Genomic DNA, 55,783 nt, shown 5'->3' on the forward strand with positions numbered 1-55,783 from the left:
TTTCAAGTGTTTGTTTTTGTTGTTTTTCTGGACGCTCACCCCTCATTGGGGAATGGTTTAGGGGCGGTATTCGGTCAAAAAAACCCCGCCGAAGCGGGGCAAGTCGTGACAACGGATCGCACAGGAGGAACCCCCGTGCTTTCCTACCGCTTTAACGAAAGAGCGATCGACCAGGTTCCGTACGGTGTTGGACCGACGGTATCGCTAATCGCACCAGTCATTGCGCTGCTTCGAGCTCCAGCTGCGAGGCAAGGCGTTAGGCTTCGGCCAACTCTTCTTGGCCGCGCGAAAAATCAGCCTCGGCTTCGACCTTCTTCTTTGATTCTGTCGGGCCTTGCCAGCGATATGGGTCAGGAACCGGCAGGCACTCCTAGGAAAATGGGATCCATGATAGAGGTGGGCAGACGTTCGTTGCAAATCAAACGGCTGACCGATTCAAGAAACTTTTTGGTGTGAATTGATGCAAATTGCCTGGCGGCATTGCCGCTTGCGGACCAGCGGAAAAGCGATCTGGCGGAGCCGCAAAGCCAACCGACCGGTCACGGGTCTCCATCATCTCGCTGACCAGTGGGCTTCGTACCGCTCTCAAGTTCATCGGAAGATCAGCAGCTTGCACACGGCCAACTGCTTCTGGAAACGGAGGATACGCGGCTGGATCGGAATTATTGTTCGAACTCATCTCGCAACACCACGAGGTGCTACTTTGAGCAACAGCAATCTTTCGTTCGACGAATGTACGGAGATCTTGGATCCGAGCGCCCGACCGCATAACCCACCACATCAACATCGTCGAGACGAATGGCAACAGCTCGCGCAAAGCCGCGCTCGGAAGGCCGGCTGACGCTGTCGAAAAATCGCAGCGCGTGGATGGGCCCCATCCACGCGCCGAAGTAGCCTGACTTTTGCGCGCCGCGTGGCGGATTTTGCTCCGCCGTTGGCACCATTGCTGCGGCGATCGGACGACCGCCGCAACGAGTATGATTACAGGAGAAAATCGCCTGCTCCCAGCTGCACGTGGCCCTGCAGCTGAATCTCGAAATCATGAACGCCGTCGCCGTTCAAATCGGCCTGGATAACGGTATGGTCGTCCTCGTAGTGCCACGCGAGCGCGCCAGCCTTCTTGTCGAACAAGGCATTCTCCTGCGCCTGGAAATGGAAGGCTGCATCGCCCTGCGCAGAGCCATTCGCATCTATCGCCGAGACGTCGATCTTATCCACGCCGTGCTGGAAGTCGCTGATGATGTCGCGGTTCCAGCCGGACCCGGTTTCCGTCGCAGTCTTGAAGGCAAAGGTATCCGAGCTGGTGCCACCGGTCATGATGTCCTTTCCGGCACCGCCAATGATGACGTCCGCGCCGGCGCCGCCGTCAAGCTTGTCCGCGCCGGCCCCGCCATTGAGAACGTTGCCGCCGTTATTGCCGCCGGCCAGCACGTCGTCGTAGCTGGAGCCGGTCACGTTTTCGATGCTGACGAGCTTGTCACCGGTGGCGTGCCCGCCCGATGCGGTCCAAGTCGCCAAGCTGACATGGACCCCCGCGTCGGAACCCGCATAGCTGGCCGTGTCGTTGCCATTACCGCCATCGAGCACGTCCGCGCCGGCACCGCCCTTCAACACGTCATTGCCGGCGAGACCCTTGAAGGTTTCGTTGCCGCCGTTGGACTGACCGGTGTGCGGCATGATGTCGTTGCCATTGGTGCCGGTATATTCCTTCGTGGTGGTCGGCGAAGTCGGTTGCGTCGGCGAAGTCGGTGAGGTTGGCGACGTCGGCGCGGTCGGCGCGGTCGGCGCGGTCGGCGTGGTCGGCGCTGTCGGCGAAGTTGGCGCTGTTGGCGAAGTCGGCGTGGTTGGCGTTCCCGATGTGGGGCTGGAGCCGGATTCGTAGGCACCCATATCGACAGTACCAACAACGCGATGGTCGCCGTCCAGATCGACGGAGCTGACGCCGTACTTGCTGGTTCCGTGGTCGATCGCCGTCGAGCCGGAGCTGAGGTGGAAGTTGTCGCTCGATGCCCCTGCGAATTTGGGGTCAACGCCGAGCTGATTGCCATTCGCCGTGCTCGGCATCGCGTTGCCGCCATCGGTTTTGACCGAGGCCTGGCCGGCTGTGCCGTTGTAGGTGATGTTGTTGGCCCAGACGACGTTCTTGTTGGTGTAGGCGTCGGTAGACGTATTATCGATCGCGGTGTTGTTCTTGTTCAGCGATGGATCCGCTACGGCGATGTTGTTGACCCAGGTGTTGTTGCTCGATGCCGAGTTGCTGAGCTCGCCACGCCAGGTGCCGCTGTTCTGCGGGTCCTGATTGTTGTGGTATGCGGTGTTGTTCGACACAGTGACGGAATCGCTCCAGGTAACCTGAATGCCTTTGCCGCCGTTCCCGTAGACGAGGTTGTTGTCGACCAGGGTCTTGAACGTGTAGTTCGGGTTACCGCTCGCCTGCGTGCTCTGGAAATCGTCGATGATGATGCCGTTGCCGTCGGTGTGCTCACCAGACTTTGTGACGTTGTCGTGCGAGATGTTATTGCGCACGATGTTCCGGTATCCGTCCGTCGAGGTATCACCGGTGATGTTCCGGTTCTGGTAGATGGAGATGCCCGAGAACCAGCCTGTCGAAGCGTTATTGTAAGTCTCGTTGCCTTCGACGTGGATGAAGTCCGACTGGTTAAACTGGATGCCCGACTCCCCGCTGCCGTGGACCTTGTTGTTGAGGATCTGGACGTGGTGGACATTGTTCGCTTCGATGCCGTCGCCTTTGGCGCCGCCGATGTCAAAGCCGTCGATTACCACGTGGTTGGCGTTGACACTGATCGCGTTCCACGAGCCCGCGGGCGGCCGGATCAGCGCCCCGCCGGGCACTTCCGAGCGGAGCGTGATGTCGCCTGCCGCCGAGCCGTCCTTATCGATGTTGATGCTCTCGTTGTATGTCCCCGGTTTCACCACGACCTCGTCGCCAGGCTTAAGGTCCGAAGCCATCGCCTCACTGATCGTGCGAAAAGGGGAGGTGGCACTGCCGTTACCGCCGCTGCTGCTCGAAGCTACGTAGTATGTTGTCATGGTTTTGTTCCTCAACTTCAGCGTTGTCTAATATTTTGTGGTTAATCATCTGTTGCGGCGGGGGTTATAGGACGACGTTTTGAAGGGCGCAACAGCTTAGAAACAGTAAGTACTTGAGAAACATAGCCATATTGCTGCCACAATATCCAGATCACTCCTAAGTTACATTTTGAAATATTTGCGGAAATCCGATTCGCCCAATTTGGGACAAACTATATATCTCGCAGACCGCGAATTATTCTTTATACAACCATTGCGACACCCACCCATTGAAAAGATTAGGAAAACCTGATGGACGTGACGGGAATCCTGCCGCCAAGGCGGGATCAACATTTTTTGTGAATTTTTCAATTTTTGGCAGCTTCGCCTTCACGATTGGGGCTAATTGAGATTGGCCGTGGCAAGGCCAACACCCTCTCCGGGGTGCTCGATTCGATCATGAGTCGCTTTCAAGACTGATTAGAGAATGGGCACACCGCTCCTCCGCCGACACATGCTGGCAGGTGAAATTCGCCTTCGAAGCGCAGGCTGTGGCGGAAGCCTATAACTCAGCGCCACGGCATCGAATGCGTATGATCGCGCCGAAAGACACTCCTCAGCTGGTGGCATATCCTGAACAATCCTGAACTCGAACCCCGCCGATTTAGAGAGCGGAGGCAGGGCGATTCATCCATAGTTCGGGGTCCAATCGCCAGATTATAAGGGAAATTTGTTCGGACTCCTCATCTGGCTTGGAGGCGGCTGGTCCCATTTGGGCGCGGGTCCTTCGGCGGCACATCGAGCGTCATGGCGAATGTTCAGACGCTCTCGGCCTCGCAGTTGTTCTATAGGGAGAGAAATATTGCTCTTCTTCGTGGCTGGTCTTTCCGATACCGGAGCCATGACGGTTTCGGTTGGCTGACATGTCGTCACGAAGGCGGCAAGCAGTTCTATGGAGATCATCTTTGATACATCGCGGACGCGAATAATATTATCCAAGACTGTCCAGTAATCGTCGCCACAGGTCTATTTCATGTTGTGTGACGCAGCCAAGACAAAGACAGAAATTCTGCGGATGTCGCCGAAAAGTTGAAATGTCGCAGAATTATATTGTTTCAACCTGCGCCAAGCTCTTCCTAGCCACAATAGGTGGGATGCTGCCGCCGAAAACCGCGTGTACCCTTCCTGTCAATTCTTGGGGAGCGAGAATGGGAACGATTTGTTTGAGCATCGGCGCCGCTGCATTTCTATATGCAATGAATGCCTACGCCGTTGATCTTCCTGCGGGGGCCAAAAAGGCTACAATGGACGAGTTCAAAGCTTTTGCAGACGGCAAGCCTGTGAAAGTAGAAATTCTCGATCTGGAAAAGCCTGTGTCCGCCGAACTCGTTTGGAGTTGGAAGAAGGGCACCATTACCGGTAAAGCCGATGTCGGCGGCAAAACGATCGACGTGAAAACGAAACTCACATTCAAGGGCGATAAGGCCTGTTCTGCCGGCAAAGGCGAAAAGCCAAGCTGCCACGTTATCTATATCGACGGCGACAAATTCTACGAAGTTCGAGATGACATGAAGGTGCACGCAGTTTCGACGGTCGATTGAGGTTCGCAGTCCATCCCGCAGCTCCCGACCTCCGCACTTATGGAGCTCGATGCGATCCCGCTGCTCCCGTTGCCCTGAAAGCCGCGCTGCAGCTTCCATCATCCCTGTGGTAATTGCCGGACGGCAAGGGCCGGCCATCCGACAGCGGCCAAAGCCGATATGCGGTCTCCGTCGACAAGCCACGCCGATACAGCCGGGCCTGTGTTCCTGACTTTTGAAGTCCTATGGGAGACTAGAACCGTTCGGCTCTTCTCAGCGATCCAGGAAATGATCGAAGTAAATCTTGGGGATGGGGTAAGCGTAGACGCCTCGATCGACAAAGCCGCGCCTGTAGAGGCAATTTCTGAGCGCCGCGTTATAGTGCAGGCTCTGCGGATCCGGCGACCCGCGTCGCCACGAGCCTGCCTCCGGTACGCACCACTGAAGAGCCTTGTCGTATCGAGAGAGGAGGACAGGGTCTGTGTCGACCTGTACGCCGCTGTAGGATTGATAGTTAGAAGGAGATTCTGCGGCTGATATACAGCCGAAGCTAAGCACAAGACCAACAACTGCCATCAATCGCATTGGATTAAGCGCTCCCCAGATCGATTTTCGAAGTCATCTGCCGGAACGTTATTGATTCCAGCGCCTGTGGGCAAGGGGTTGGAAGGTGCCGGGATGGCTGCCGCCGCAGAATGGCGGCAGCTTTTGTCAGCAACCGAGATTAATCGAGGAGATCGGCCGGCACCTTGCCGCCATTTTCTGAAAGCCGCTTCATCAGCGCCTTGTGCAGCCACATGTTCATTTTCGCGGAATCGTTGGTATCGCCGGTATAACCGAGTTCGGCGGCGAGTTCCTTGCGCTCAGTCAAACTGGCATCCATCCCGACTGCCTTCATCAGGTCGACGATCGAATGGCGCCAATCGAGTTTCTGGCCGCTCTTCTTCACAGCCGCGTCGAGGATCGGAACAATATCGACTGTCGCTGTCGCCGGGGCCGGGGCCGGCTTAGTTTGCGCAGGAGAGGATGCAGGCGTCGGACTGGGGGCTGACGGGTGTGAGACGGGAGCCTGGGCTGGCGCTGTCTTTGCTGCGCCGTTGGCGACAGGTTCGGCTGCTTTTGCTTCTCCAAAGATTGCATGTTTGATCTTGTCGAAAATGCCCATTCTTGAACCTCCGGCTTCGTAAAATAGGAACATGCTGAACATGGAGGCCGGGCCGGGCATATCCAGACGAACGAAGATCTTTTTTGCTCCTGCACTAGAGCAGCGAGAAACCGGAGCAGGCGCTGCGAGGGCGATCGAGTTGGCCGGCCGCCGTGTCGACAGCTGCAACTAAGCAGCCACTTATGATTACTGCGTACTCCTTTGGAATTTAGATACAGCGGCTAAATTGGGGGGAAATTCTCGCTCACGCCTGTTTTTGGCACAGTAGCTTTCGTAACGCTTACTCAGTGATAACTACGCGCCGTCATTCTCGGCCGCCGCGCAGGTTCATGACGGGCTGGAATGAAACCTTGGCAAGTCATTCACGTTGGTTGGCATGGATGTCCGGGGTACTCGGCGTCCAATCGATCGAAGGCACGCGCGTTCCTCGATTTTCGCAGGTCGGACGAACCGTCCGGCATATGAAAACGGAGGAAGATGATGACTCAAATGCACAGTAGACTGCCAATTGCCCTGTTCGCATCCGCCTGCGCCGTTCTTGCCATGCCGGCAGACCATGCACACGCGACTGACATTGGCGTGTCGGTAAATGCAGGCAATGCCACCAGCGCCGATGCCGGAGCTTCGCTTGGCCGCGGAAACGGGGTTGATGCGACGGCCGACGCATCCATAGGCGGCTCGAACGGCGTTGACGCAAATGCGTCCGCCAGTGCTCAAGGCCGCGGCGGTATCGATGCCAATGTCAATGCCATTGTCGGGAGCAGTGATGGTCTCGCGACTGGCGCTAATGCCAGGCTCGGCGGCGATAGCGGCGTCAATGCCGATATCAACGCCCGGACTGCCGGCTCCCGGGACGTCGATGACAAGGCCACGGCTTCCATTGGCGGTAGTAGCGGAGCAGGCACCAAGCTTGCCATTGGCGACGCGAACGACAGGGGCGGGACGGCAGCTGCTCGTAGCGGCACCCTCAGTGCATCGCAGGTTCGCACGATTGCGGCGTTTCGAGAGAGACCCGTGGACGAGCAACACAAGATGCTTGTCCGTTGCGCCGATATCTCCGCCGCCGGCAGCGGCGATGCCGGTCTTGCCGGTCTCTGCAGTCTGTTGCAGGCATCAGTCTCCCACTGAACGTGAAAGACCCGCCGGTGCGGAAGGCACGGCGGGTCTTTTCGCGAACTAGGCTTCTCGGACTTAGTGCAGGATCTGGCTGAGGAACAGTTTGGTGCGCTCGTGTTGCGGGTTGTCGAAGAACTCGGCCGGTGAGTTCTGCTCGACGATCTGGCCCTGATCCATGAAGATGACGCGGTTGGCGACCTGGCGGGCAAAGCCCATTTCGTGGGTGACGCAGAGCATGGTCATGCCTTCCTCGGCGAGACCCACCATCGTGTCGAGCACTTCCTTGATCATTTCGGGATCGAGTGCCGAAGTCGGCTCGTCGAACAGCATGATCTTCGGGTTCATGCAGAGCGACCGGGCGATCGCCACGCGCTGCTGCTGGCCGCCGGAAAGCTGACCCGGATATTTGTTGGCCTGTTCCGGGATCTTGACCCGCTTCAGGAAATGCATGGCGATTTCTTCAGCTTGCTTCTTCGGCATCTTGCGCACCCAGATCGGCGCCAGCGTGCAGTTTTCGAGGATCGTCAGGTGCGGGAAGAGGTTGAAGTGCTGGAATACCATGCCCACCTCGCGGCGCACCTCGTCGATCTTCTTCAGATCGTTGGTGAGCTCGGTGCCGTCGACGATGATCTGGCCCTTCTGGTGCTCTTCAAGACGGTTGATGCAGCGGATCATCGTCGATTTGCCCGAGCCGGAGGGGCCGGCGATGACGATGCGTTCGCCGCGCATGACCTTCAGATTGATGTCGCGCAGCACGTGGAAATCGCCGTACCACTTGTTCATGTTGACGATTTCGATCGCCACTTCCGTTGCGGAAACGGTGAGCTTCTTAGCTGGAGCTTCAGCCATATTGTTTTTCCCTCATTTCTTATCGTTTGTGGCCGGTGTCGAGGTGACGTTCGATGAATGCTGAATAGCGCGACATGCCGAAGCAGAAAAGCCAAAAGGCGAAGCCGGCGAATATCAACCCCGTTAGTGGCGTTACTGCGGTCGCCCAGTTCGGATCGACGAAGTTGAGGCGAACGATGCCGAGCAGGTCGAACATGCTGATGATCGACACCAGCGAGGTGTCCTTGAACATGCCGATGAAGGTGTTGACGATGCCAGGGATCACCAGCTTGATTGCCTGCGGCATGATGACCAATCGCATCTTCTGCCAGTAGCCCAACCCTAGAGAATCCGCCCCCTCGAACTGGCCTTTGGGAATAGCCTGAAGGCCGCCACGAATGACTTCCGCCATATAGGCGGAAGCGAAGATCGATACGCCGATGATCGCGCGCAAGAGCTTGTCCACCGTCCAGCCGGCCGGCAGGAAAAGCGGCAGCATGACGCTCGCCATGAACAGGACCGTAATCAGCGGCACGCCGCGGACCACTTCGATGAAAACGACGCTGAACGTGCGGATGACCGGCATCCGCGAGCGCCTTCCGAGCGCCAGGATGATGCCGAGCGGGAAGGAGACCGCGATGCCGACAAAAGAGAGCACCAGCGTCACCAGCAGCCCGCCCCAGAGTGGCGTCTCGACGATTTCCAGGCCAAATCCGCCGTAAAGCAGAAAGAAGGAAATGATCGGCAGCACGCCGAACAGCAGCAGGGCGTTGACCCCCTTGCGCGGTGCCGAAGGAATGAGCATCGGCACCAACAGGAGTACGAAAAGAATGCCGACCAGGGTCGGGCGCCAGCGCTCGTCGAGCGGATAACGCCCAAAGATGAATTGGTCGAATTTGGCGTTGACGAAGGCCCAGCATGCACCGCTCCAGCCATCCGGCTGAATGCCGCCCTGTACGGCAGTGGCGCAGAAGGTGCGGTCAGGGCCGCTCCAAACCGCCTGCACGAAGAGCCAGTCGAGCGCGTGCAGGAGGGCCCAAACGACAAAGACCAGCGCTAGGATGGTAAGGACGATGTCCTTCGGCGTCGCAAGGAGGTTGCGGCGAATCCAAGCGAGAGGGCCCTTCTCTGCTGAGGGCGGCGGCTCCGGCGCCAGTATGGCGGTTCTGACGAAAGCGTTGCTCATCTTACCTCTCCACCAGCGCCATTTTGGCATTGAACCAGTTCATCAACAGCGAGGTCACGACACTGAGGCTGAGGTAAATGACCATCCAGATGAGGATCACCTCGACAGCCTGACCGGTCTGGTTCAGCGTTGTGCTGCCGACGGCGACGAGATCGGCAAAACCGATGGCGATCGCCAGCGATGAGTTCTTGGTGAGATTGAGGTACTGACTGCTCAGCGGCGGAATGATGATGCGGAAGGCCTGCGGAATGACGACCAGCCGGGTGATCGACGAGGGGTGAAGCCCGAGTGCGCCTGCAGCTTCCGTCTGTCCCTTCGGCACGCCGCGAATGCCTGCGCGCACGATCTCGGCTATGAAGGCAGCGGTGTAGAAGGAAAGTGCCAGGAAGAGCGACATGAACTCCGGCCCGACAACGGAACCCCCGGTGAGGTTGAACTTGCCTGCGATCGGATAGTCGAAGGAAAGTGGCGCGCCTGCGACTAGGAAGGCGATAAGCGGCAGGCCGATCAGCAGGCCGATCGAAGCCCAGATCGTATGGAACTGCTGACCCGTCGCGGCCTGCCGGCGATGCGCCCATCGGACCGTGGCGACGACCGCGATAATCGCGACGACGAAGGCGACGCCGACGAGCCAGAAAGTCTCTCCGAAAATCGGCTTGGGAAAGGAAAGGCCACGGTTGTTCAGATAGGCCCCGAGCGGCAGATGCAGTGACTCGCGTGCATTCGGCAGAACCGCCAGAACGCCCGAATACCAGAAAAAGATGACAAGCAGCGGCGGAATATTGCGGAAGACTTCGACATAAACTGTGCACAGCTTGGCAATCAGCCAGTTCCTCGACAGGCGGCCGATGCCAATGATGAAGCCGATGATGGTGGCGGTGATGATGCCGGTAACGGCGATCAGGATCGTATTCAGAAGGCCGACAACCAGCGCACGGCCGTAGGTCGAATCGCTCGAATAGGCGATCAGCGACTGACCGACCTCGAAGCCGGCACGGCCGTTCAGAAAGCCGAAGCCCGACGCGATGTTGGCGCGCGCCAGATTGACGGCAGTGTTGTGCGCAACCCACCAGACGAAGACGACCAGCAGGACGATGGTGAGAACCTGGAAGAAAATGCCCCGAATTGTCGGGTCGTAGAGCGCGGACTGAAAGCTCCAGCCGCCTCTGGATAAACGTGTTGAATCCAAAGCCTGGTGCGTCATGCTTGGCCAATTCCCCATTGCGCTCCTTTTCGGAGCTTTTTTATTGGAGGAGGAAAGGCGGTCGCCCGCCTTTCCGTCTTCATGCTGATGCCGCTCAGCGAACCGGCGGAGCGTACTGAATGCCGCCCTTGTTCCACAGGGCGTTGAGGCCGCGCGCGATCTTGAGCGGGCTGCCCTGGCCGATATTGCGCTCGAAGACTTCGCCGTAATTGCCGACGTTCTTGACGATGTTGTAAGCCCAGTCGTTGGTCAGGCCGAGATCGGTGCCGATCTTGGTATCCGCCTCGACGCCGAGGAAGCGCTTGATGTCAGGATTCGGCGAGTTCTTCATCTCGTCGACATTGGCCTGGGTGATGCCGAATTCTTCAGCATTGATCATGGCATAGCCGACCCAGCTGACGATATCGAACCACTGGTCGTCACCCTGACGAACAGCTGGGGCGAGCGGTTCCTTGGAGATGATTTCCGGCAGGATCGCGTGTTCGTCCGGGTTCTTCAGCGTCAGGCGCAGCGAATAGAGACCGGACTGGTCGGTGGTGTAGACGTCACAACGGCCGGCATCATAGGCGGCATTGACCTCGTCCAGCTTCTCAAAGACGACCGGATTGTACTGGAGATTGTTCGCCTTGAAATAGTCGGCCAGATTGAGTTCGGTGGTCGTGCCCGACTGAACGCACACGGACGCGCCGGAGAGTTCGAGCGCCGACTTCACGTTGAGGCTCTTGCGCACCATGAAGCCTTGGCCGTCATAATAATTGACGAAACGGAAGTTCAGGCCGAGTGCCGTATCGCGGTTGATCGACCAGGTCGTATTGCGGGCGAGCACGTCGATTTCGCCGGACTGAAGCGCAGGGAAGCGATTGGCGGCGCTGAGCGGGGTGAACTTCACCTTGGTGGGGTCGCCGAACACGGCCGAAGCGACGGCCTTGCAGAAATCGACGTCGAAGCCCGCCCAATTGCCGGAAGCGTCAGGCGCGGCAAAGCCAGCGAGCCCGGTGTTGACGCCGCACTGAATGAAACCCTTTGCCTTTACGTCACCGAGAGTCGTGGCCGAAGCAGCCGAAGCGCCAAGAGCGAAAACTGCTGCGCCAATCGCGGCGGACAGAAGCTTGTTCTTCATTTTTTTCCCAACCTTTTCCGTTGTATTATCTTTTCTTGTGGGGCGTTCCGGCGGAAAACTCTGCCACCCCCATCGTCTCGACACCCTCCCGGCGCGAGTACCCTATCACAGTCGCAAATGTCACTATGGTCAAGTGTCGCCATGCATAATTGCGGCAAAATTCGGAATTTTGCCGCATTGCGCCGCATTCGAAGGCGGTTGGCTAGGAAATGAGCGCCCGCTTGCGGAAAAATAACGCTAATTTGAAAAACCGAGGCGACAGTTGTCCCCCTGGTCAAGGGGTTGACCGGATCGGGCGAGGCGTCCAAAAGTCTGGCTTTGCGCCCCTCGCCAAAGGCTATTTCCGACATGAAAGACAAAGACAGCTTGCTGCAGACCGCCGGCATCAATACCCGCCTGACCCATATCGGCAACGACCCCTTCGATTATCACGGCTTCGTCAATCCGCCGGTCGTGCATGCCTCGACGGTCCTGTTTCCGAACGCGGCGACCATGGACACGCGCTCGCAGAAATATACCTATGGAACCCGCGGCACACCGACGACGGATGCGCTCTGCGAGGCGATCGATGCGCTCGAAGGTTCGGCCGGCACGATCCTCGTCCCCTCGGGGCTGGCAGCCGTCACCATTCCGTTCCTCGGGTTTGTCGCCGCCGGCGATCACGCACTTATCGTCGACTCGGTTTATGGCCCGACGCGCTATTTCTGCGATACGATGCTGAAGCGCCTCGGCGTCGAGGTGGAATATTACGATCCGGCGATCGGCGCCGGCATCGAGACGCTGTTCCGGCCGAACACCAGGCTCGTCCATACCGAGGCTCCCGGTTCCAATACCTTCGAAATGCAAGATATTCCGGCGATCGCGGCGGTCGCCCATCGCCGTGGCGCCGTCGTCATGATGGACAACACCTGGGCGACGCCCCTCTATTTCCGGCCGCTCGATCACGGCGTCGATATCTCCATCCATGCGGCGACAAAATATCCTTCCGGCCATTCCGATATCCTGCTCGGTACGGTATCGGCCAATGCGGAGCACTGGGAGCGGCTGAAGGAGGCGAACGGCGCCCTTGGCATCTGTGGCGCACCCGACGATGCCTATCAGATCCTGCGCGGATTGCGCAGCATGGGCCTGCGCCTCGAGCGCCATTATGAAAGCGCACTCGATATCGCGGAATGGCTGGAGGGGAGGGAGGATGTCGCCCGCGTGCTGCATCCGGCTTTGCCGAGTTTCCCCTCCCACAATATCTGGAAGCGCGATTTTACGGGCGCCAGCGGCATCTTTTCCTTCGTGCTTGCCGCGGGGAGCCCCGAGAAATTCAAGGCGAAGGCCCACGCCTTCCTCGACGCGCTGAGGATTTTCGGTCTCGGCTATTCCTGGGGCGGCTTTGAAAGCCTCGCGCTGCACGCCAATCTGAACGACCGCAAGGTCGCCAAGGCGCCGAAGGAGGGTCCGGTTATCCGCCTGCAGATCGGCCTTGAAGACGTGGCCGACCTCAAGACCGATATTGAACGGGGTTTTGCGGCGGCAAGCGCCGTCTGAGCCGTTGCGGCTAACGCATGCCGCGCAAAAGGATGCAGCGGTTTTGCGGCAACGACATGCGTAAAGCAAACACCTAAAGCGCAAGGAGCGAATCTGAAAGATCGTGACGCGCTTTAGGTGCTGCGGCCGCTTGCCGAGCCTAACAGCGTGCCCTCAGCCCGGTAGCCGTAGATCCAGTCGAGATCGGCCGCCAGGCTTTGCGGCGGCTTCAGGCCGAGCACCAGATCGCGGCCTACCCGGATCGGGCCCTTCGCATGATAGGCAAATTTGTTGAAGGCGCCGCGCTGGCGAAGCTTTGCAATGCGCGGCGCGCGATGCCTTTCAAAGAGCGTCAGCGCTTCCGCCACGGGACGATTGGCGAGAAACGCGGCAAGTTCGTAGGCGTCTTCGACCGCCATGGCCGCTCCCTGGGCGGCAAAGGGCATCATCGCATGCGCGGCGTCGCCGATCAGAACCGTCCTGCGGCCGTCCTGCCACGCGCCCGGGGTGGTTTCGAAGAGCGGCCAGAACGTCAGCTTCGGCTGTTTTTCCAGCAGCGACGTAATCGCGCTGTTCCAGCCGGAAAGCTGCGCCCGGAGCCGAGCGCGCTGCTCTGCGGTCGGCTCGTTTCGCCAGGCCTGCAGCGAGACATTGCCGGCGGTGATCGCCACCATGTTGATGCTGCCGATCTCTTTCAGCGGATAGCAGACAAGATGGGCCGATCCGCCGAGGAAAGCCGAAACGCTTGTCCGGTCGAGAAAACCTGGCGCCTGGTCTTCGGGAATGGTGAAGCGGTAGGCGATATTGCCGGAAAAACGCGGCGAGCGGCTGACGGGAACGGATTGCCGGAGCTTCGACCAAACGCCGTCCGCCCCGATGACGACATCGGCAGCGCGCTCGACAGGCGGCGAATTCGATTCCACTCGCACACCAAGATGAAGCCGGCAGAGCGGATCAGCTTCGACCGCCGTCAGAAGCGCATTCTGCAATGTGGCGCGGTGCAGGACCCCGTAGGGTGCGCCCCAGCGCTGGCGCGCGAATTTGCCGGCCGGCACGGCCGCGAGCTGGCGCAGCGAACCGCCTGACATCAGCCGGATCGCTTCCGGTTCGAGCCAGACTTTTGAAAGTCCCTCGACGACGCTGAGTTCTGCCAGGATGCGGGAGGCGTTCGGCGAAACCTGCAAGCCGGCGCCAACTGCGACGAGTTCATCCGCCTGCTCGAAAATCTCCGAGCTGATGCCCCGCCGCGAAAGCGCAAGCGCAGCTGTCAGCCCGGCAATGCCGGCGCCGATGATGGCGGCATGTTCGACCGGCATTGTCAGTCCGATCCGGATTCTGGACGGTTTACGCCGCCTTCACGTGGAAAACGCAGCCGGCCGGATTGGTCTGGCTCGGCTTGAGAGACGCATTATAACGGTAAAGCGTCGAGCAATAGGAGCAGACCTTCTCGTTGTCGTCGCCCATGTCGATGAAGATATGCGGATGGTCGAAAGGAACCGAAGCGCCGGTGCACATGAATTCCTTGACGCCGACTTCGATGACGCGATGACCGCCGTCGTTCTGGAAGTGGGGAATGTTGTGGCCGGCCATGTCGCTCTCCGAATGCTTTGAAAGTGCGCGAACCTTATAAGCCTTCGTGTCAAATGTGTAGAGCCAAAGCGCCGCGCCGGGCACAGTTTTTACCCACAATTTTGGCTTCCCGCCGAGAGGCGGCTCGACTATGGTCGCGCCAAAAGGAAGGCCCGATGAACCTGAATACACCCGCATTTTCAAGCTTCACTCATGATGGATTGAAGATCGTCTTTTTCGACGAGGGCGACCCCTCCGGCGTGCCTGTCCTGTTGATCCATGGCTTTGCTTCGACGGCAAGCGTCAACTGGGTGCATCCGGGCTGGCTGAAGACGCTGGGCGTTGCGGGCTACCGGGTGATCGCCATCGACAATCGCGGCCATGGCGCAAGCGACAAGCCGCACGATGCCGAAGCCTATCGCCCCTGGGTCATGGCCGGCGATGCGATCGCCTTGCTCGATCATCTCGGCATCCCTGAGGCGAATCTCATGGGCTATTCGATGGGGGCGCGCATTTCTGTATTTGCAGCACTTGCCAATCCGCATCGCGTCCGCTCGCTGGTGCTCGGCGGCCTCGGCATCGGCATGACCGATGGGGTCGGCGACTGGGATCCGATCGCCGATGCGCTGCTGGCTCCGTCGCTGGAGGTCGTGACGCATGACCGCGGCCGCATGTTCCGCGCCTTCGCCGAACAGACGAAAAGCGACCGCACTGCGCTAGCCGCCTGCATCCGCGGCTCGCGCGACCTTGTCGCTCGCTCCGATATGGGCAAGCTCGACATGCCGACCCTGATCGGCGTCGGCACCAAGGACGATATCGCCGGCTCGCCGCAGGAGTTGGCTGCCCTGATGCCCGAGGCCGAAGCGCTCGATATTCCCGGCCGCGATCACATGCTCGCCGTCGGCGATAAGGTTTTCAAGCAGGCGGTGCTGGCCTTCTACGCAAGGGTTGCCGAGGGGTGACATCATCGTGATGCCGAAAAACCATGCTAAAAAACCATGGTGACGGCACCCATTTATGTTATTGGCGTTTTCCACTATATATGGGCATTCCGAAACGGCATTCCGGCTGGCAACGAGGAGAGCGGCGATGGTCGCCAAGACAGATATCCGTGCTTTTGAGACTGGCCATCCGCTGAAGGTGATGGATCCCATCTGGGACAGCCTGCGCGAGGAAGCACGGATCGCGGCCGAAAAGGATCCGGTTCTCGCGGCCTTCCTCTATTCGACGGTGATCAATTATCATTCGCTTGAGGAATGCGTCATCCACCGCATCTGCGAACGTCTCGACCATCCGGATATGCAGGCGAACCTGCTGCGTCAGACCTTCGAGGAAATGCTGCTCGACTGGCCGGAGTGGAGCTCCATTCTTCGCGTCGACATCCAGGCCATCTACGACCGCGATCCCGCCTGCCTGCGCTTCATGGAGGCGGTGCTTTATTTCAAAGGTTTCCATGCGCTGCAGACGCATCGTCTCGCCCATTGGCTGTTGAATCGTGGCCGGCGTGATTTCGCGCTCTATCTGCAGAGCCGATCCTCCAGCGTCTTCCAGACCGACATCAATCCGGCTGCGCGTATTGGCAAGGGCATCTTCCTCGATCACGCCACCGGCCTCGTCGTCGGCGAGACGGCCGCCATCGGCGACAATGTCTCGATCCTGCACGGCGTGACGCTCGGCGGCACCGGCAAGGAGGGCGCCGATCGCCACCCGAAGATCGGCAGCGGCGTCATGATCGGCGCCGGTGCGAAGATCCTCGGCAATATCGAGATCGGCTATTGCTCGCGCGTCGCCGCCGGCTCTGTGGTCCTGAAGGCGGTGCCCCCCAAGAAGACGGTCGCAGGCGTGCCGGCCAAGGTTGTGGGCGAGGCCGGTTGTTCAGAGCCGTCGCGCAATATGGATCAGGTAATCGGCGCCGATATCTGAGTGTCGGCGCTGGAGAGACAGAATAAGCGACGGAACCTGAGCGGGGACAGTCATCGCCAAGCGGCGACACCGCCTTTACACCGCTGCTTTTCCTGTGCAAGAAGCGGCCAATCAAGGCCGCTTACGGAGATGACAGAGTGAAGCCAGAAGAAATCAAGAAGCTCGACGCCTACTTCAAACGTACGCTCAACCCGCAGATCGTCGTCAAGGCGCGTCCGCGCAAGAATGATTCTGCGGAAGTCTATCTCGGCGAAGAATTTCTGGGCGTGGTCTATGTCGATGACGAGGACGGCGACCGCTCCTACAACTTTTCGATGGCGATCCTCGACGTCGATCTTTGATCGCGCATGAGAGCTTGAAGTGGACCGGGCGGCGACATCCGCCCGGTCTTTTTTCTTTTTTCTCCTGACGACTCGAATTTTTTTTAAAACGTCTGGTTGTGGCGATGTGACATATATTAGCAAAAACCGTTAAAGAGGTACGTTCACCGGCGCGCTCGCTTTGTCTTATTGCTGTAACGCAACCTTGAGATGTTTTGCGTCGCACAAGACTACTTGACTATTTGTGCGTTGCGGCTACCCTGCCGCCATCCAACAGCCCAACGGAGGACGGCCATGTTCAACTTTGACGAAGCCAACAAAAAGAGCAAGGAAGCCGTCGACACGGCGCTGAGAACCTATTCCGAGACGACCAGGGGCTTTCAGGCGATCGCCGCGGAAGCCGCTGAATATTCGAAAAAGTCCTTTCAGGATGCCGTAACGCATTTTGAAACCTTGGCAGGCGTCAGGAGCTTCGAGGCCGCTTTCGAACTGCAGACCAGCTACGTCAAGTCGGCCTATGAGAGCTTCGTCTCCGAAACGACCAAGCTCGGCGAAATGTATGCCGATCTCGCCAAATCCGCCTACAAGCCCTATGAGGCGCCGATCGCTGCTGCTGCCGCTGGCGTAGTCAAGTCGCCGAAATCGCCGCAGCCGGCGACCCCCGCTGCCGCCTGAAGCAACGTCAAAAGCGCAACCTGCGCTACATATTGAAAAATAAAGACTGGCTACGCACCTGTAGCCGGTCTTTTTTGTTTCCACTTTCATTGCTGCGTCCGCATGCGGACCGTCCGGGGACTTTTTGGGTCTTTCCCGTGCATGCCGGCATTTCTTGATTGCAGTGTCTGACAGGGGGCTTAAAATCGGCCCATTATGAACTAAGTTAGTGTTTCAGATATTCGGCGGGAAAAGCACCCTCCCATGCTCCGCCGGATTGATCGAGGAATGAATGACAATGATCGCAAAGCCGATCCGGATGCAGAACGACAGCGAAAGGAACGGGGACAACGGAAATCGCGGAACCTCGGTCATCACGCGCACCAAGCCGAAGACCAAGAAGCCCAACCTCTATCGCGTGCTGCTTTTGAATGACGATTATACGCCCATGGAATTCGTCATTCATATTCTGGAGCGTTTTTTTCAGAAGGACCGTGAAAGTGCCACCCGCATCATGCTCCATGTCCACAATCACGGCGTCGGCGAGTGCGGAATATTCACATACGAGGTAGCGGAAACGAAGGTCAGCCAGGTGATGGACTTCGCCCGGCAGCACCAGCATCCGCTGCAATGCGTCATGGAAAAGAAGTGAGGATCTGAACGTGCCAACATTTTCGCCTAGTTTAGAGAAGGCGCTCCATCAGGCACTGACCTTTGCCAACGAGCGGCATCATGAATATGCGACGCTCGAGCATCTGCTGCTCGCCCTGATCGACGATGCCGATGCGGCCGCGGTTATGGGCGCCTGCAATGTCGATCTCGACGCGCTGCGCAAGACGCTCGTCGAATATGTCGATAACGAACTTTCCAATCTGATCACCGGTTACGACGAGGATTCCAAGCCGACCTCCGGCTTCCAGCGCGTCATCCAGCGTGCCGTCATCCACGTGCAGTCATCCGGCCGCGAAGAAGTGACCGGCGCAAACGTGCTCGTCGCGATCTTCGCCGAGCGTGAAAGCCATGCCGCCTATTTCCTGCAGGAGCAGGAGATGACCCGCTACGATGCCGTCAACTACATCTCCCACGGCATCGGCAAGCGGCCGGGCGCGTCGGAGACCCGTACTCCGCGCGGCGCCGAAGAGGAGGCCGAGAGCAAGCCGACGGCACGCGGCGGCGAGGAAGAGGGCGGCCCCAAGAAGCAGCAGGATGCGCTCAAAGCCTATTGTGTCAATCTCAACGAGAAGGCCAAGGGCGGTAAGATCGACCCGCTGATCGGCCGTCATGCCGAGGTCAGCCGCACCATCCAGATCCTGTGCCGCCGTTCGAAGAATAATCCGCTCTATGTCGGTGATCCCGGCGTCGGCAAGACGGCGATCGCCGAAGGTCTGGCCAAGCGCATCGTCGAAGGCAAGGTGCCCGAGGCGCTCGCCGATGCGACGATCTTCTCGCTCGACATGGGCACGCTGCTTGCCGGCACGCGCTACCGCGGCGACTTCGAGGAACGGCTGAAGCAGGTCGTCAAGGAGCTGGAAGAATATCCGGGCGCCGTCCTCTTCATCGACGAAATCCATACGGTGATCGGTGCCGGCGCCACCTCGGGCGGGGCGATGGATGCATCGAACCTGCTGAAGCCGGCCCTGTCATCGGGCGCGATCCGCTGCATCGGTTCGACCACATATAAGGAATACCGCCAGTTCTTCGAGAAGGACCGGGCTCTGGTCCGTCGTTTCCAGAAGATCGACGTCAGCGAACCGTCGATCAATGATGCGATCGAGATCATGAAGGGGCTGAAGCCCTATTTCGAAGAATATCATCATCTGCGTTATTCGAACGACGCCATCAAGTCGGCCGTCGAGCTTTCGGCCCGCTACATCTCCGACCGCAAGCTGCCGGACAAGGCGATCGACGTGATCGACGAAACGGGTGCGGCCCAGATGCTGCTGCCGCCGTCGAAGCGCCGCAAGCTGATCACCGAGAAGGAGATCGAGGCGACGATCGCCACGATGGCCCGCATTCCGCCGAAGACCGTCTCCAAGGACGACGAGGCCGTGCTTGCCAATCTCGAGCAGGAACTGCGTTCGGTGGTCTACGGACAGGACATCGCGATCGAAGCGCTTTCGACATCGATCAAGCTGGCGCGTGCCGGTCTTCGCGAGCCGAACAAGCCGATCGGCGCCTATGTCTTCTCCGGTCCGACCGGCGTCGGCAAGACCGAGGTGGCAAAGCAACTGGCAGCGTCGCTCGGCGTCGAACTCCTGCGCTTCGACATGTCGGAATATATGGAGCGGCATACGGTCTCGCGTCTGCTCGGCGCACCTCCCGGCTATGTCGGCTTCGACCAGGGTGGCCTTTTGACCGATGGCGTCGACCAGCATCCGCATTGCGTGGTCCTGCTCGATGAAATCGAGAAGGCGCATCCGGATATCTACAATATCCTGCTGCAGGTCATGGACCACGGCACGCTGACCGACCACAACGGCAAGAAGATCGACTTCCGCAACGTCATCCTGATCATGACGACCAATGCGGGCGCCTCCGAAATGGCCAAGGCGGCGATTGGCTTCGGCTCGTCAAAGCGCACCGGCGAAGACGAGGAGGCGCTGACCCGTCTCTTCACGCCGGAATTCCGCAATCGTCTCGACGCGATCATTCCCTTCGCGGCGCTGCCGACGGCTGTCATCCACAAGGTCGTGCAGAAGTTCATCATGCAGCTGGAGGCCCAGCTTTCCGAAAGGAACGTCACCTTCGACCTGCACGAGGACGCGATCGCCTGGCTGGCCGAAAAGGGCTACGACGAGAAGATGGGTGCGCGCCCGCTTGCCCGTGTGATCCAGGACACGATCAAGAAGCCGCTCGCCAACGAAATCCTCTTCGGCAAGCTGAAGAAGGGCGGCGTCGTCAACGTCACCGTCGGCCCGAAGGAAGACGGCAAGCCCGGCATCCTGCTCGAGGCCATTCCGGATACAGCGCCGATCAAGCCGAAGCCGGAAGCCGAGGTCGCCCACCCCGAAGCCGACGAAGACGGAGATGGCGAGCTGAAGACCAAGGCAGCGCCCAAGACCCGCGCCAAGACCGTGCCGCAGGCCGAGCCAGAGGTTCGCGACGCTCCGAAGAAGGGAAGCACGGTTCCGAAGGTTCCGCGTAAGAAGTGAGCTTTCGTAACAGAATGGAAAAGGCCGCGTCACCGCGGCCTTTTTGCTTCGCGTCCTTGTTAAGACGGTGATCGCGCTTAAGCCAAAGCCGCCCTGATCTTTTCGGCATTGGCGGCAAGCACGGCGCCGTCCTCCATCTTGCCGGAATGCGGCTTGAGCGCCACGCCCTCATGGCGGGGAATGACGTGGAAATGCAGATGGAACACTGTTTGTCCGGCGGCCGGTTCGTTGAACTGGGCGATGAAGATGCCGTCCGCATCGAAGACGTCTTCGAGTGCCTTGGCGACCTTCTGAACGACGGTGATGGCGTGGGTGAGGGTGGCCGGATCGGCATCGAGGATATTGCGGGAAGCCGCTTTCGGAATGACGAGCACATGGCCCGGCGCCTGCGGCATCACATCCATGATTGCGACCGTGTGCTGGTCCTCGTAGATACGATGCGAGGGAATTTCGCCGCGCAGGATCTTGGCGAAGATGTTGTTGTCATCATAGGCGCTGGTCATCGCAAACTCTCCTCACTTTCTTTTTGATCGGGGTAGCGCGCGGGGCGGGGCGGCGTCAATCCTCCTGCTGGCGCTCGCCCTTGCGGAAGGGGCTGTGCTCGGCCAACAGCTCGCTCATCTGTTCGACATCAGCCCGCTCGCGGGCGAGATAGTCGCCGATCGCCCGGCGAAGCCCGGCATGGGCGACATAATGGGCGGAATGCGTCGTCACCGGCAGGTAGCCGCGGGCAAGCTTGTGTTCCCCCTGCGCGCCGGCTTCGACGCGATTCAGCCCTTTCGCCAGGGCGAAGTCGATGGCTTGGTGATAGCAGACCTCGAAATGCAGGAAGGGGTGATCCTCGATGCAGCCCCAATGACGGCCGTAGAGCGTATCGCCGCCGATGAAATTGATCGCGCCGGCAATATAACGTCCCTCGCGTTTGGCCATGACGAGAAGGATGTCGTCGGCCATGCGCTCGCCGATCAGCGAATAGAATGTGCGCGTGAGGTAGGGCCGGCCCCATTTGCGGCCGCCGGTATCCATGTAGAACTTGAAGAACTGGTCCCAGATGCGCTCCGTCAGGTCGCGGCCGGTCAGCCAGTCGATGCTGATGCCGTTTTCGAGCGCGGCGCGGCGCTCCCTGCGCAACGCCTTGCGTTTGCGCGAGGCCAGTGTTTCGAGAAACGCTTCGTGATCGGCATAGCCTTCATTGATGAAGTGGAACTGCTGGTCGGTGCGGTGCAGATAGCCGTCCATTTCGAAGACGCCGATTTCGTCATCTGGCACGAAGGTGACATGGGCCGACGAGATGCCGAGCCGGCGCACGACTTCTTTCAGGCTTTCGGCGATCGCGCTCTGGATCGGCAGCCGCTGCAATCCCTCTGCGACGAGAAGACGCGGACCGGTTGCCGGCGTGAAAGGGATCGTGCATTGAAGTTTGGGATAATAGCGCCCCCCGGCCCGCTCGAAGGCGTCGGCCCAGCCGTGATCGAACACATATTCGCCCTGGCTGTGGCTCTTGAGATAACCGGGCAGGGCGCCGATCAGTTCGCCGCGATCGGTTTCAAGCAGCAGATGATGGCCGAGCCAGCCAGTTTCGGCAGTGGCCGAGCCGGATTCCTCCAGCGAGGACAAAAAAGCGTGCGAGACGAAGGGATTGTAGGCGAGCGTGCTGCAGGCTTTCGACGCCCCGGAAAGTCTGGACCAGCTCTCCGGGGAAATCGCGGTGAAGGAGCGCTCGACGCGAATGGATAGGTCGTCAGTCATGGGGCAAGGCGAAGCCTGTGGGAGGATGGTCTCGGCTCGGCATCAGTCTGAGCATGATCTTGGCCAAAAAGCGAGCGTCAAACCGCCACACGCGGATCGAAACCCTCGAAGGTCATCTGGTCGGCGTTTTCGAAGGTGCGCCGGCGCGCCTCTTCGTCACGCACCGTCCAGGTGATCACAGGGATGCTCTTCTCGCGTTCGCCTGTGATGAAGGCGTTCGGCAGGTCTCCATAGTAAAAGGAGATGAAATCGAGACCGATCGCCATTGCCTCCGCATGTGTTGCGAGCTCCTCGGGCGTATTGCCGTTGGCGGTCAGCCCCACCGGGTACGGCGAGCCGAGCGCTTTCAGATCGCGCAGCAGCCAATGGTCGAAGCTCATCAGCGCGACCTTGCCCTGATAACCTTCCAGCACTTCGAGCACGGATTCGGCAAAACCTTCGTCATCTGCTTCGCGGCCCTTCAGCTCCAGCACCAGCGGCACCTTGCCCTGGACGAGATCGAGGAGCTGGCTGAGCGTCGGAATCTTGTCGCCCGTGCCGCCGACGGCGATCAGCCCGAGTTCCCGGGAGGTGCGCTCGCGGATGTCGCCCGTGAGGTTGCACAGGCGCTGCAATTCCTCGTCGTGAAAGATGATCGGCACGCCGTCGGAGGCGTAATGCAGGTCGCATTCGATCGCAAAGCCCGCGTCGACGGCGCGCGAAAAGGCCGTAAGCGTGTTTTCCCAGACATGCTTGTTGAGGTCGTGATAGCCGCGATGGGCGACCGGCACGTCCTTGATCCAGTCTGCATTGGTCATTCCGCGATTTCCATGACAGCGTCGATCTCGACGGCGGCGTTCAGCGGCAGGGCGGCCATGCCGACGGCCGCGCGGGCATGTTTGCCAGCTTCGCCGAGTACGCCGGCAATCAGGTTTGAAGCGCCGTTGATGACGAGATGCTGCTCGATGAAGTCGGGCGCCGAGGCGACGAAGCCGTTCAGCTTGATGACGCGACGGATGCGGCCGAGATCGCCGCCAAGCGCCGCCTTTGCCTGGGCGAGGATGTTGATGGCGCAGAGTTCGGCGCCGCGCTGGCCGCTCGCAACATCGACAGTTTTGCCGAGATGACCCGATATGGCGATCTTGCCGCCTTCGAGCGGCAGCTGACCGGAGATGTAGAGAAGATTGCCGCTGATGACATAGGGAACGTAATTTGCGGCAGGGGCCGCGGCATCCGGCAGGGTTATCCCCATCTCAGTCAGGCGCGCTGCAATTTCATCGGACATTTTGATCTCCGCTTTTGTTGTCAATGTTTCAAAAATTATGCATCAAGACTAGAATCTTTAATATGACAGCTTCGAGCCTCGATTTGGCCGAAAGCGTTCTTATAACATCGCGGCCGAGTCCAACAGGAGTGAATGAATGTTCCGATCGAGTCTAGCCGCTCTGCTTCTCGCCGGCCTGTCTGCCAATGCATGGGCGGGCGCGCCTGCGGCAGGCGCGGCGATCGCCACCGGCCTCGTCGCACATCGTGCGGTCTACGATCTGGAATTGAAGGACGCGTCGGACCGCTCCGGCATCGCCGCCATGTATGGTCGCATGGTCTATGAGTTCGACGGCAGCTATTGCCGGGGCTTCACCACCAATTTCCGCTTCGTCACCCAGATCGAGACCGGCGACAGCGTGCGCGTCAGCGACCAGCAGACGAAGACCTTCGAGAACCTCAAGGACCGCAAGTTCACTTTCGACACCAAATCCTTCACCGACGACCAGCTCGACAAGGAGGTCAACGGTGCGGCGCAAAATCAGCCTGACGGCGTCAAGGTCGATCTCAAGCAGCCGGCGAGCCGCGAGTTGCAGCTGGCCGAAAGCCGTTTTCCTACAGAACACATGCTCGACGTCATCCAGAACGCCAAGGATGGAAAGCGCTTCTTCGAGGCCCGTGTCTTCGACGGCTCCGACGACGGCGACAAGGCGTTGGTGACGACGACGATCGTCGGCAAGCAGGAGACGCCCGTCGCCGAGGAGGCCGATGCAGTCAATGCCGGCGCCTTTTCCAAGACGGCATTCTGGCCGGTGACGATCGCCTATTTCAACGAGAATACGAAATCGGACGCCGTGCCGGTCTACCGCATGTCCTTCAAGCTCTATGAGAACGGCATCACCCGCGACCTGACGATGGACTACGGCGATTTCGTCCTGACCGGAAAGCTTGCCAAGCTGGAGCTGCTCGATCGTAAGGCCGAGGTTTGCCAGTAGGCGCGGGCTTCGGTTTTCGCGTTCAGGAGGAGGGACGCCGGAAGCGGGCGCTCGCCGAGCAGCAGATGGAGCTGATGACCGTCGAGCTCAAGAAGGCGATGATCAAAGCGTGATCGGCAGGATGACGATGCAAGCGCTGCTTTCAGGTCTGGCACTTCTTGCCGCTCTGGTCCTTGCCGGCTGCAATCCCTTCGGCCAAGGGGCTGGCTGTCGCTGCTGCCGACATTGGCAAGCTGAGCGGTATCGGCAATCGGCGGACAACTGCGAGCTCAGATAAATGAGGCCGATTTTTCGGCATGAGCCTTGCTTTTGCATCAAATCGAATGTATGGGCACCGGCATTCCACACGTAAGGCATGGGATCGTCCGGGAGAAATCCGGGCTGTTCCGCCGGTGGCATCCTCGAAGAGGGTGCTGTTCGCCTTGCGGAGGTTCAACCGGAAAAGGAGTAACAAGGCATGGCATTGCCTGATTTTTCTATGCGTCAGCTTCTTGAGGCCGGCGTTCACTTCGGCCACCAGACCCATCGCTGGAACCCGAAGATGAAGCCGTATATCTTCGGCGACCGCAACAACATCCACATCATCGACCTGGCCCAGACCGTTCCGATGCTGTCGCGCGCCCTTCAGGTCGTCAGCGACACCGTTGCACGCGGCGGCCGCGTTCTCTTCGTCGGCACCAAGCGCCAGGCCTCCGAGATCATCGCCGACAGCGCCAAGCGTTCGGCCCAGTACTACGTCAACTCGCGCTGGCTCGGCGGCATGATGACGAACTGGAAGACGATTTCCAACTCGATCCAGCGCCTGCGCAAGCTCGACGAAATCCTCGGCGGCGAAGCCCAGGGCTTCACCAAGAAGGAACGTCTGAACCTCGAGCGCGAGCGTGAAAAGCTCGACAAGGCTCTCGGCGGTATCCGCGATATGGGCGGCACCCCCGACCTGATGTTCATCATCGACACCAACAAGGAAAAGATCGCGATCGACGAAGCCAAGCGCCTCGGCATCCCGGTCGTTGCCATCATCGACTCGAACTGCGATCCTGACCTGATCGACTACCCGATCCCGGGCAACGACGACGCATCGCGTGCGATTGCTCTTTACTGCGAGCTGATCTCCCGCGCCGCCATCGATGGCATCGCGCGTCAGCAGAGCTCTTCCGGCCGCGATCTCGGCGCATCCTCCGAAGTTCCGGTCGAGCCGGCTCTCGAGGAAGCAGCCGAAGGCTGATGAAAGCGGGCGGAGCGAAATCTCCGCCAAAGCTTGCAGAGACTGGGAAAGGCCGCTCGCGACTCATCGAAGTTCGGCGGCCTTGCCTGTTTCAGGGCAGGGGCGTCAGGCTCTTTGCCAGATAAGTTTCGATATGACGCGTCTTCATCACGCTGTCATAGATACAGGTACATTTCGTGCGTCAATCCGGTGCCGCGCCGCGCTTTGCGGCCCACCGTGTGAACCGATAAGAGGAAGATAATGAGCGAGATTACGGCTGCAATGGTGAAGGAACTGCGCGAAAAGACCGGCGCAGGCATGATGGACTGCAAGAAGGCTCTTGCTGAAACCAATGGCGACATGGAAGCCGCGATCGATTGGCTGCGCGCCAAGGGCATCGCCAAGGCCGATAAGAAGTCCGGCCGCACCGCCGCCGAAGGCCTCGTCGGCGTTTCGAGCGAAGGCACCAAGGCCGTCGTCGTCGAAGTTAATTCCGAAACCGACTTCGTCGCTCGTAACGATGCCTTCCAGGATCTCGTCCGCGGTATTGCCAAGGTCGCTGTTTCGACCAACGGCACGGTTGACGCGGTTGCGGCTGCGACCTACCCGGCATCCGGCAAGTCTGTTTCCGACACGATCAAGGATGCGATCGCAACGATCGGCGAGAACATGAACCTGCGCCGCTCGGTCGCTCTCTCCGTCGAGGACGGCGTCGTCGCCACCTATATCCACAACGCCGTTTCCGACGGCCTTGGCAAGCTCGGCGTTCTCGTGGCGCTGAAGTCGACCGGCGACAAGGAAGCCTTGAACGCAATCGGCCGCCAGGTCGCCATGCACATTGCTGCGACCGCGCCGCTGGCGATCCGCCCGGAAGAGGTCGATGCCGCCGTCGCCGAGCGCGAGCGCAATGTCTTCATCGAGCAGTCCCGCGCTTCGGGCAAGCCCGACAACATCATCGAGAAGATGGTTGAAGGCCGCATGCGCAAGTTCTTCGAGGAAGTCGCTCTTCTCTCGCAGGCTTTCGTCATCAATCCCGACCTGACCGTTGCAGCCGCCCTCAAGGAAGCTGAAAAGGCCGTCGGCGCGCCGATCGAAGTTGCCGGCATGGCCCGTCTTCTGCTCGGCGAAGGCGTCGAGAAGGAAGAAACCGATTTCGCGGCCGAAGTTGCGGCTGCCGTCAAGGGTTGATCTTCCAGCCATAATTGGGAAAACAAGAAGGGCATCGCGTGACAACGCGGTGCCCTTCGTGTATCGGGCACTCACGGCAATTTACGAGGAGCCAAGATGTCTTTAGAGCCTGTCTATAAACGCGTTCTACTCAAGGCTTCCGGCGAAGCGCTCATGGGTGGCCAGGGTTTCGGGATCGATGTCGCGGTGGCGGACCGCATTGCATCCGATATCGCCGAGGCAAGGCATATGGGCGTGGAAGTCGGCGTCGTCGTCGGTGGCGGCAATATCTTCCGCGGTGTCGCGGTGGCGTCTAAGGGCGGCGACCGGGTCACCGGCGACCATATGGGCATGCTCGGCACGATCATCAATGCTTTGGCGCTGGCAACCTCGCTGCGCAAGCTGAACATCGACACCGTCGTGCTGTCGGCCATATCCATGCCGGAGATCTGCGAAAGCTTCTCGCAACGCGCGACGCTCTATCACCTGTCGATGGGACGCGTGGTGATCTTCGCCGGCGGCACCGGCAACCCCTTCTTCACCACCGATTCTGCGGCCGCACTCCGCGCCGCCGAAATGGGCGCGGAAGCGATCTTCAAGGGCACGCAGGTTGACGGAATTTACACCGCCGATCCGAAGAAATATCCCGATGCGACCCGTTTTGACCGTCTGACCCATCAGGAAGTTCTGGACAGGGGGCTTGCGGTGATGGACGTTGCCGCTGTGGCCCTCGCCAGGGAAAACTCCATTCCGATTATCGTCTTCTCGATCCACGAGAAGGGCGGTTTTGCTGAAATCTTGACGGGCGGTGGCCTCAAGACCATCGTCTCCGACAACTGATATAAGCTGCGCAGCGTTTTAGGGCGCAGCCCTCGCTAGAACTTGATTCAGACATTAGCGCCGGTTGGCCTGAAATCTGAATCATGTTCTACACTGAGTAATGAGAGCATGATGATGTCCGAAAACCGCTGACTTTTCGGCATTCTGCTCTGAACGGGAGCATCGACATGAGTGAAGGTATCGACATCAAGGAACTGAAGCGCCGCATGGACGGCGCGGTTTCCGCATTCAAGAGCGACATCGCATCGTTGCGCACCGGCCGCGCTTCGGCCAACATCCTCGATCCCGTGACGATCGAGGCCTATGGTTCGCGCGTGCCGCTGAACCAGGTCGCAAACATCACCGTGCCCGAGCCGCGCATGCTGACGGTTTCCGTCTGGGACAAGTCGATGGTCAGCGCCGTCGAGCGTGGCATCCGTGAATCCAATCTCGGTCTCAACCCGATCGTCGATGGCCAGAGCCTGCGCATCCCGCTGCCGGAGCTGAACGAGGAGCGCCGCAAGTCGCTCGTCAAGGTGGCGCACGACTATGCCGAAAAGAGCAAGGTCGCGATTCGCCATGTCCGCCGTGACGGCATGGACGGCCTCAAGAAAGCCGAAAAGGACGGTGTAATCGGCCAGGACGAGAGCCGTGCGCAATCCGAACGCGTACAGAAGATGACGGACGAGACGATTTCCGAAATCGACCGCTTGCTTGGCGAGAAGGAAAAGGAAATCATGCAGGTCTAGTGGACCTGTGCCTTTGCCTGGAAAGACCGGACGGGAAATGTCGGAATCTGTATTTGTGACTGTGCCAGAGCATGTTGCCATCATCATGGACGGCAATGGCCGTTGGGCCAAGCAGCGCGGCTTGCCGCGCACGATGGGCCATCGCAAGGGCGTAGAGGCGGTACGCGAGACAGTCCGCGCCGCCGGCGCGGCCGGCATAAAATATCTCACCCTCTTCGCCTTCTCCTCGGAGAACTGGCGCCGGCCCGAGGCCGAGGTTTCCGATCTGCTCGGTCTGCTCAAGGCTTTCATTCGTCGCGACCTGGCCGAGCTTCATCGCCAGAATGTGCGCATCAAGGTTATCGGCGACCGCCACAGCCTGCGCAGCGACATTCTCAGCCTGCTGCTTGAGGCGGAGGAGACCACCAGGGACAACACGGCGCTGACGCTGGTCATCGCCTTCAATTACGGCTCGCGCGATGAAATTTCTCGCGCCGTCGTGAGTCTGGCGAGGGACGTCGAGTCCGGCCACCTGCGGGCACAGGACATCACTCCCGCACTGATCAACGGACGCCTCGACACGGCCGGCATCCCGGATCCGGATCTCATCATCCGCACCAGCGGCGAGGAACGGCTTTCCAACTTTCTGCTTTGGCAGGCCGCCTATTCCGAATTCATCTTCGTCCCGGAATATTGGCCCGATTTCAGCCCGGAGATTTTCCGCTCGGCGCTGGAAAAATTCGCCTCCCGTGACCGGCGCTTCGGCGGCCTGTCATCGCAGGCAGCCGCGGTCGGCACCTGATGCAGAGGGAATTGAAGCTCCGCATCGTTTCAGGAGTGATTCTCGCGGTCAGCGTTCTTGTCGCCACCTGGTATGGCGGCGCTGCCTTTCGCACCCTGGCTGTGGTGATCGGCCTGCTGATCTACTATGAATGGTCTAAGATAACCGGCATTGCGCGTGATTGGGTCGCCAATGTGGTCGGCTGGATCGGCGAAGCGGCGGTCGCCTTCCTCGTGCTTGTCGGAAATTTCGAATTCGCCGCCGGCATGCTGGCCGGCGTCACGGCCGTCGGCATCGCCCTGATCATCCTGCACGGCACGAGCCGGTGGCTCCCGGTCGGCCTCTTCTATGCCGGCGCCACCGGCCTGGCGCTCGCCGCAATCAGAAGCAACGACCAGCCCGGTCTTTACGCCATGCTTTTCGTCTTTGCCGTCGTCTGGGCGACCGATATCCTCGCCTATTTCGTCGGCAGGGCGCTCCGCGGACCGAAGCTTGCCCCGTCGATCTCGCCGGGAAAGACATGGTCTGGTGCAATTGGCGGCGCCGTTTCTGCGGTCGCAGCCGGCGTTCTTCTCTCCCATTTCCTCGTTCCGGGCGCCGAAGTCGCCGCCGCCGGCGTGGCGCTCGTCCTGTCGATTTGCAGCCAGTCGGGCGATCTTTTCGAATCCTTCATTAAGCGCAAATTCGGCGTCAAGGATTCGAGCCATCTCATCCCGGGCCATGGCGGCGTCATGGACCGCGTCGACGGACTGATTTTCGCCTGTTTTGCGGCGTTCTTGCTTGCTGTATCATTTTCACAGATAAAGGGAGCTGGCATGGCGTCGCTCGGAGCGGCATTGTTCGGCCTCTGATGACGCGGCAGCCCGACGGAAGGAACCATGGACGTGATGACCGGCATATACGCATTTGTGATGGGGAACATCGTCACCTTCATCCTGGTGCTCTCGCTGCTCGTCTTCGTGCATGAGATGGGCCATTACCTTGTCGGGCGCTGGAGCGGCATTCGTATTCTTGCCTTTTCGGTCGGCTTTGGTCCCGAACTATTCGGCTTCACCGACCGCCATGGAACCCGCTGGAAGATCTCCGTAATCCCGCTTGGCGGTTACGTCCGCTTCTTCGGCGACGAGGATGCGTCGAGCAAACCGGACAGCGACAAGCTTGCCGCCATGTCCGAAGAGGAGAGGGCGCGCTCCTTCGCCGGAGCCAAGCTGTGGAAACGTGCCGCGACCGTCGCAGCCGGTCCGATCGCCAATTTTCTGCTGGCGATCGCCATCTTTGCTGTTCTCTTCACCGTCTATGGCCGGATGATCGCCGACCCGGTCGTTGCCGAGGTCAAGCCGGAGAGCTCGGCGGCCGCCGCCGGTATCCTTCCCGGCGACCTCCTGGTTGCCATCGATGGCGGCAAGGTCGAGACGTTTGAAGATGTGCGCCGCTATGTCGGCATGCGCCCCGGCCAAAGGATTGTCATCACAGTCGAGCGCGGCGGCCAGAAGCTCGATGTGCCGATGGTGCCGCAGCGCGTCGAACAGACCGATCAGTTCGGCAACAAGATGGAAGTCGGTCAGATCGGCATCGCCACCGACAAGAGCTCCGGCAATTTCCGGCTGCAGACCTACACGCCGCTCCAGGCGCTGCGTGAGGGCGTAATCGCCAGCGGGCAAATTGTCACGGACACCTTCAAATATATCGGCAACATCTTCAGCGGATCGATGCGGGCCGATCAGCTGGGCGGGCCGATCCGTCTGGCGCAGGCTACCGGCCAGATGGCGAAGCTTGGCGTAGGGGCAGTGTTGCAGCTTGCTGCGGTGCTGTCGGTTTCGATAGGATTGCTTAACCTGATGCCGGTTCCGGTACTTGATGGGGGCCACCTGATGTTCTATGCGGTGGAGGCGGTCAGAGGAAAACCGCTGGGTGCCAAGGCCCAGGAAATTGCATTTCGTATAGGCCTGGCAATGATATTGACATTGATGGTTTTCACGACCTGGAACGACATCACCCTGAGCTGAGGGTAAACGCGTAAGGCAAGGGAATTACTATTTATTTACGATGTTTCAAGGCTGTAGTGGCGAATGGGTCACGCTTGGAAATGAAGTAAACAGAAATTAACGCCCTCCCTTGCTTGTATGTCAAAAGCGGGTAAAACGACACACGTGACCGGAATCGGGTTCTCCCGGGGACGGGGACGAGGGAAAAAAGGTAATAGGTGAAATGAAGGCTGGTTCAAAGTTTTTGAACGCAGTATCGGCGGTTGCGCTGTCTGCTAGTGTTGTTGCTTCGGGCGCAGGTGCTTTGACGTTCGTTTCCGCTACGGCCGCCGAGGCCGCGGTCATCCAGCGCATCGATGTGCGTGGCGCAAGCCGCGTCGGCGCGGAAGCCGTCAGGTCGAACCTCACCATCACGCCCGGCAAGAGTTTCTCGAACACTGATATCGATAACTCAGTCAAACAGCTTTACGGTACGGGCTACTTCTCCGATGTGAAGATTTCGGTTTCCGGCAGCACGCTCGTCGTCAATGTCCAGGAAGCTCAGCTCGTCAATCAGGTCGTCTTCAACGGCAACCGCAAGATCAAGGACGACAAGCTCGCGACGATCGTCCAGACGCATGCTGCCGGTCCTTACAGCGACACGCAGATACAGTCCGACATCCAGGCGATCAAGGATGCCTATGCCGCCACCGGCCGCAGCGAAGTCGAGGTGACGACGCAGGTGGTGCCGCTGGGCGAAGGCCGCGTCAACCTTGCTTTCGTCATCAACGAAGGTGACCGCACCAAGATCGATGCGATCAATTTCGTCGGCAACAACGCCTATAGCGCCGGCCGCCTTGCTGCCGTCATCCAGACCAAGCGTTCGAACTTCCTTTCGTTCCTGACCCGCAAGGACGTCTATAACGAAGACAAGCTCCACGCCGACGAAGAAGCGCTGCGCCAGTTCTATTACAATCGCGGCTATGCCGACATGCGCATCGTCTCTTCCGATGCCAGCTTTGACGAGGCAACCAACAAATACACGCTCACCTTCAACATCGAAGAAGGCCAGCGCTACAATTTTGGTCCGGTGACCGTGCAGTCGACCGTTGAAGGCGTCGGCTCGGATCAGCTGCTGCCGTTGGTGCGCACGAAAGAAGGCCACCTCTACAGCGCCAAGGAAGTTCAGAAGTCGATCGAAGCGATTTCCGATCAGGTGGCCTCCGCCGGTTATCCCTTTGCGCGCGTCACGCCGCGCGGTAACCGCGACCTCAACAACAATACGATCGGCGTCGAGTACCTCGTCGACCAGGGCGAGCGCGCCTATGTCGAGCGCATCGAGATCCGCGGCAACAGCCGTACGCGCGACTATGTCATCCGCCGCGAATTCGACATGAGCGAAGGCGACGCCTTCAATCAGCAGATGATCACCAAGGCCAAGCGTCGTCTGGAGGCGCTCGGTTACTTCTCTTCCGTCAATATCTCCACGCAGCCGGGCAGCTCCCCGGACCGTGTCGTGGTGGTGGTCGACGTGCAGGATCAGTCGACCGGTTCGTTCGGTGTCGGCGCGGGTTATGCCGCCGGCGGTGACGGTCTGCTGCTCGAAGCATCGATCGAAGAAAAGAACTTCCTTGGTCGCGGTCAGTACATCCGCATCTCGGCCGGTGGTGGTCAGGAAGGCTCGCGCGCCTACGGCGTCAGCTTCACCGAACCCTATTTCCTCGGCTACCGCCTGGCGGCGGGCTTCGACGTCAACCACAGCGAAACGTCGAGCAACGACAATTACGACTACGAGGAAACCAGCGTCGTTCTGCGCGTCACGGCGCCGATCACCGAAGATCTGGCGACCACCTTCCGCTATAACTACAAGCAGATGAAGTACGACGCTGACAACAGCGATCTTTCCGATCTGTCCGCTCCGTATCAGCACCTGGTTGAGGACAGCCCGTGGACACGTTCTTCCGTCTCGCAGACGCTGACCTACAACACGCTCGATGACACGGTGCTGCCGCGCGAAGGCATCTACGCTACGGCGACGCAGGAAATTGCCGGCCTCGGGGGCGACTCGCAGTTCTACAAGATCTACGGCAAGGCCCGTTACTACCACCTGCTCGCCGACGATGCCGATATCATCGGTTCGGTTTCGGCTTCGGCGGGTTATGTCGTCGGCTTCGGTGAGCACCTGAACGTCTTCGACCAGTTCACGCTGACAAATGGCGACATTCGCGGTTTCGAGAACAAGGGTATCGGCCCCCGCGTTGCCGGCAACAACGACGATCCGCTGGGCGGTACAACATACTTCACCGCATCGGCCGAAGCGACTTTCCCGATGCCGGGCTTCCCGCGCGACTTCAACCTGCGCGGCGCAGTTTTCGCCGACGCCGGAACCTTGTTCGGCAACGACGTCGACCTGAGGGGCGACGGCATTGAGGGCGAAGACGCCTCGCTGCGCGCTTCCGTCGGTGTCGGTGTCGTTTGGCAGTCTCCTTTCGGTTCGTTGCGTCTGGATTACGCAATCCCGGTTCTCAAGGAAGACTTCGACAAGACGCAAAACTTCAAGTTTGGCATTAACAACCAATTCTGATATCGGCAGTCCGGAACTGTAACACTCAATTCCGTTCTGGAGCATTGCCGATGGAGCAAAACGTTTTTTTTCTGCCCCATGAAGGTCTGAGGCTCGCTGAGCTGGCAGAGTTTCTTGGGGCGGAACTTGCCAATTCCGATCATGCCGATGTCATCGTCAAGTCCGTCGCCCCCATCAGCCGGGCGCGGGCGGGCGATGTCTGCTATATCCTGTCGCGCCGCAACCGCGAGGAGTTTGCAACATGCGAGGCCTCGGCGGTAATCTGCGATAAGGCGCTTGCCGATCTCGTTCCTCCGCATCTCCCAGTTATCTTCTCGTCCAATCCGCATGCTGCCTTCGCAATGGCGGGAGGCTTGTTCTATCCCGCAGCATTGCGTCCTGTCGCTCTTTCGGGTGAAAGCGAGATTGCGCCGAGCGCGGTGATCGATCCGAGCGCCAAACTTGAAAAGGGCGTGATCGTCGAACCGCTGGCCGTTATCGGTGCGCATGCCGAGATCGGGGCGGGAACGCGCATCGGCGCGAACAGCGTCATCGGTCCGAATGTCAAGATCGGGCGGGATTGTTCGATTGCGGCTGGAGCGAGCATTCTCTGTGCGCTGATCGGCAATGGCGTCATCATCCACAACGGTGTTCGAATCGGCCAGGACGGTTTTGGTTATGCACCGGGTCCGCGCGGCATGATCAAGATCGTTCAGATCGGCCGGGTGATCATCCAGGACAATGTCGAGATTGGCGCCAACACCACCATCGACCGCGGCGCCATGGACGACACGGTGATCGGCGAGGGAACCAAGATCGACAATCAGGTCCAGATCGGCCACAACGTCCAGATCGGCCGCCATTGCGCCATCGTTTCGCAGGTCGGCATCGCCGGCAGCACGAAAATCGGCAATGGCGTGCAGATCGGCGGCCAAGCGGGAATCAAAGGACATGTGACGATCGGCGATGGCGTGCAGATCGCTGCCAAAAGCGGTATCATGACCGACCTTGCCGCGGGCGGACAATATGGCGGTGTACCTGCACGTCCGCTAAAAGACTATCTGAGAGAGGCAGCGCAACAGGTATCGAAATCCAAGTTGCGCGGGAGGAACCCTGGAGGCAAGCAAAATGACTGAGGAAGCCACGACGACGCTTTCTTCGGCTGATATTACCGAGATCATGAAGCTGCTGCCGCATCGCTATCCCTTTCTCATGGTCGACAAGATCATCGAGATCGACGGCGACAACACGGCGATCGGCATTAAGAACGTCACGGTGAACGAACCACATTTCACCGGCCATTTTCCGGAAGCGCCGATTATGCCCGGGGTTTTGCTGATCGAGGGCATGGCGCAGACGGCGGGTGCCATCTGCGCCAAGAAAGAAGGTCAGACCGGCAACCTCGTCTACTTCATGACCATCGAGAATGCGCGCTTCCGCAAGCCGGTCGTGCCCGGCGACCGCGTCGAATTCCATGTCAAGAAGAACAAGCAACGCGGCAATATCTGGAAATTCCATTGCGACGCCAAGGTTGACGGCGCACTTGTCGCCGAAGCTGACATCGGCGCGATGATCGTTCGTAAGGATCAGGCATGAGCAATATCGCCGAAAGCGCCCGTATTCATCCGATGGCTGTCGTCGAAGACGGGGCTACGATCGGTGAGGGCGTCAAAATCGGTCCTTTCTGCCATGTCGGACCGCATGTCGTCCTGCATGCGAATGTCGAGCTCTTGGCGCATGCGATCGTCACCGGCCGCACCGTTATCGGCAAGGGCACACGCATCTTCCCAATGGCCGTCGTCGGCGGTGATCCGCAGAGCGTGCACCACGGCGGCGAGGAAACGACGCTGACGGTCGGTGCAAATTGCACAATCCGCGAAGGTGTCACGATGAACACCGGCACGGCCGATTTCGGCGGTGAGACGATCGTTGGTGACAACAACCTTTTCCTTGCCAACTCCCACGTCGCGCATGACTGCCGGGTCGGCAACCATGTGATCATGTCGAACAACGTCATGCTCGCCGGCCATGTGGTTATCGAGGATCGCGTTATCCTGGGCGGCGGCTCGGCGGTTCACCAGTTCACCCGCGTGGGCCGCCACGCCTTCGTCGGCGGCCTGTCGGCGGTGAGTTACGATGTCATTCCCTATGGCATGCTGAACGGTAATCCCGGTCTGCTGGGCGGCCTGAACGTCGTCGGCATGACGCGGGCCGGCATCGACCGCGCCGTCATCCACCGGGTGCGCCGGGCCTACAAGGCGATTTTCGAAGGAACGGGCTCCGTGCGCGAAAACGCCGCCGCGATCCGCGCGGAATATGCCGATTGCGAGCAGGTGGTGCAGATCCTCGACTTCATTGCAGCCGAGAGCGACCGTGCCCTGTCCTCCCCGACGCGGGGGCAGAAGGGCTAGTCCGTGGCTTTAACAGGCGACACCGCTGCGGGCCGGCTGGCGATCATTGCCGGCGGTGGCCTCCTGCCTTCCTATGTCGCCGAGGCCGCGCGCGCGGCAGGCGAAGATCCCGTAATCATCGCGCTGAAGGACGAGAGTGATCCACGCTGGGAAGGCTATGATCACGCCGTTGTCGGCATTGGCGATTTCGCCGCCCTTGAGGGTCTCTTCATCCGCTATGGCATCGGACGTGTTGTGATGTCGGGGAGCGTGCGCCGCCGGCCGGAATGGCGCGAGGTCCGTCCGACGTTGCGCATTCTGATGAAGGTCCCGGCTGCCATTCGCACACTGCTCTCCGGCGGCGACGATACGGTTCTGCAGATGGTGATCCGGTTGATCGAGGGGAACGGCCGGCGCGTCGTCGGCGCCCACGAGATCGCCCCCGACCTGCTCGTTTCCGTTGGCCCGCTTGGCGCCGCCGCACCCGGCAAGGAAGACCGGCACGATATCAGCCAGGCCGCTGATGCCGCCGAGACGCTTGGCCGGCTGGATGTCGGGCAGGGTGCAGTCAGCATCGGCGGGCGCGTCGTCGCGCTGGAAGGACTTGAGGGCACAGATGAGATGCTGGACCGTGTCGCCGGCCTCAGGGCCGCCGGACGGATCTCGCCGCGCCGCCGCGGCGTGCTCGTCAAGCTCTGCAAGCCGCAACAGGATATTCGCGCCGACCTGCCGGCGATCGGCGTTGCGACAATCCTGAACGCTGCGAAAGCCGGTCTTGCCGGCATCGCAATCGAAGCCGGTCGCTCACTGGTGCTTGATCGGGCCGCGGTCATCAGCGCCGCCGACGAGGCTGGGTTGTTCGTCTGCGGCATCGATCGCGGTCTGCCGTCATGGGGAGTCGAATGAACTGGGCGCCGCTGAAGATCGCCGTCATTGCCGGTGAAGTGTCGGGCGATCTGCTCGGGGCCGATCTCATCGCGGCGCTCAAGCGGATTCACAGCGGACCGGTGGAGCTTGTCGGCGTTGGCGGCGAGGGGCTGCAGGCGGAAGGTTTGAAATCCCTGTTCGATTTTTCCGAGCTGTCGATCATGGGCATCACCCAGGTGCTGAGCCGGCTGCCTAGGCTGTTTGGCCTGATCCGTCGCACCACGGCTGAGATCGTCGCTGCAAAGCCGGATATCCTTCTCATTATCGACAGTCCCGATTTCACCCATCGCGTCGCCAAGCGCGTGCGCACCGCGTTACCCGATCTGCCTGTTGTCAATTATGTCTGTCCGAGCGTCTGGGCCTGGAAGGAATATCGCGCCACGCGCATGCTCGGCTATGTCGATCACGTGCTTGCCGTCCTGCCCTTTGAACCGGCAGCCATGCAGCGCCTCAATGGGCCGGCGACGACATATGTCGGGCATCGTCTAGTCGCCGACCCAGCGCTGCTGGAGACACGTCGCCTGCGCGTGGGAAGGCAGCCAGGCAACGGCCCGATCCTGCTCCTTCCCGGCTCGCGCTCCTCCGAGATCCAGAAGCTTCTGCCTTATTTCGAGGTCGCCACGAATGAAATCGTCGCCCGTAATGGGCCGACACGCTTCATTCTGCCGACCATAATGCACAGGCAAGCGCTCGTCCGCGAAATGACGGCGGGCTGGGCGGTAAAGCCGGAGATCGTCGTCGGCGCGCAAGCAAAGTGGAAAGCCTTTGCCGAGGCCGATGCAGCCATGGCGGCGTCTGGAACCGTTATTCTCGAACTCGCACTTGCCGACGTTCCCGTCGTCTCCGCCTATAAGGTCGACTGGATCATGCGCATGCTGACATCGGGCATCAAGACCTGGACCGGCGCGCTGCCGAATCTGATCGCCGATTACCCGGTCGTGCCGGAATATCTGAACGATGTCGTCCGCGGCGCAAGCCTTGCACGCTGGATGGAAAGGCTGTCGGCCGATACCTATCAGCTGAAGGCCATGAAGGAAGGCTACGAGCTCATCTGGCAGCGCATGCAGACGGAAAAGCCGCCCGGCGAACAGGCCGCCGAAATCCTTCTCGACGTTTTGGAAAAGAAAAAACCCGGCCATTCCTGACCGGGTTTCTTTTTGAGCTCTGAAGCGATCAGCGCTTCGAAACCGGGATGTAGTCGCGCTTGGGTTCGCCGACATAGAGCTGGCGCGGACGGCCGATGCGCTGTTCTGGATCCTCGATCATCTCGTTCCACTGCGCGATCCAGCCGACGGTGCGGGCAAGGGCGAAGAGCACTGTGAACATGGTGGTGGGGAAGCCCAGCGCCTTCAGCGTGATGCCGGAGTAGAAGTCGATGTTTGGATAGAGCTTCTTCTCGATGAAATATTCGTCGGTGAGCGCGATGCGCTCCAGCTCCATCGCCACTTCCAGCAACGGATCGTCCTTGATACCGAGTTCGCCGAGCACTTCATGCGTCGTCTTCTGCATGATCTTGGCACGCGGATCGTAGTTCTTGTAGACGCGGTGACCGAAGCCCATCAGGCGGAACGGATCGTTTTTGTCCTTGGCGCGGGCGATATATTCCGGAATGTGGTCGACCGTGCCGATTTCCGTCAGCATGTTGAGCGCTGCTTCGTTGGCGCCGCCGTGCGCGGGGCCCCATAGGCAGGCGATGCCGGCGGCGATGCAGGCGAACGGGTTGGCGCCCGATGAACCGGCGAGACGGACGGTCGAGGTCGAGGCGTTCTGTTCGTGATCGGCATGCAGGATGAAGATGCGGTCCATCGCGCGGGCAAGCACCGGATTGACCACATATTCCTCGCAGGGGACGGCAAAGCACATGCGCAGGAAGTTCGACGCATAGTCGAGGTCGTTCTTCGGGTAAACGAAGGGCTGACCGATATGGTATTTATATGCCATGGCGGCAAGCGTCGGCATCTTGGCGATCATGCGCAGGCTGGCGACCATGCGCTGGTGCGGATCGGTGATGTCTGTGGAGTCGTGATAGAAGGCCGACAGTGCGCCGACGCAGCCGCACATGACGGCCATCGGATGTGCATCGCGGCGGAAGCCGGTGAAGAAGCGGCTCATCTGCTCATGCACCATCGTGTGGTGCGTGACGCGATAGTCGAAGTCCTTCTTCTGCGCGGCCGTCGGCAGTTCGCCGTAGAGCAGGAGGTAGCAGACCTCGAGGAAGTCGCCGTGCTCGGCCAGCTGCTCGATCGGATAGCCGCGGTGCAGCAGCACACCTTCGTCACCGTCGATATAGGTGATTTTCGATTCACAGGATGCGGTCGAGGTGAAGCCCGGATCGTAAGTGAAGGAAGCGGTGTTCTTGTAGAGGGCACCGATGTCGATGACGCTCGGGCCGATCGTGCCGCTTTTAACGGCGAGGTCAACCGATTTGTCACCGATTTTTATTGTAGCGCTTTGATCCGTCATGCTGTCCTCCGAAATGTCGGTGGCGCCACAAAAGCGCCATAGGGGTTAAGCGTCCTTTCCGATAGCTATATGATCGTGACGCTAATGCCAAGTTACCGTGACGGCATTTTGTGCATTGCGGCATCACCTTTTAGGCACTGCAGCGATGAGCCGCACGCATAGCGGAAGCCGATGATTCGACTGGCCTTTTGCCGCTTACGATTTTCCCTCGTATTTCAATCGATTATCCTTGCCGGATTTGCTTGAAGGTTGCATTCTTAGGGCCTGGCGGGGTGATCTTGGGCGGGGCATGCAGGAAACGACGACAGCCGAATTGCGGCCGCAAGCGGGCATCGGTCTTGCCGATCCGCCAGATTTTCCTGCGCCTGCGGTGGTGACTCAATCGGTAAGGACGCAGTCGCAGACCCCATTGCATCGTCGGCTGCTGGCCACCGCCGGGCAATCGCTCCGTGCCGGGGCCTGCATGCTGGGCGAAGAGGCCGATCATGGCCGCCTGCTGCTGTTCTCGCCGGTCTTCCTCGGAGCCGGCTCGGCCTTCTGGTTTCTTGCGGCATCGGATTTTCCCCTCATTGCATCGCTGCTCTGCCTGCTGGTGTCGGCGGCCGCGGTTTTCCTCACCGATCCCAGCCGACCGGCCTTGCGCGCAAGTTTCATGGCGCTGGCACTTTTCGCCGGCGGCATGCTCTCAGCTCAGTTCGAGAGCTGGCGGGCTTCGACGGTGATCCTCGATTCATCCGTGACGACGACGGTGACTGGCCGCGTCGAACGGCGGGAAGGCGACGGGCGCGGGCGCTGGCGCTACATTCTTGCCGTCGCCGGCACCGAGGCGCCGGAGCTGAAACGGCCGCCGAGACGCATCACCGCGATCGTCCGGGGCGCCGATGCGCCTTTCGAGATCGGCGACATCATCACCGGAAAGGCACGTCTGACGCCGCCGGCGGGGCCCGCACTTCCCGCGCTCAACGACTTCTCCTTCGGTGCCTATTTCGACGGCATCGGCGCCAACGGTTTCTTCTATGGTGCGCCGGAGAAACTCGACTTGGAGGCAGGCCCGCAGGCGGCCAGGTCGACGGCGGACGCCCTGCTCGAATGGCTCTACCAGCTGCGCAGCAGCATCGGCGACCGCATAAGATCGATCCTGCCCGACGACACCGGCGCCTTTGCCGCTGCGCTGGTGACGGACGAACGGCGCGCCATATCGCACGCGACGACGGAGGCGCTGCGCCAGTCCGGCCTTGCCCATATCGTCGCGATCTCGGGCCTCAACATGGCGCTGTCGGCTGGCATCTTCTTCGTCGGCTTTCGGATGCTGCTCAGCCTCTTTCCCGGCGTCGCCCAAGCCTATCCGACAAAGAAAATCGCCGCTGCCGGCGCGCTCATCGCCGTCACCGCCTATTACCTGATCTCCGGTTTCGGGGTTTCGGCCGAGCGCGCCTTTATCATGATGGCCATCATGCTGATTGCCGTCTTCTTCGACCGGCCGTCGATCAGCCTGCGCAATGTCGTTCTCTCCGCGCTCATCATCATCGCCATTTCACCTTCGGAAGTATTGGGACCGAGCTTTCAGATGTCCTTTGCCGCCACATTGGCCTTGGTATCGGGCTATCAGTTGTGGAAGGACAGGCGTGTCCGCGAAAACGCTTTTCTGAAACTGCCGATCATCAGGCCGGTGGTTGCCGTCGCCGGTTTCTTCGGCGGCGTCTTCCTGACCTCGCTGATCGGCGGCTTTTCCACCGCATTGTTTTCGATCGAGCATTTTCATCGCCTGACGGCTTACGGCCTGCCGGCAAACCTTGCGACGATGCCGATTATCTCCTTCATCGTCATGCCGGCCGGATTGTTGGCGATGTTGCTCATGCCTTTCGGTCTGGACGCTCCGCTCTGGAAGGTCGTCGGATTCGGCCTCGATCTGGTGATTGCGGTTGCCAAGACAGTGTCCGGCTGGGGCGGTGATATCGGCATCGGCCGCTTGCCCGGCTGGTATTTCGCAGTGGCGGTGGCAGGCTTTCTGCTGCTGACGCTGCTGCGCACTCGGCTGCGCCATGTCGGCACATCGATCATCGCCATCTCCACGCTCATCGTGCTGCTTCTGCCGGTTCCCCGGCCGCCGGATCTGGTGATTTCGGAGGATGGCAGTCTGGTTGCGGTCGTCGCGGCTGAGGCAATAGCTTCCAACCGTGAAAACCCGCCGGATTTCATATTCGACCAGTGGCAGAGAGCGCTGGTGCTGCCGACACATGATCCGCCGAAGATGCTGGATGGTCCGGCCATTCCGCCGGAAGGAGAAGACCGCCGTGTCAGGCTTTCCCGCGATCAGCAGAACGAAGCGAGTGCAGCGATGCGGGCAGCCGCCGCAGGCGGTGAAGCAAACCGTTTTTCCTGCGTCAAGAAGGCTTGGTGCACATCAAGACTTGGCAATGGCAATATCGTCACCGTCATCGACAATGCCGCCTATCTCGGCCCGGCCTGCGATACGGCCGATATCGTCGTGACCTCGGTCCGTCTGCGTTTCAATAGCTGCCGTTCAGGCGGCACGCTTTTCACCGGCGAGACGCTGCGCAGGACCGGTTCGCTTGAATTGCGCTTCGCCGATGCCGGCCTGGAGGTCACCACCGCCTTCGATGCTTTGTCGCGACCATGGATGCGCCATCGCGCCTATGATTGGCGCAATGATCGTTTTACCGATTCCAGCCCATCCGGCGTCAGTGATAGCGACGGATGAGGCCGACGAGCTTGCCCTGCACCTTGACGCGGTCGGGCCCGAAGATGCGGGTCTCATAAGCCGGGTTGGCGGCCTCGAGCGCGATCGAGGCACCCTTGCGGCGAAAACGCTTCAGCGTTGCTTCCTCGTCATCGACGAGGGCAACGACGATATCGCCGGGACTGGCGGTACTGCCGTTGCGAATGATCACGGTGTCGCCGTCGAAGATGCCGGCGTCGATCATCGAATCGCCTTTGACCTCCAGCGCATAGTGCTCACCGGAGCCGAGCATATCTGCGGGAACGACGATATCGTGGGTGTTGTTCTGGATCGCCGAGATCGGAACGCCGGCGGCGATACGTCCCATGACCGGCACGGAGACGGAGTTGCCATTGTCGGCGACCGGCTTTGGCGCAGCGGGGGCGGCGACCGGCTGGGGCTTGCCGAGGCTGCCCTCGATGACGCTCGGCGAAAAACCGCGACGCTGAAGACTGGGGTTATAGGCCTCCGGAAGCTTGATCACCTCGAGTGCCCGGGCGCGGTTCGGTAGGCGGCGAATGAAGCCGCGTTCCTCAAGCGCCGTGATCAGGCGGTGAATGCCGGATTTCGAGGCGAGGTCCAGGGCATCCTTCATTTCGTCGAAAGAGGGAGGAACGCCGGATTCCTTCATGCGCTCATGGATGAAAAGGAGAAGCTCCTGTTGTTTGCGCGTGAGCATCGACGTCAGACCCCGTGATTGAAACAAATCCAGAACGGACACTATATGTTCCATATGTGTTCCGCAAGTAGCTAAATTTCCGTAAAAGTTCACGTCAACTCGCGGAGATTTTTATTTTCATTTGCCGGATTGGCGCACATGTCTTGCATTGAGGGAGGTGCTGTCGCACATCTCTTGTCTCTTGCCGGTTTCAGGAGGGATATTCATGAACGCGCATTCCGCCAGGTCGCACCCGCTGGATCATGTCGTGCTGCCCGTGGTCAATATCGATCTGGCGCGTGAGAGGCTCGGCAAGCTCGGTTTCACCGTCGCCGCCGATGCGCGCCATCCCTTCGGAACGGAGAATGCCTGCGTCTTTTTCGCCGACAAGACCTATCTGGAGCCGCTTGGCGTGGCGAGTGTCGACGAGAGCGAAGCAGCGGCCCGCCAGGGCAACGTCTTCATCGCCCGCAATCGCGCCTTCCGTTTCCGCTGCGGCGAGGAGGGACTTTCTGCGCTGGCCTTCCTCAGCGAGGATGCCGACCTCGATCATAAGCGCTTCGTCAGCAACGGCGCGAGCGCCGGTGAGATGTTGCAGTTCAGCCGGCCGATGCGGATGCCGGACGGTTCGGAGAGCGTCGGCAGCTTTAAGCTGGCCTTTGCAGCTGATTTGCGCGCCCCCGATTTCTTTCTCTTTACTTGCCAGCGCATCAATTCGTTCCCTACAGATCGCGCCGCGCTGGAGACGCACGCCAATGGCGTGATCGGCATTGCCGAGATCGCACTTTGTGCACCGGACCCGGCGGCATTCGCCGCCTTCGTCGGGCTCGCGATTGGGCAGGCGGCGGTGGAGAAAACCGGTTTCGGCATGAATATCGCGGCATCGAATGCAAAGATCAGCTTGATGACGCCGGAAGGGCTGGAGGCCTATTTCGAAACCACTGTCTCATCAGCCGATCGCGGCCTGCGGGGGCGGGCAATCCTCTTCACCGTCATCGATCTTGCCGTGACAGAAGCGCATTTGGGTGCTAACGGGATCACATTCACACGCAAGAACAATCGCATTCTGGTGAAGCCCACGCCCGGGCAGGGTGCGCTCTTCGCCTTCGAGGAAACACGATGAGCACCGACACGAATTCCGAAGTCAGGATCGGCGAAGGCGGAGGCCAGGTCACTTTTTCCAATACTGGCCGCTTGTCGCTGATCGCCGGTCCATGCCAGATGGAGAGCCGGGATCACGCCTTCATGGTCGCCGGCACGCTGAAGGAGCTTTGCGGCAAGCTCGGCATTGGCCTCGTCTACAAGAGCTCCTTCGACAAGGCGAACCGTACCTCGCTCTCGGCTGAACGCGGCATCGGCCTGGAAAAGGGCATGGAGGTCTTTGCCGACCTCAAGAAGGAATTCGGCTTTCCCGTCATAACCGACGTCCATACGGCCGAGCAATGCGCCGAGGTGGCCAAGGTGGTCGATGTTCTGCAGATCCCGGCCTTCCTCTGCCGTCAGACCGACCTTCTGATCGCCGCCGCCAAGACCGGCCGCGCCGTCAATGTCAAGAAGGGCCAGTTCCTCGCCCCTTGGGATATGAAGAACGTTCTGAAGAAGCTCAACGCCAGCGGCAATTCGAATGTGCTCTTGTGCGAGCGCGGTGCCTCCTTCGGCTACAATACGCTGGTTTCCGACATGCGTTCGCTGCCGATCATGGCGGCGATGGGAGCTCCCGTCATTTTTGACGCCACCCATTCCGTGGCGCAGCCGGGCGGGCAGGGCGATTCCTCCGGCGGCCAGCGCGAGTTCGTGGAAACGCTGGCGCGCGCGGCAGTGGCGACGGGAATTGCCGGCGTCTTCGTCGAAACCCATCAGGATCCCGACAACGCACCGTCCGACGGGCCGAACATGGTCTATCTCAAGGACATGCCGCGACTGCTTGAGAAGCTGCTGGCCTTCGATGCGATCGCCAAGGCCTAACGTTCAACAGCCTGACATGATCGTGGTTTAGGCCACGATACGATACCCGTTCGAAGGCGGGAAATTGCGCCATTGTAATTTGCACGCCTTCGATTATGACAGGCGTCGAACGACTTATCACCCACCGAGCAGGAAGAACCCATGACTGCAATCACCGATATCATCGCCCGCGAGATCCTCGATAGCCGTGGCAATCCCACCGTCGAAGTCGACGTCTATCTCGAAGACGGCAGCATGGGCCGCGCGGCCGTTCCCTCGGGCGCCTCGACGGGCGCACATGAGGCGGTCGAGCTGCGCGACGGCGGCAAGCGCTATCTCGGCAAGGGCGTCGAAAAGGCGGTCGAGGCCGCCAACACCGAGATCTTCGACGCGATCGGCGGCATCGATGCCGAAAATCAGATCCAGATCGACAACATCATGATCGAGCTCGATGGCACGCCGAACAAGTCGCGCCTCGGCGCCAACGCCATCCTCGGCGTCTCGCTCGCCGTCGCCAAGGCTGCGGCCCAGGCATCCGGCCTGCCGCTTTACCGTTACGTCGGCGGCGCTTCCGCCAGCCTCCTGCCGGTGCCGATGATGAACATCATCAACGGCGGCGCTCATGCCGACAACCCGATCGACTTCCAGGAATTCATGATCCTGCCGGTCGGCGCCGATTCGATCGCCGACGCCGTGCGCATGGGTTCGGAAGTCTTCCATACGCTCCGCAAGGAGCTTGCCGCGCAGGGCCACAACACCAATGTCGGCGACGAAGGCGGCTTCGCTCCCGGCCTGAAGAGTGCGCCCGAAGCCCTGGACTTCATCATGAAGTCGATCGAGAAAGCCGGCTACAAGCCGGGCGACGACATGTGCCTCGGCCTCGACTGCGCCTCGACGGAATTCTTCAAGGACGGCAAGTATGTTCTGGAGGGCGAAGGCCGCACGCTCGAGTCGGGCGCCATGGCCGAATATCTGGCCGAGCTCGCCGGCAAATACCCGATCATCTCGATCGAAGACGGCATGGCCGAAGACGACTGGGAGGGCTGGAAGGCGCTGACCGATCTGATCGGCAAGAAGACTCAGCTCGTCGGCGACGATCTCTTCGTCACCAACTCGGCCCGCCTTCGCGACGGCATCCGCATGGGCGTCGCCAACTCGATCCTCGTCAAGGTCAACCAGATCGGGTCTCTGACGGAAACGCTTGATGCCGTTAACACGGCGCATAAGGCAGCCTATACCGCCGTCATGTCGCACCGCTCCGGAGAAACGGAAGATTCGACCATTGCCGATCTCGCCGTCGCCACCAACTGCGGCCAGATCAAGACCGGCTCACTGTCGCGTTCTGACCGTCTCGCCAAGTACAATCAGCTGATCCGCATCGAGGAGGGCCTAGGCCCCCAGGCCCAATATGCCGGCCGCTCGATCATCAAAGGCTGATCCGATCTGATTTGCAATGCTCGACCCGCGCCTCACCGGCGCGGGTTTTTTCTTGCCGGCGGTTACGGTCAATGAACGGTTAATCTCTGCGCGTTATGCTGAACGAATTGGTAATGCGTTCAAGAGCATGCGTGTATGTGGACAAAGCATCATAAGAAGAGAAAGCTCGGCCGCTTCGTCATCCCGGCTATGACGGTCGCCTTCCTTTCCTATTTCGGTTATCATTGCATCCATGGCGATTATGGCCTGCGGGCGACGGAGACGTTCGAGCGTCAGCGCGTCGCGCGCGAAAGAGAGCTTGCCGTCCTGAAGGCGAAGCGCGAACATCTGGAAAGCCAGGTGGCGCTGCTGAGTGACGGCTCGCTCGACAAGGACATGCTGGACGAAAAGGCGCGATATCAGCTGAATATGTCGCGTGCGGACGAGATCGTCATATTCAAACATTATTCCAATTAACCGGAATTAGGTTAATTGGAATTTCTGATTTATTTGCAATAACTTAGCGCCGAATACGAGCCATGCAATTATGGCATTGCTGTGGTCATATTTCTTCCCTATGGTACGCGCCACCGAGAAACGACAAACCCATAGGGAGGGTTGAATGGCGCCGCGAAAGACCGCGACCGTTTCCAGCCGCAAAACTGCAGCAAAACCAGCAGCCAAAGCATCGAATGGAGGCCCGGTAGCCGACTTCGACCGGGATGAGGAACTCAAGGCCTATCGCGAGATGCTACTGATCCGCCGCTTCGAGGAGAAGGCCGGTCAGCTTTACGGCATGGGCTTCATCGGCGGCTTTTGTCATCTCTATATCGGTCAGGAAGCTGTCGTCGTCGGCATGCAGATGGCGCAGAAGGAAGGCGATCAGGTCATCACCGCCTATCGCGACCACGGCCACATGCTGGCAACCGGCATGGAGGCGCGCGGGGTCATGGCGGAACTGACCGGGCGCCGCAGCGGCTATTCCCACGGGAAGGGCGGCTCGATGCACATGTTCTCGAAAGAGAAGCATTTCTACGGCGGTCACGGCATCGTCGGCGCCCAGGTTTCGCTCGGAACCGGCCTTGCCTTTGCAAACCACTACCGCGGCAACGGCAATGTCGCCATCGCCTATTTCGGCGACGGCGCTGCCAACCAGGGCCAGGTCTACGAGAGCTTCAACATGGCGGCTCTCTGGAAGCTGCCGATCGTCTATATCGTCGAAAATAACCGCTACGCCATGGGCACCTCGACCGCCCGTGCCACCGCTCAGTCGAATTACTCGCTACGCGGCTCCGGCTTCGGCATTCCCGGCATTCAGGTCGACGGCATGGACGTTCGCGCCGTCAAGGCGGCCGCCGACGAGGCGCTCGAACATTGCCGCTCCGGCAAGGGCCCGATCATTCTCGAAATGCTGACCTATCGTTATCGCGGCCACTCCATGTCCGATCCGGCGAAATATCGCACAAAGGAAGAAGTGCAGAAGATGCGCTCCGAACAGGATCCGATCGAGCAGGTAAAGGCACGCCTCATCGAAAAGGGCTGGGCTTCCGAAGACGATCTGAAGGCGATCGACAAGGATGTTCGCGACATCGTCGCCGACAGCGCCGACTTCGCACAGGCCGATCCGGAGCCGGATGCATCCGAGCTCTACACCGACATTCTGCTCTAATCGGGGAGGGAACCCATGCCTATCGATATCCTCATGCCCGCCCTCTCTCCGACGATGGAAGAAGGCACGCTGTCCAAATGGCTGAAGCAGGAAGGTGACAAGGTCACTTCTGGCGACGTCATCGCCGAAATCGAAACCGACAAGGCGACGATGGAAGTCGAAGCGGTCGACGAAGGCGTCATCGGCAAGCTGCTGGTCGACGCCGGCACCGAAGGCGTCAAGGTCAACACCAAGATCGCCGTGCTGCTGCAAGATGGCGAATCCGCTTCGGATATATCAGCTGCCAAGCCGGCCGCAGCCGCTCCGCAGGTGGCTCAGGAAGAGAAGCCGACCAACACCGGTTCTGCTTCCGCGCCGCTGCCGGCCGAGCCGAAAGCCGTCGTTCCGAACGATCCGGAAATCCCGGCCGGCACCGAAATGGTGTCGATGACCGTGCGCGAAGCGCTGCGCGACGCCATGGCCGAAGAAATGCGCGCCAACGACGACGTCTTCGTCATGGGTGAGGAAGTCGCCGAATATCAGGGCGCCTACAAGGTCACGCAGGGCCTGCTGCAGGAATTCGGCCCCCGCCGCGTCATCGATACGCCGATCACCGAGCACGGCTTTGCCGGCGTCGGCGTCGGTGCCGCCATGGCCGGCCTTCGCCCGATCGTCGAATTCATGACCTTCAATTTCGCCATGCAGGCGATCGACCACATCATCAACTCGGCCGCCAAGACGCTGTATATGTCCGGCGGCCAGATGGGCGCTCCGATCGTCTTCCGCGGCCCGAATGGTGCCGCCGCCCGCGTCGGCGCCCAGCACAGCCAGGACTATGCCGCCTGGTACAGCGCCATCCCCGGCCTCAAGGTGATCATGCCTTACACGGCATCCGACGCCAAGGGTCTGCTGAAGGCGGCGATTCGCGATCCGAACCCGATCATCTTCCTCGAAAACGAAATTCTCTACGGCCAGCACTTCGACGTGCCGAAGCTCGATAATTTCGTCCTGCCGATCGGCAAGGCGCGGATCCATCGCCAGGGCAAAGACGTCACCGTCGTCTCCTTCGGCATCGGCATGACCTATGCGACGAAGGCGGCCGCCGAACTCGAACAGCTCGGCATTGACGTTGAACTGATCGACCTTCGCACCATCCGCCCGATGGATCTGCCGACGGTTATCGAATCTGTGAAGAAAACCGGCCGCCTCGTCACCGTCGAGGAAGGTTATCCGCAATCCTCCGTCGGCACCGAAATCGCCACCCGCGTCATGCAGCAGGCCTTCGACTATCTCGATGCGCCGATCCTGACGATTGCGGGCAAGGACGTGCCGATGCCTTACGCCGCCAATCTCGAAAAGCTGGCACTTCCGAACGTCGGCGAAGTCGTCGATGCGGTGAAGGCTGTTTGCTACAAATAAGGGGAGGGTATCTCGATGCCGATCAATATCACGATGCCCGCCCTCTCTCCGACCATGGAAGAAGGCAATCTTTCCAAGTGGCTGGTCAAGGAAGGCGACACCGTCAAATCCGGCGATGTGATCGCCGAGATCGAGACCGACAAGGCGACGATGGAAGTCGAAGCCGTCGATGAAGGCACGGTCGCCAAGCTGGTAGTCCCGGCCGGGACCGAGGGCGTTAAGGTCAATGCGCTGATCGCCGTTCTCGCCGCCGATGGCGAAGATGTCGCCGCTGCCGCAAGTGGTGCAGGTTCCGCCGCTCCGGCCAAGGCTGAGGCCGCACCTGCGCCGAAGGCCGACGCTGCGCCGGCGAAGGCTGAGGCCGCTCCGGCCGCGGCACCGGCGCCTGCCGCAGCACCCGCGGCCGTTTCATCAGGTGGCAACCGCACCTTCTCTTCGCCGCTCGCCCGCCGGCTGGCCAAGGAAGCTGGTATCGACTTGTCGGCCGTCGCCGGTTCCGGTCCGCATGGCCGCGTGATCAAGAGCGATATCGAAGCTGCCGTTGCAGGTGGTGGCGCCAAGGCTGCTGCCGCTCCCGCCGCTGCTGCTCCTCAGGCTGCAGCCGCGCCGGCTCCGGCCGCCGCGCCGAAGGGTGCCTCCGAGGAAGCCGTGCTCAAGCTCTTCGAGCCGGGCTCCTACGAGCTTGTGCCGCATGACGGCATGCGCAAGACGATCGCCCGGCGCCTCGTCGAATCCAAGCAGACGATCCCGCATTTCTACGTGAGCGTCGATTGCGAGCTCGACGCTCTGATGGCGCTGCGTGCCCAGCTCAACGATGCGGCGCCGCGCAAGGACAACGCTCCGGCCTACAAGCTCTCGGTCAACGACATGGTCATCAAGGCCATGGCGCTGGCGCTGCGCGACGTTCCGGACGCCAATGTGTCGTGGACCGACAATAACATGATCAAGCACAAGCACGCCGACGTCGGCGTCGCCGTGTCGATCCCGGGCGGCCTGATCACGCCGATCATCCGCAAGGCCGAGCAGAAGACCCTGTCTGTCATCTCCAATGAGATGCGCGATCTCGGCAAGCGGGCCAAGGACCGCAAGCTGAAGCCCGAGGAATATCAGGGCGGCACGAGTTCTGTGTCGAACATGGGCATGATGGGCGTGAAGAACTTCGCCGCCGTCGTCAACCCGCCGCATGCGACGATCCTCGCGGTCGGCGCCGGCGAGCAGCGGGTGGTCGTCAAGAACGGCGAAATGGCGATCGCCACCGTGATGTCGGTGACGCTGTCGACCGACCATCGCTGCGTCGACGGCGCCCTCGGCGCCGAGTTGCTCCAGGCCTTCAAGGGCTATATCGAAAACCCGATGGGCTTGCTTGTCTGATAGCGAAGCGGAGGCGGAAATGACCAAGACCGTTCTTTGCTATGGTGACTCGCTGACCTGGGGTCATGACCCTGAGACAATCGGCCGTCATGAGTACAAGAACCGTTGGCCGAGCGTGCTTCAGGCAGCGCTCGGCAGCGAGGCGCGTGTTATTGCCGAAGGGCTGAACGGTCGCACCACCGCTTTCGACGACCACCTCGCCGATTGCGACCGCAATGGTGCGCGAGTCCTGCCGACGATCCTGCAGACGCATGCGCCGCTCGACCTCGTCATCCTGCTGCTCGGCACCAACGACATGAAGCCTGTTGTGGCTGGCTCCGCCTTTGCCGCTTGCCAGGGCATCAGCCGGCTTGTGCGACTGATCCGCAATCACGCCTGGCCCTTTGAATTCGACGGGCCGGAGATCCTGATCGTAGCGCCGCCGGCGATCTGCGCGACCGGCAATGTGCCCTTCGCCGCATCCTTTCCCGGCGGCATCGAGGAATCGGCGAAGCTCGCAACGCTCTATCGCGACCTTGCCGACGAGCTTGGTTGTGGCTTTTTCGATGGCAATTCTGTCGCCAAGACCACGCCGATCGACGGCATTCACCTCGATGCGGAAAACACGCGGGCGCTCGGGCGCGGGCTGGAATCGATCGTGCGGATGATGCTGGGGATCTGAAAAACTGGTTCACCGGCAGTCTCGGCGCGTTTATCGCCATATGCGCGGCATCGGCCTCGGACGCAGGCTGCTGGACGATCCGAAAGGGCTGGTCGCCGCCAGTCAGGCTGGTCGCAGCAAGCGATAATGAGGCGGCTTTGTCGCTTATGTAAGAAACGGATTCTTGGAGGGCTGCCCGCGCTGGTGCCGTGCCGCTCTTCGAAAACAGCAATAGGCACGCGTGGGTGCTCATGACCCGCAGCGCAGCATAGCAAAGGCAGGAAACACATGGCTGAATCCTACGACGTCATCATCATCGGCTCCGGTCCCGGCGGCTATGTCGCCGCCATTCGCGCGGCCCAGCTCGGGCTTAAGACGGCGATCGTCGAGCGCGAGCATATGGGCGGCATCTGCCTGAACTGGGGCTGCATACCGACGAAGGCGCTGTTGCGTTCGGCCGAGGTGCTCGATCACGCCAATCACTTCAAGGATTTCGGCCTGGTTCTTGAAGGCACGGTCAAGCCGGATGCCAAGGCCGTCGTCGGCCGCTCGCGCGCTGTTTCCGCCCGTCTCAACGCCGGCGTCGGTTTCCTGATGAAGAAGAACAAGATCGACATCATCTGGGGCGAAGGCAAGCTGACAAAGCCCGGCGAGATCGTCGTCGGCAAGTCGTCGAAACCGGTGGTCGAGCCGCAGCACCCGCTGCCGAAAAACGTCAAGGGCGAAGGCACCTATACCGCCAAGCACATCATCATCGCGACCGGCGCCCGTCCGCGCGCGCTGCCCGGCATCGAGCCCGACGGCAAGCTGATCTGGACCTATTTCGAGGCGCTGAAGCCGGATGTGCTGCCGAAGTCGCTGATCGTCATGGGCTCGGGTGCGATCGGCATCGAATTTGCAAGCTTCTATCGCTCGATGGGCGTCGACGTCACGGTGGTGGAAGTGATGCCGACCATCATGCCGGTCGAGGATGCCGAAATCACCGCCATCGCCCGCAAGCAGCTGGAAAAGCGCGGCCTCAAGATCTTCACCAGCGCCAAGGTGACCAAGGTCGAGAAGGCGGGAAACAGCATCACCGCCCATGTCGAGACTGCAGACGGCAAGGTCCAGCAGATCACTGCCGACCGGATGATTTCGGCTGTCGGCGTTCAGGGCAATATCGAAAACCTCGGCCTGGAGGCGCTCGGCATCAAGACCGACCGCGGCTGCGTCGTCGCCGACGGTTACGGCAAGACCAATGTGGCAGGCATCTATGCGATCGGCGATGTCGCCGGCCCGCCGATGCTGGCCCACAAGGCCGAGCATGAGGGCGTCGTCTGCGTCGAAAAAATCGCCGGCCTGCCGAATGTTCATCCCACCGACAAGGGGAAGGTGCCGGGCTGCACCTATTGCAATCCGCAGGTCGCCTCCGTCGGCCATACGGAAGCCAAGGCCAAGGAGCTGGGCCGCGATATCCGCGTCGGTCGCTTCTCCTTCGCGGCGAACGGCAAGGCGATCGCTCTCGGCGAAGACCAGGGCATGGTCAAGGTGATCTTCGACAAGAAGACCGGCGAACTGCTCGGCGCCCACATGGTTGGCGCCGAAGTCACCGAGCTCATCCAGGGCTTCGTCGTCGCGATGAACCTCGAAACGACCGAGGAAGAACTGATGCATACCATCTTCCCTCATCCGACCGTATCCGAGACGATGAAGGAAGCGGTGCTCGATGCTTACGGTCGTGTACTGAACGCTTGAGAATTTTCGGGGCGCTGCCCTTTTCTCGGAGTGGAAAGCCACTCCGGTCGGGTGGAAAAGGCGAAAGGAAATCATCATGTCTCTGGAGACGCAGGCGTTGCTGGTGTTTTTGCTGATCGGCCTGGTTGCGGGCTTCCTGGCAAGTCTGGTCGTCGGTGGCGGCGGTTTGATCAGATGCCTGCTGAGCGGCATCATCGGCGCCTTCGTCGGCGGCTATTTGTTCAGCGCGCTCGGCATTTCGCTGGGCATTGAAAATGCGCTGGTCGTGCAGATCATCCACGCCACCGTCGGCGCCATCATCGTGGTGCTGGTCGCCAGAGCGGTCGCTTAGCGCAGATTGAGGGCAGGACAGGCATGGAGAGCGTGGGCTGGATTTCGGCAATCATCATCGGCGGACTTGCGGGCTGGCTGGCCGGCAAGCTGATGGATGCACGATATGGAATTTTCCTGAACATCGTGCTCGGCATTGTCGGCTCGGTTGTCGCCACCGCCATCCTCGCCCAGTTTCACGTTCAACTGGCCGGCGGACGGCTCGGCTATTTCGTGACGGGTTTCCTCGGCGCCTGCCTGCTGATATTCGTTGCGCGACTGGTGCGGCGCTAAATTGCGACGCGTCGTAGGGACTGTGCCGCTTAGGGCGGCGGAAAGCTGAGACTGCAATGGTGACCATTCTCGACACGATCAATCCCGACGCCAAGCGCGTGCGCCATCCTGAGAAGGCGCATCGGCCGGATACGGATGTCATGCGCAAGCCGGATTGGATCCGCGTCAAGGCGCCGACTTCCAAGGGCTATGCCGAGACACGCGCCATCGTGAAGGAGCACAAGCTCGTCACCGTCTGCGAGGAGGCCGGCTGCCCGAATATCGGCGAGTGCTGGGACAAGAAGCACGCGACCTTCATGATCATGGGTGAGATCTGTACCCGCGCCTGCGCCTTTTGCAACGTCGCGACCGGCAAGCCGAATGCGCTCGATATGGCCGAGCCTGAGAACGTCGCCAAGGCGGTCAAGGAGATGGGCCTCAGCCACGTCGTCATCACCTCGGTCGACCGCGACGATCTCGAGGACGGCGGTGCCGAGCACTTCGAAAAGGTGATTTGGGCGATCCGTGCCGCCTCGCCGGGAACGACGATCGAGATCCTGACGCCTGATTTCCTGAAGAAGCCGGGCGCCCTGGAGCGCGTGGTCGCCGCCAAACCCGACGTCTTCAACCACAATATGGAAACGGTGGCCGGCAACTATCTGACGGTTCGCCCCGGCGCCCGTTATTTCCATTCCATCCGCCTGCTGCAGCGGGTGAAGGAACTCGATCCCACCATGTTCACCAAGTCAGGCATCATGGTCGGCCTTGGCGAGGAGCGCAATGAAGTGCTGCAGCTGATGGACGACCTGCGCACAGCCGATGTCGACTTCCTGACGATCGGCCAATACCTGCAGCCGACCCGCAAGCACCACAAGGTCGAAAGCTTCGTCACGCCCGACGAGTTCAAGTCTTACGAGACGGTCGCCTACAGCAAGGGCTTCCTGATGGTCGCCTCCAGCCCGCTGACCCGCTCGTCTCACCACGCCGGTGATGATTTTGCCCGGCTGAGAGCGGCGCGTGAGAAGAAGCTGCTGCTGGCTGCCGAGTAGGATCTGTGCTGCCAACTTCTCTTTCGTCATGCTCGGCCTTGAGCAGGCTTGTCCCCAGCATCTACAGCCGGTTGACGCGTTGCAGCTCCTCGGCACAAGTCCGAGTATAGCGCCGAGTAGGGAGCGAGGTTAGGCAACAAACTGACCGCGGTGGTTTATGCCACGGTTTTCGTTGGGCAGCCAATGAACGTCACATCCGGTTTGAAATTGGCCGACACCGATCGTATCCTGGTGATCGGTTGCCCTGGGAGCGGCAAGAGCACGCTGGCAAAGCGGCTCTCGCGAGCACTCGATCTTCACTACGTTTCAATGGACCGCGATTTTTACTGGCTGCCGGGCTGGAGAAAGAGGCCGCGCGACGAGATTGACCGTCTTATCGCCGATGCCGTGACAGAAGAGCGCTGGATCATGGATGGAACCGGCCTCAATTCCTTTCATCTTCGCCTGCCGCGTGCCGAGGCCGTTATTTGGCTTCGTCTGCCGAGATATGCATGCCTGTGGGGAGTGATATCGAGAGCGTTTCGCCATCTCGGACGAAATCGCCCCGAATTGCCCGCCGGCTGTCCCGAACGCATTTCGCTGGAGATGCTTGCCTATGTCTGGAATTTCGAACGGGATGCCGCCCCCTTGATCGAAGCAGGGCTTCGGGAGTATGGACTGGCCAAATCCACCGTCATCATAAGATCGCGCCACGCAGCTCGCCAGTTCGCCGCTCTTCGCGCTTAGGCGCATGACCGCCAACGGCAGCGGCGGACACGGAGTTATCTGATGGATCAGAGAGCAGAGCTGCCGCAGCGTCAGCAGATCGCCGACCTCAAGCAGGCGGCGGAGCATATCCGAAGAGCCCGGCGCATTCTCGTGGTGGGCTGCTCGGGCGGCGGGAAATCAACTCTTTCGCTGAAGATCGCCAAGCGCTTCGGACTTCCGTATATTTCGCTCGACCGGGACGTTTTCTGGCTTCCCGGCTGGGTGGCGCGCGACAGGGCGGAGCAGCGAAGAATCATCGCCAGCCGCATCCTCGAAGAACGCTGGATCATGGACGGCACCAACCCGTCCTCACTGGACATCAGGCTGCCGCGGACCGATATCGTAATCTGGGTCCGCATGCCGAGGCTTCTCTGCATTTGGGGTGCGGTCAGCCGATGGGCGAAATGGATTGGCCGCACACGCCCGGAAATGGCACAGGGTTGCATCGAAAAGGTCGATTTAGAATTCCTGCGGTTCA

At 60.3% G+C, this 55,783-nt stretch carries 55 protein-coding genes and 1 pseudogene (1 of these 56 cut by a window edge); 41 read left to right on the top strand and 15 right to left on the bottom strand.

The annotated features are described in order from the left end of the window. Positions 1–456 (top strand): hypothetical protein (locus ACQ7C1_RS22545; protein ID WP_430959840.1); only part of this gene is annotated, 456 nt, incomplete at its 5' end. A gap of 525 nt (positions 457–981) precedes the next feature. Here ACQ7C1_RS22545 and ACQ7C1_RS22550 read toward each other — a convergent pair. Then, a complete protein-coding gene (locus ACQ7C1_RS22550) occupies positions 982–3,051 on the bottom strand; it encodes a choice-of-anchor Q domain-containing protein (RefSeq protein WP_430959841.1) in 2,070 nt (689 codons plus the stop codon). A gap of 1,073 nt (positions 3,052–4,124) precedes the next feature. On the opposite strand from ACQ7C1_RS22550, the gene ACQ7C1_RS22555 reads away from it, so the two are divergent. Next, a complete protein-coding gene (locus tag ACQ7C1_RS22555; RefSeq protein WP_430959842.1) occupies positions 4,125–4,631 on the top strand; it encodes a hypothetical protein in 507 nt (168 codons plus the stop codon). 252 nt (positions 4,632–4,883) lie between these two features. Here ACQ7C1_RS22555 and ACQ7C1_RS22560 read toward each other — a convergent pair whose 3' ends face one another. Further along, positions 4,884–5,195, bottom strand: a complete 312-nt coding sequence (locus ACQ7C1_RS22560; RefSeq protein WP_430959843.1) for a hypothetical protein — start codon at positions 5,193–5,195, stop codon at positions 4,884–4,886. Positions 5,196–5,334: 139 nt separating this feature from the next. After that, on the bottom strand, positions 5,335–5,775 hold the full coding sequence (locus ACQ7C1_RS22565) for a DUF3597 domain-containing protein (RefSeq protein ID WP_430959844.1): 441 nt from the start codon (positions 5,773–5,775) through the stop codon (positions 5,335–5,337). Between the two features lie 489 nt (positions 5,776–6,264). On the opposite strand from ACQ7C1_RS22565, the gene ACQ7C1_RS22570 reads away from it, so the two are divergent. Then, complete coding sequence (locus tag ACQ7C1_RS22570; RefSeq protein WP_430959845.1) at positions 6,265–6,903, top strand: hypothetical protein; 639 nt, start codon at positions 6,265–6,267, stop codon at positions 6,901–6,903. A gap of 63 nt (positions 6,904–6,966) precedes the next feature. Here the strand turns inward: ACQ7C1_RS22570 and ACQ7C1_RS22575 are convergent, their stop codons facing one another. From ACQ7C1_RS22575 to ACQ7C1_RS22590, 4 genes are all read right to left on the bottom strand, one after another. Continuing rightward, positions 6,967–7,740 carry an amino acid ABC transporter ATP-binding protein gene (locus ACQ7C1_RS22575; RefSeq protein ID WP_097598606.1) on the bottom strand — a complete coding sequence of 258 codons (774 nt, stop codon included), beginning with the start codon at positions 7,738–7,740 and terminating at the stop codon, positions 6,967–6,969. 19 nt (positions 7,741–7,759) lie between these two features. Further along, entirely contained in the window at positions 7,760–8,905 is a 1,146-nt protein-coding gene (locus ACQ7C1_RS22580; protein ID WP_430959846.1) for an amino acid ABC transporter permease, read from the bottom strand. Between the two features lies 1 nt (position 8,906). Further along, positions 8,907–10,109, bottom strand: a complete 1,203-nt coding sequence (locus ACQ7C1_RS22585) for an amino acid ABC transporter permease (RefSeq protein ID WP_430959847.1) — start codon at positions 10,107–10,109, stop codon at positions 8,907–8,909. A gap of 94 nt (positions 10,110–10,203) precedes the next feature. Beyond that, complete coding sequence (locus ACQ7C1_RS22590; protein WP_430959848.1) at positions 10,204–11,229, bottom strand: amino acid ABC transporter substrate-binding protein; 1,026 nt, start codon at positions 11,227–11,229, stop codon at positions 10,204–10,206. A gap of 348 nt (positions 11,230–11,577) precedes the next feature. On the opposite strand from ACQ7C1_RS22590, the gene ACQ7C1_RS22595 reads away from it, so the two are divergent. Then, the gene (locus tag ACQ7C1_RS22595) at positions 11,578–12,768 is read left to right on the top strand and encodes a cystathionine beta-lyase (protein ID WP_430959849.1); all 1,191 of its coding nucleotides are present in this window, start codon (positions 11,578–11,580) and stop codon (positions 12,766–12,768) included. Between the two features lie 113 nt (positions 12,769–12,881). On the opposite strand, the gene ACQ7C1_RS22600 is transcribed toward ACQ7C1_RS22595, so the two are convergent. Together ACQ7C1_RS22600 and ACQ7C1_RS22605 are read right to left on the bottom strand one after the other, a co-directional pair. Further along, entirely contained in the window at positions 12,882–14,063 is a 1,182-nt protein-coding gene (locus tag ACQ7C1_RS22600; protein ID WP_430959850.1) for an FAD-dependent monooxygenase, read from the bottom strand. Positions 14,064–14,091: 28 nt separating this feature from the next. Then, a complete protein-coding gene (locus tag ACQ7C1_RS22605; RefSeq protein ID WP_011425183.1) occupies positions 14,092–14,337 on the bottom strand; it encodes a zinc-finger domain-containing protein in 246 nt (81 codons plus the stop codon). 155 nt (positions 14,338–14,492) lie between these two features. Here ACQ7C1_RS22605 and ACQ7C1_RS22610 point away from each other — a divergent pair, with 155 nt between their 5' ends. The 6 genes from ACQ7C1_RS22610 (at position 14,493) to clpA (ending at position 20,365) form a co-directional block, all read left to right on the top strand. Then, a complete protein-coding gene (locus ACQ7C1_RS22610) occupies positions 14,493–15,278 on the top strand; it encodes an alpha/beta fold hydrolase (protein WP_430959851.1) in 786 nt (261 codons plus the stop codon). A 127-nt stretch (positions 15,279–15,405) separates the two neighbouring features. Further along, positions 15,406–16,239 (top strand): serine O-acetyltransferase, encoded by an 834-nt coding sequence (cysE, locus tag ACQ7C1_RS22615; protein ID WP_430959852.1) that lies wholly within the window; start codon positions 15,406–15,408, stop codon positions 16,237–16,239. 137 nt (positions 16,240–16,376) lie between these two features. Next, positions 16,377–16,580, top strand: coding sequence for a DUF3126 family protein (locus ACQ7C1_RS22620; RefSeq protein WP_008526943.1), 204 nt, complete (start codon positions 16,377–16,379; stop codon positions 16,578–16,580). A 273-nt stretch (positions 16,581–16,853) separates the two neighbouring features. Beyond that, positions 16,854–17,234 (top strand): phasin family protein, encoded by a 381-nt coding sequence (locus ACQ7C1_RS22625; protein ID WP_430959853.1) that lies wholly within the window; start codon positions 16,854–16,856, stop codon positions 17,232–17,234. A gap of 277 nt (positions 17,235–17,511) precedes the next feature. Next, entirely contained in the window at positions 17,512–17,865 is a 354-nt protein-coding gene (clpS, locus tag ACQ7C1_RS22630) for an ATP-dependent Clp protease adapter ClpS (protein WP_008526939.1), read from the top strand. Between the two features lie 10 nt (positions 17,866–17,875). After that, positions 17,876–20,365: an ATP-dependent Clp protease ATP-binding subunit ClpA gene (gene clpA, locus ACQ7C1_RS22635; protein WP_430959854.1), complete on the top strand. Its 2,490-nt coding sequence runs from the start codon at positions 17,876–17,878 to the stop codon at positions 20,363–20,365. A 77-nt stretch (positions 20,366–20,442) separates the two neighbouring features. Here clpA and ACQ7C1_RS22640 read toward each other — a convergent pair whose 3' ends face one another. The 4 genes from ACQ7C1_RS22640 to ACQ7C1_RS22655 all read right to left on the bottom strand — a co-directional run bounded on the left by ACQ7C1_RS22640 (position 20,443) and on the right by ACQ7C1_RS22655 (position 23,378). Then, positions 20,443–20,868 (bottom strand): HIT family protein, encoded by a 426-nt coding sequence (locus ACQ7C1_RS22640; protein WP_207241913.1) that lies wholly within the window; start codon positions 20,866–20,868, stop codon positions 20,443–20,445. A gap of 55 nt (positions 20,869–20,923) precedes the next feature. After that, positions 20,924–22,114, bottom strand: coding sequence for a GNAT family N-acetyltransferase (locus ACQ7C1_RS22645; RefSeq protein WP_430959855.1), 1,191 nt, complete (start codon positions 22,112–22,114; stop codon positions 20,924–20,926). A gap of 77 nt (positions 22,115–22,191) precedes the next feature. Beyond that, the gene (locus tag ACQ7C1_RS22650; RefSeq protein ID WP_430959856.1) at positions 22,192–22,911 is read right to left on the bottom strand and encodes a glycerophosphodiester phosphodiesterase; all 720 of its coding nucleotides are present in this window, start codon (positions 22,909–22,911) and stop codon (positions 22,192–22,194) included. After that, positions 22,908–23,378 (bottom strand): RidA family protein, encoded by a 471-nt coding sequence (locus tag ACQ7C1_RS22655; RefSeq protein ID WP_430959857.1) that lies wholly within the window; start codon positions 23,376–23,378, stop codon positions 22,908–22,910. The genes ACQ7C1_RS22650 and ACQ7C1_RS22655 overlap by 4 nt, the downstream gene beginning before the upstream one ends. A gap of 136 nt (positions 23,379–23,514) precedes the next feature. Between ACQ7C1_RS22655 and ACQ7C1_RS22660 the strand changes: the two genes are divergently transcribed. The 15 genes from ACQ7C1_RS22660 (at position 23,515) to lpxB (ending at position 38,039) form a co-directional block, all read left to right on the top strand. Further along, positions 23,515–24,351, top strand: a complete 837-nt coding sequence (locus ACQ7C1_RS22660; RefSeq protein WP_430959858.1) for a cell envelope integrity EipB family protein — start codon at positions 23,515–23,517, stop codon at positions 24,349–24,351. Further along, entirely contained in the window at positions 24,342–24,464 is a 123-nt protein-coding gene (locus tag ACQ7C1_RS22665) for a hypothetical protein (protein ID WP_430959930.1), read from the top strand. The genes ACQ7C1_RS22660 and ACQ7C1_RS22665 overlap by 10 nt, the downstream gene beginning before the upstream one ends. Positions 24,465–24,808: 344 nt before the next feature. Beyond that, a complete protein-coding gene (gene rpsB, locus ACQ7C1_RS22670) occupies positions 24,809–25,576 on the top strand; it encodes a 30S ribosomal protein S2 (RefSeq protein WP_008526906.1) in 768 nt (255 codons plus the stop codon). A gap of 240 nt (positions 25,577–25,816) precedes the next feature. Further along, a complete protein-coding gene (tsf, locus tag ACQ7C1_RS22675) occupies positions 25,817–26,743 on the top strand; it encodes a translation elongation factor Ts (protein WP_207241918.1) in 927 nt (308 codons plus the stop codon). A 96-nt stretch (positions 26,744–26,839) separates the two neighbouring features. Then, positions 26,840–27,562 (top strand): UMP kinase, encoded by a 723-nt coding sequence (gene pyrH, locus ACQ7C1_RS22680; protein WP_207241919.1) that lies wholly within the window; start codon positions 26,840–26,842, stop codon positions 27,560–27,562. 167 nt (positions 27,563–27,729) lie between these two features. Beyond that, positions 27,730–28,290 (top strand): ribosome recycling factor, encoded by a 561-nt coding sequence (gene frr / locus ACQ7C1_RS22685; protein ID WP_004678618.1) that lies wholly within the window; start codon positions 27,730–27,732, stop codon positions 28,288–28,290. A 37-nt stretch (positions 28,291–28,327) separates the two neighbouring features. Then, positions 28,328–29,071, top strand: coding sequence for an isoprenyl transferase (locus tag ACQ7C1_RS22690; RefSeq protein ID WP_097598597.1), 744 nt, complete (start codon positions 28,328–28,330; stop codon positions 29,069–29,071). Next, the gene (locus ACQ7C1_RS22695; RefSeq protein WP_430959859.1) at positions 29,071–29,901 is read left to right on the top strand and encodes a phosphatidate cytidylyltransferase; all 831 of its coding nucleotides are present in this window, start codon (positions 29,071–29,073) and stop codon (positions 29,899–29,901) included. Before ACQ7C1_RS22690 ends, ACQ7C1_RS22695 begins: the two co-directional genes overlap by 1 nt. 27 nt (positions 29,902–29,928) lie before the next feature. After that, positions 29,929–31,056 carry an RIP metalloprotease RseP gene (gene rseP, locus ACQ7C1_RS22700; protein ID WP_430959860.1) on the top strand — a complete coding sequence of 376 codons (1,128 nt, stop codon included), beginning with the start codon at positions 29,929–29,931 and terminating at the stop codon, positions 31,054–31,056. A gap of 202 nt (positions 31,057–31,258) precedes the next feature. Continuing rightward, a complete protein-coding gene (gene bamA / locus ACQ7C1_RS22705) occupies positions 31,259–33,598 on the top strand; it encodes an outer membrane protein assembly factor BamA (protein WP_430959861.1) in 2,340 nt (779 codons plus the stop codon). 50 nt (positions 33,599–33,648) lie between these two features. After that, on the top strand, positions 33,649–34,713 hold the full coding sequence (gene lpxD, locus ACQ7C1_RS22710; protein ID WP_430959862.1) for a UDP-3-O-(3-hydroxymyristoyl)glucosamine N-acyltransferase: 1,065 nt from the start codon (positions 33,649–33,651) through the stop codon (positions 34,711–34,713). Beyond that, positions 34,706–35,173 (top strand): 3-hydroxyacyl-ACP dehydratase FabZ, encoded by a 468-nt coding sequence (gene fabZ / locus ACQ7C1_RS22715; protein WP_011425200.1) that lies wholly within the window; start codon positions 34,706–34,708, stop codon positions 35,171–35,173. Before lpxD ends, fabZ begins: the two co-directional genes overlap by 8 nt. Further along, entirely contained in the window at positions 35,170–35,988 is an 819-nt protein-coding gene (gene lpxA / locus ACQ7C1_RS22720) for an acyl-ACP--UDP-N-acetylglucosamine O-acyltransferase (RefSeq protein WP_430959863.1), read from the top strand. Before fabZ ends, lpxA begins: the two co-directional genes overlap by 4 nt. Positions 35,989–35,991: 3 nt before the next feature. Next, positions 35,992–36,873, top strand: coding sequence for an LpxI family protein (locus ACQ7C1_RS22725; protein ID WP_430959864.1), 882 nt, complete (start codon positions 35,992–35,994; stop codon positions 36,871–36,873). Beyond that, the gene (gene lpxB / locus ACQ7C1_RS22730) at positions 36,870–38,039 is read left to right on the top strand and encodes a lipid-A-disaccharide synthase (protein ID WP_430959865.1); all 1,170 of its coding nucleotides are present in this window, start codon (positions 36,870–36,872) and stop codon (positions 38,037–38,039) included. Before ACQ7C1_RS22725 ends, lpxB begins: the two co-directional genes overlap by 4 nt. A gap of 28 nt (positions 38,040–38,067) precedes the next feature. Here the strand turns inward: lpxB and gltA are convergent, their stop codons facing one another. After that, positions 38,068–39,357, bottom strand: coding sequence for a citrate synthase (gene gltA / locus ACQ7C1_RS22735; protein WP_004678636.1), 1,290 nt, complete (start codon positions 39,355–39,357; stop codon positions 38,068–38,070). 289 nt (positions 39,358–39,646) lie between these two features. Between gltA and ACQ7C1_RS22740 the strand changes: the two genes are divergently transcribed. Continuing rightward, positions 39,647–42,079, top strand: a complete 2,433-nt coding sequence (locus ACQ7C1_RS22740; RefSeq protein ID WP_430959866.1) for a ComEC/Rec2 family competence protein — start codon at positions 39,647–39,649, stop codon at positions 42,077–42,079. Here ACQ7C1_RS22740 and lexA read toward each other — a convergent pair. Beyond that, on the bottom strand, positions 42,060–42,776 hold the full coding sequence (gene lexA / locus ACQ7C1_RS22745; RefSeq protein WP_183701041.1) for a transcriptional repressor LexA: 717 nt from the start codon (positions 42,774–42,776) through the stop codon (positions 42,060–42,062). The two genes, ACQ7C1_RS22740 and lexA, sit on opposite strands and share 20 nt — an antisense overlap. Before the next feature lie 205 nt (positions 42,777–42,981). Here lexA and ACQ7C1_RS22750 point away from each other — a divergent pair, with 205 nt between their 5' ends. The 15 genes and pseudogenes from ACQ7C1_RS22750 to ACQ7C1_RS22820 form a co-directional block, all read left to right on the top strand. After that, complete coding sequence (locus tag ACQ7C1_RS22750; RefSeq protein ID WP_430959867.1) at positions 42,982–43,878, top strand: VOC family protein; 897 nt, start codon at positions 42,982–42,984, stop codon at positions 43,876–43,878. After that, positions 43,875–44,720: a 3-deoxy-8-phosphooctulonate synthase gene (gene kdsA / locus ACQ7C1_RS22755; protein ID WP_430959868.1), complete on the top strand. Its 846-nt coding sequence runs from the start codon at positions 43,875–43,877 to the stop codon at positions 44,718–44,720. Before ACQ7C1_RS22750 ends, kdsA begins: the two co-directional genes overlap by 4 nt. 141 nt (positions 44,721–44,861) lie before the next feature. Continuing rightward, on the top strand, positions 44,862–46,136 hold the full coding sequence (gene eno, locus ACQ7C1_RS22760) for a phosphopyruvate hydratase (protein ID WP_097598589.1): 1,275 nt from the start codon (positions 44,862–44,864) through the stop codon (positions 46,134–46,136). A 135-nt stretch (positions 46,137–46,271) separates the two neighbouring features. Further along, a complete protein-coding gene (locus ACQ7C1_RS22765) occupies positions 46,272–46,592 on the top strand; it encodes an FtsB family cell division protein (protein ID WP_085778060.1) in 321 nt (106 codons plus the stop codon). A gap of 145 nt (positions 46,593–46,737) precedes the next feature. Further along, entirely contained in the window at positions 46,738–47,784 is a 1,047-nt protein-coding gene (pdhA, locus tag ACQ7C1_RS22770; RefSeq protein ID WP_011425209.1) for a pyruvate dehydrogenase (acetyl-transferring) E1 component subunit alpha, read from the top strand. 15 nt (positions 47,785–47,799) lie between these two features. Then, entirely contained in the window at positions 47,800–49,182 is a 1,383-nt protein-coding gene (locus tag ACQ7C1_RS22775; protein WP_430959869.1) for a pyruvate dehydrogenase complex E1 component subunit beta, read from the top strand. Between the two features lie 15 nt (positions 49,183–49,197). Continuing rightward, positions 49,198–50,553, top strand: coding sequence for a pyruvate dehydrogenase complex dihydrolipoamide acetyltransferase (locus tag ACQ7C1_RS22780; protein WP_430959870.1), 1,356 nt, complete (start codon positions 49,198–49,200; stop codon positions 50,551–50,553). 19 nt (positions 50,554–50,572) lie between these two features. Continuing rightward, positions 50,573–51,214 carry an SGNH/GDSL hydrolase family protein gene (locus tag ACQ7C1_RS22785; RefSeq protein WP_064802314.1) on the top strand — a complete coding sequence of 214 codons (642 nt, stop codon included), beginning with the start codon at positions 50,573–50,575 and terminating at the stop codon, positions 51,212–51,214. Between the two features lie 2 nt (positions 51,215–51,216). Then, positions 51,217–51,465 (top strand): annotated as a pseudogene (locus tag ACQ7C1_RS22790) (GNAT family N-acetyltransferase); the annotation flags it as partial. A 16-nt stretch (positions 51,466–51,481) separates the two neighbouring features. Further along, positions 51,482–52,927 (top strand): dihydrolipoyl dehydrogenase, encoded by a 1,446-nt coding sequence (lpdA, locus tag ACQ7C1_RS22795; protein WP_430959871.1) that lies wholly within the window; start codon positions 51,482–51,484, stop codon positions 52,925–52,927. Between the two features lie 76 nt (positions 52,928–53,003). After that, a complete protein-coding gene (locus ACQ7C1_RS22800) occupies positions 53,004–53,258 on the top strand; it encodes a GlsB/YeaQ/YmgE family stress response membrane protein (RefSeq protein ID WP_064683620.1) in 255 nt (84 codons plus the stop codon). A 23-nt stretch (positions 53,259–53,281) separates the two neighbouring features. Beyond that, positions 53,282–53,530 carry a GlsB/YeaQ/YmgE family stress response membrane protein gene (locus ACQ7C1_RS22805; protein WP_085778064.1) on the top strand — a complete coding sequence of 83 codons (249 nt, stop codon included), beginning with the start codon at positions 53,282–53,284 and terminating at the stop codon, positions 53,528–53,530. Between the two features lie 56 nt (positions 53,531–53,586). Continuing rightward, the gene (gene lipA, locus ACQ7C1_RS22810) at positions 53,587–54,558 is read left to right on the top strand and encodes a lipoyl synthase (protein WP_430959872.1); all 972 of its coding nucleotides are present in this window, start codon (positions 53,587–53,589) and stop codon (positions 54,556–54,558) included. Positions 54,559–54,741: 183 nt separating this feature from the next. Then, positions 54,742–55,284 carry an AAA family ATPase gene (locus ACQ7C1_RS22815; RefSeq protein WP_430959873.1) on the top strand — a complete coding sequence of 181 codons (543 nt, stop codon included), beginning with the start codon at positions 54,742–54,744 and terminating at the stop codon, positions 55,282–55,284. A 39-nt stretch (positions 55,285–55,323) separates the two neighbouring features. Further along, a protein-coding gene (locus ACQ7C1_RS22820) for an AAA family ATPase (RefSeq protein WP_430959929.1) crosses the window boundary here: on the top strand, positions 55,324–55,783 show its 5' portion. 137 nt of this gene lie beyond the right edge of the window; only the first 460 of its 597 coding nucleotides appear in the window; the start codon lies at positions 55,324–55,326; its stop codon lies beyond the right edge, outside the window.

It is taken from the genome of Rhizobium sp. Nf11,1 (assembly GCF_050587665.1).
Taxonomy (GTDB): Bacteria; Pseudomonadota; Alphaproteobacteria; order Rhizobiales; family Rhizobiaceae; genus Rhizobium.

Excerpts from the sequence above, each read along its gene's own strand:
- ACQ7C1_RS22750 (WP_430959867.1), top strand. The coding sequence starts at position 42,982 with ATGAACGCGCATTCCGCCAGGTCGCACCCGCTGGATCATGTCGTGCTG.
- frr (WP_004678618.1), top strand. The coding sequence starts at position 27,730 with ATGAGTGAAGGTATCGACATCAAGGAACTGAAGCGCCGCATGGACGGC.
- lexA (WP_183701041.1), bottom strand. The coding sequence starts at position 42,776 with ATGCTCACGCGCAAACAACAGGAGCTTCTCCTTTTCATCCATGAGCGC.
- pyrH (WP_207241919.1), top strand. The coding sequence starts at position 26,840 with ATGTCTTTAGAGCCTGTCTATAAACGCGTTCTACTCAAGGCTTCCGGC.
- ACQ7C1_RS22800 (WP_064683620.1), top strand. The coding sequence starts at position 53,004 with ATGTCTCTGGAGACGCAGGCGTTGCTGGTGTTTTTGCTGATCGGCCTG.
- fabZ (WP_011425200.1), top strand. The coding sequence starts at position 34,706 with ATGACTGAGGAAGCCACGACGACGCTTTCTTCGGCTGATATTACCGAG.
- ACQ7C1_RS22610 (WP_430959851.1), top strand. The coding sequence starts at position 14,493 with ATGAACCTGAATACACCCGCATTTTCAAGCTTCACTCATGATGGATTG.
- ACQ7C1_RS22560 (WP_430959843.1), bottom strand. The coding sequence starts at position 5,195 with ATGCGATTGATGGCAGTTGTTGGTCTTGTGCTTAGCTTCGGCTGTATA.
- rseP (WP_430959860.1), top strand. The coding sequence starts at position 29,929 with ATGGACGTGATGACCGGCATATACGCATTTGTGATGGGGAACATCGTC.
- ACQ7C1_RS22590 (WP_430959848.1), bottom strand. The coding sequence starts at position 11,229 with ATGAAGAACAAGCTTCTGTCCGCCGCGATTGGCGCAGCAGTTTTCGCT.
- tsf (WP_207241918.1), top strand. The coding sequence starts at position 25,817 with ATGAGCGAGATTACGGCTGCAATGGTGAAGGAACTGCGCGAAAAGACC.
- lpxD (WP_430959862.1), top strand. The coding sequence starts at position 33,649 with ATGGAGCAAAACGTTTTTTTTCTGCCCCATGAAGGTCTGAGGCTCGCT.
- ACQ7C1_RS22655 (WP_430959857.1), bottom strand. The coding sequence starts at position 23,378 with ATGTCCGATGAAATTGCAGCGCGCCTGACTGAGATGGGGATAACCCTG.
- lpdA (WP_430959871.1), top strand. The coding sequence starts at position 51,482 with ATGGCTGAATCCTACGACGTCATCATCATCGGCTCCGGTCCCGGCGGC.
- eno (WP_097598589.1), top strand. The coding sequence starts at position 44,862 with ATGACTGCAATCACCGATATCATCGCCCGCGAGATCCTCGATAGCCGT.
- ACQ7C1_RS22805 (WP_085778064.1), top strand. The coding sequence starts at position 53,282 with ATGGAGAGCGTGGGCTGGATTTCGGCAATCATCATCGGCGGACTTGCG.
- ACQ7C1_RS22695 (WP_430959859.1), top strand. The coding sequence starts at position 29,071 with ATGCAGAGGGAATTGAAGCTCCGCATCGTTTCAGGAGTGATTCTCGCG.
- ACQ7C1_RS22815 (WP_430959873.1), top strand. The coding sequence starts at position 54,742 with ATGAACGTCACATCCGGTTTGAAATTGGCCGACACCGATCGTATCCTG.
- ACQ7C1_RS22625 (WP_430959853.1), top strand. The coding sequence starts at position 16,854 with ATGTTCAACTTTGACGAAGCCAACAAAAAGAGCAAGGAAGCCGTCGAC.
- clpS (WP_008526939.1), top strand. The coding sequence starts at position 17,512 with ATGATCGCAAAGCCGATCCGGATGCAGAACGACAGCGAAAGGAACGGG.
- bamA (WP_430959861.1), top strand. The coding sequence starts at position 31,259 with ATGAAGGCTGGTTCAAAGTTTTTGAACGCAGTATCGGCGGTTGCGCTG.
- ACQ7C1_RS22765 (WP_085778060.1), top strand. The coding sequence starts at position 46,272 with ATGTGGACAAAGCATCATAAGAAGAGAAAGCTCGGCCGCTTCGTCATC.
- lpxA (WP_430959863.1), top strand. The coding sequence starts at position 35,170 with ATGAGCAATATCGCCGAAAGCGCCCGTATTCATCCGATGGCTGTCGTC.
- kdsA (WP_430959868.1), top strand. The coding sequence starts at position 43,875 with ATGAGCACCGACACGAATTCCGAAGTCAGGATCGGCGAAGGCGGAGGC.
- ACQ7C1_RS22580 (WP_430959846.1), bottom strand. The coding sequence starts at position 8,905 with ATGAGCAACGCTTTCGTCAGAACCGCCATACTGGCGCCGGAGCCGCCG.
- ACQ7C1_RS22585 (WP_430959847.1), bottom strand. The coding sequence starts at position 10,109 with ATGACGCACCAGGCTTTGGATTCAACACGTTTATCCAGAGGCGGCTGG.
- cysE (WP_430959852.1), top strand. The coding sequence starts at position 15,406 with ATGGTCGCCAAGACAGATATCCGTGCTTTTGAGACTGGCCATCCGCTG.
- ACQ7C1_RS22650 (WP_430959856.1), bottom strand. The coding sequence starts at position 22,911 with ATGACCAATGCAGACTGGATCAAGGACGTGCCGGTCGCCCATCGCGGC.
- ACQ7C1_RS22605 (WP_011425183.1), bottom strand. The coding sequence starts at position 14,337 with ATGGCCGGCCACAACATTCCCCACTTCCAGAACGACGGCGGTCATCGC.
- ACQ7C1_RS22565 (WP_430959844.1), bottom strand. The coding sequence starts at position 5,775 with ATGGGCATTTTCGACAAGATCAAACATGCAATCTTTGGAGAAGCAAAA.
- lipA (WP_430959872.1), top strand. The coding sequence starts at position 53,587 with ATGGTGACCATTCTCGACACGATCAATCCCGACGCCAAGCGCGTGCGC.
- ACQ7C1_RS22595 (WP_430959849.1), top strand. The coding sequence starts at position 11,578 with ATGAAAGACAAAGACAGCTTGCTGCAGACCGCCGGCATCAATACCCGC.
- ACQ7C1_RS22660 (WP_430959858.1), top strand. The coding sequence starts at position 23,515 with ATGTTCCGATCGAGTCTAGCCGCTCTGCTTCTCGCCGGCCTGTCTGCC.
- pdhA (WP_011425209.1), top strand. The coding sequence starts at position 46,738 with ATGGCGCCGCGAAAGACCGCGACCGTTTCCAGCCGCAAAACTGCAGCA.
- ACQ7C1_RS22640 (WP_207241913.1), bottom strand. The coding sequence starts at position 20,868 with ATGACCAGCGCCTATGATGACAACAACATCTTCGCCAAGATCCTGCGC.
- ACQ7C1_RS22550 (WP_430959841.1), bottom strand. The coding sequence starts at position 3,051 with ATGACAACATACTACGTAGCTTCGAGCAGCAGCGGCGGTAACGGCAGT.
- ACQ7C1_RS22775 (WP_430959869.1), top strand. The coding sequence starts at position 47,800 with ATGCCTATCGATATCCTCATGCCCGCCCTCTCTCCGACGATGGAAGAA.
- gltA (WP_004678636.1), bottom strand. The coding sequence starts at position 39,357 with ATGACGGATCAAAGCGCTACAATAAAAATCGGTGACAAATCGGTTGAC.
- ACQ7C1_RS22690 (WP_097598597.1), top strand. The coding sequence starts at position 28,328 with ATGTCGGAATCTGTATTTGTGACTGTGCCAGAGCATGTTGCCATCATC.
- lpxB (WP_430959865.1), top strand. The coding sequence starts at position 36,870 with ATGAACTGGGCGCCGCTGAAGATCGCCGTCATTGCCGGTGAAGTGTCG.
- ACQ7C1_RS22600 (WP_430959850.1), bottom strand. The coding sequence starts at position 14,063 with ATGCCGGTCGAACATGCCGCCATCATCGGCGCCGGCATTGCCGGGCTG.
- ACQ7C1_RS22785 (WP_064802314.1), top strand. The coding sequence starts at position 50,573 with ATGACCAAGACCGTTCTTTGCTATGGTGACTCGCTGACCTGGGGTCAT.
- ACQ7C1_RS22570 (WP_430959845.1), top strand. The coding sequence starts at position 6,265 with ATGCACAGTAGACTGCCAATTGCCCTGTTCGCATCCGCCTGCGCCGTT.
- ACQ7C1_RS22645 (WP_430959855.1), bottom strand. The coding sequence starts at position 22,114 with ATGACTGACGACCTATCCATTCGCGTCGAGCGCTCCTTCACCGCGATT.
- rpsB (WP_008526906.1), top strand. The coding sequence starts at position 24,809 with ATGGCATTGCCTGATTTTTCTATGCGTCAGCTTCTTGAGGCCGGCGTT.
- ACQ7C1_RS22740 (WP_430959866.1), top strand. The coding sequence starts at position 39,647 with ATGCAGGAAACGACGACAGCCGAATTGCGGCCGCAAGCGGGCATCGGT.
- ACQ7C1_RS22575 (WP_097598606.1), bottom strand. The coding sequence starts at position 7,740 with ATGGCTGAAGCTCCAGCTAAGAAGCTCACCGTTTCCGCAACGGAAGTG.
- ACQ7C1_RS22555 (WP_430959842.1), top strand. The coding sequence starts at position 4,125 with ATGTCGCAGAATTATATTGTTTCAACCTGCGCCAAGCTCTTCCTAGCC.
- ACQ7C1_RS22780 (WP_430959870.1), top strand. The coding sequence starts at position 49,198 with ATGCCGATCAATATCACGATGCCCGCCCTCTCTCCGACCATGGAAGAA.